The organism is Bradyrhizobium sp. SZCCHNR1015 (assembly GCF_032489875.1).
Taxonomy (GTDB): Bacteria; Pseudomonadota; Alphaproteobacteria; order Rhizobiales; family Xanthobacteraceae; genus Bradyrhizobium.
This window is the reverse complement of sequence record NZ_JAUEYW010000013.1, coordinates 167,945-224,617: the sequence shown is the minus strand read 5'-3', so window position 1 is coordinate 224,617 and position 56,673 is coordinate 167,945. Positions and strand designations below refer to the sequence as shown.

Annotated in this window: 51 protein-coding genes and 2 tRNA genes (2 of these 53 only partly in view); 23 read left to right on the top strand and 30 right to left on the bottom strand. The window is 66.3% G+C overall.

The window, feature by feature from the left end; genetic code table 11:
- From QX128_RS22905 to QX128_RS22880, 6 genes are all read left to right on the top strand, one after another.
- A protein-coding gene (locus tag QX128_RS22905) for an ATP-binding protein (RefSeq protein WP_316238590.1) crosses the window boundary here: on the top strand, positions 1-1,488 show its 3' portion. The gene continues 663 nt to the left of window position 1, outside the view; only the last 1,488 of its 2,151 coding nucleotides appear in the window; its start codon lies beyond the left edge, outside the window; its stop codon occupies positions 1,486-1,488.
- Positions 1,489-1,551: 63 nt separating this feature from the next.
- Positions 1,552-3,507, top strand: coding sequence for an ABC transporter ATP-binding protein/permease (locus QX128_RS22900; protein WP_316238589.1), 1,956 nt, complete (start codon positions 1,552-1,554; stop codon positions 3,505-3,507).
- Between the two features lie 119 nt (positions 3,508-3,626).
- Entirely contained in the window at positions 3,627-4,454 is an 828-nt protein-coding gene (locus tag QX128_RS22895) for an FkbM family methyltransferase (RefSeq protein WP_316215445.1), read from the top strand.
- Between the two features lie 86 nt (positions 4,455-4,540).
- On the top strand, positions 4,541-5,026 hold the full coding sequence (locus QX128_RS22890) for a pyridoxamine 5'-phosphate oxidase family protein (RefSeq protein ID WP_315800847.1): 486 nt from the start codon (positions 4,541-4,543) through the stop codon (positions 5,024-5,026).
- A complete protein-coding gene (locus QX128_RS22885; RefSeq protein ID WP_315800846.1) occupies positions 5,026-5,244 on the top strand; it encodes a hypothetical protein in 219 nt (72 codons plus the stop codon). Before QX128_RS22890 ends, QX128_RS22885 begins: the two co-directional genes overlap by 1 nt.
- A gap of 243 nt (positions 5,245-5,487) precedes the next feature.
- Entirely contained in the window at positions 5,488-7,548 is a 2,061-nt protein-coding gene (locus QX128_RS22880) for an OmpA family protein (protein WP_316215447.1), read from the top strand.
- Between the two features lie 233 nt (positions 7,549-7,781).
- Here the strand turns inward: QX128_RS22880 and argG are convergent, their stop codons facing one another.
- The 5 genes from argG to QX128_RS22855 form a co-directional block, all read right to left on the bottom strand.
- Entirely contained in the window at positions 7,782-9,119 is a 1,338-nt protein-coding gene (gene argG, locus QX128_RS22875; protein WP_316238588.1) for an argininosuccinate synthase, read from the bottom strand.
- Positions 9,120-9,221: 102 nt separating this feature from the next.
- Complete coding sequence (locus tag QX128_RS22870; protein WP_316238587.1) at positions 9,222-10,001, bottom strand: phosphatase PAP2 family protein; 780 nt, start codon at positions 9,999-10,001, stop codon at positions 9,222-9,224.
- A 46-nt stretch (positions 10,002-10,047) separates the two neighbouring features.
- Positions 10,048-10,533 (bottom strand): hypothetical protein, encoded by a 486-nt coding sequence (locus tag QX128_RS22865; protein WP_315800842.1) that lies wholly within the window; start codon positions 10,531-10,533, stop codon positions 10,048-10,050.
- A gap of 168 nt (positions 10,534-10,701) precedes the next feature.
- Positions 10,702-11,913, bottom strand: a complete 1,212-nt coding sequence (rlmN, locus tag QX128_RS22860) for a 23S rRNA (adenine(2503)-C(2))-methyltransferase RlmN (protein WP_316238586.1) — start codon at positions 11,911-11,913, stop codon at positions 10,702-10,704.
- 115 nt (positions 11,914-12,028) lie between these two features.
- Positions 12,029-12,640 (bottom strand): invasion associated locus B family protein, encoded by a 612-nt coding sequence (locus QX128_RS22855; protein WP_316238585.1) that lies wholly within the window; start codon positions 12,638-12,640, stop codon positions 12,029-12,031.
- A gap of 263 nt (positions 12,641-12,903) precedes the next feature.
- On the opposite strand from QX128_RS22855, the gene QX128_RS22850 reads away from it, so the two are divergent.
- The 3 genes from QX128_RS22850 (at position 12,904) to QX128_RS22840 (ending at position 16,741) form a co-directional block, all read left to right on the top strand.
- Complete coding sequence (locus QX128_RS22850) at positions 12,904-13,878, top strand: NADPH:quinone oxidoreductase family protein (RefSeq protein WP_315800839.1); 975 nt, start codon at positions 12,904-12,906, stop codon at positions 13,876-13,878.
- Between the two features lie 528 nt (positions 13,879-14,406).
- The gene (locus QX128_RS22845) at positions 14,407-15,417 is read left to right on the top strand and encodes a hypothetical protein (protein WP_315800838.1); all 1,011 of its coding nucleotides are present in this window, start codon (positions 14,407-14,409) and stop codon (positions 15,415-15,417) included.
- A gap of 148 nt (positions 15,418-15,565) precedes the next feature.
- Positions 15,566-16,741: a TAXI family TRAP transporter solute-binding subunit gene (locus tag QX128_RS22840; protein WP_315800837.1), complete on the top strand. Its 1,176-nt coding sequence runs from the start codon at positions 15,566-15,568 to the stop codon at positions 16,739-16,741.
- A 120-nt stretch (positions 16,742-16,861) separates the two neighbouring features.
- Here the strand turns inward: QX128_RS22840 and QX128_RS22835 are convergent, their stop codons facing one another.
- Entirely contained in the window at positions 16,862-17,275 is a 414-nt protein-coding gene (locus QX128_RS22835) for a YkvA family protein (protein ID WP_315800836.1), read from the bottom strand.
- Between the two features lie 105 nt (positions 17,276-17,380).
- On the bottom strand, positions 17,381-17,683 hold the full coding sequence (locus tag QX128_RS22830; RefSeq protein ID WP_315800835.1) for a 4a-hydroxytetrahydrobiopterin dehydratase: 303 nt from the start codon (positions 17,681-17,683) through the stop codon (positions 17,381-17,383).
- 349 nt (positions 17,684-18,032) lie between these two features.
- Here QX128_RS22830 and QX128_RS22825 point away from each other — a divergent pair, with 349 nt between their 5' ends.
- Both QX128_RS22825 and QX128_RS22820 read left to right on the top strand, forming a co-directional pair.
- Positions 18,033-19,379: a TAXI family TRAP transporter solute-binding subunit gene (locus QX128_RS22825; protein ID WP_316180179.1), complete on the top strand. Its 1,347-nt coding sequence runs from the start codon at positions 18,033-18,035 to the stop codon at positions 19,377-19,379.
- 139 nt (positions 19,380-19,518) lie between these two features.
- Entirely contained in the window at positions 19,519-21,090 is a 1,572-nt protein-coding gene (locus QX128_RS22820) for an alkaline phosphatase D family protein (protein WP_316180181.1), read from the top strand.
- Positions 21,091-21,135: 45 nt separating this feature from the next.
- On the opposite strand, the gene QX128_RS22815 is transcribed toward QX128_RS22820, so the two are convergent.
- Complete coding sequence (locus QX128_RS22815) at positions 21,136-21,510, bottom strand: response regulator (protein ID WP_315800832.1); 375 nt, start codon at positions 21,508-21,510, stop codon at positions 21,136-21,138.
- Positions 21,511-21,678: 168 nt separating this feature from the next.
- On the opposite strand from QX128_RS22815, the gene QX128_RS22810 reads away from it, so the two are divergent.
- From QX128_RS22810 to QX128_RS22800, 3 genes are all read left to right on the top strand, one after another.
- Positions 21,679-22,440, top strand: a complete 762-nt coding sequence (locus QX128_RS22810) for a Crp/Fnr family transcriptional regulator (protein ID WP_316238584.1) — start codon at positions 21,679-21,681, stop codon at positions 22,438-22,440.
- A gap of 360 nt (positions 22,441-22,800) precedes the next feature.
- Entirely contained in the window at positions 22,801-24,627 is a 1,827-nt protein-coding gene (gene typA, locus QX128_RS22805; RefSeq protein ID WP_315800830.1) for a translational GTPase TypA, read from the top strand.
- 166 nt (positions 24,628-24,793) lie between these two features.
- Positions 24,794-26,038, top strand: coding sequence for an NAD(P)/FAD-dependent oxidoreductase (locus tag QX128_RS22800; RefSeq protein WP_316215453.1), 1,245 nt, complete (start codon positions 24,794-24,796; stop codon positions 26,036-26,038).
- A 142-nt stretch (positions 26,039-26,180) separates the two neighbouring features.
- On the opposite strand, the gene QX128_RS22795 is transcribed toward QX128_RS22800, so the two are convergent.
- From QX128_RS22795 to QX128_RS22770, 6 genes are all read right to left on the bottom strand, one after another.
- Positions 26,181-27,083, bottom strand: coding sequence for a LysR family transcriptional regulator (locus QX128_RS22795; protein ID WP_316238583.1), 903 nt, complete (start codon positions 27,081-27,083; stop codon positions 26,181-26,183).
- 7 nt (positions 27,084-27,090) lie between these two features.
- Entirely contained in the window at positions 27,091-28,152 is a 1,062-nt protein-coding gene (locus tag QX128_RS22790) for a YeiH family protein (protein WP_410051952.1), read from the bottom strand.
- 133 nt (positions 28,153-28,285) lie between these two features.
- Positions 28,286-28,696: a thiol-disulfide oxidoreductase DCC family protein gene (locus tag QX128_RS22785; protein WP_316238582.1), complete on the bottom strand. Its 411-nt coding sequence runs from the start codon at positions 28,694-28,696 to the stop codon at positions 28,286-28,288.
- A complete protein-coding gene (locus QX128_RS22780; RefSeq protein ID WP_316238581.1) occupies positions 28,696-30,024 on the bottom strand; it encodes an SDR family oxidoreductase in 1,329 nt (442 codons plus the stop codon). Before QX128_RS22780 ends, QX128_RS22785 begins: the two co-directional genes overlap by 1 nt.
- Positions 30,025-30,034: 10 nt before the next feature.
- Positions 30,035-30,502 (bottom strand): DUF2269 domain-containing protein, encoded by a 468-nt coding sequence (locus QX128_RS22775; RefSeq protein WP_316180188.1) that lies wholly within the window; start codon positions 30,500-30,502, stop codon positions 30,035-30,037.
- Between the two features lie 9 nt (positions 30,503-30,511).
- Positions 30,512-31,417: an alpha/beta hydrolase family protein gene (locus QX128_RS22770; protein ID WP_316238580.1), complete on the bottom strand. Its 906-nt coding sequence runs from the start codon at positions 31,415-31,417 to the stop codon at positions 30,512-30,514.
- 240 nt (positions 31,418-31,657) lie between these two features.
- Here QX128_RS22770 and QX128_RS22765 point away from each other — a divergent pair, with 240 nt between their 5' ends.
- Together QX128_RS22765 and ppa are read left to right on the top strand one after the other, a co-directional pair.
- Positions 31,658-32,167: a GNAT family N-acetyltransferase gene (locus QX128_RS22765; RefSeq protein ID WP_006611902.1), complete on the top strand. Its 510-nt coding sequence runs from the start codon at positions 31,658-31,660 to the stop codon at positions 32,165-32,167.
- Between the two features lie 172 nt (positions 32,168-32,339).
- Positions 32,340-32,876: an inorganic diphosphatase gene (gene ppa / locus QX128_RS22760; protein ID WP_011923519.1), complete on the top strand. Its 537-nt coding sequence runs from the start codon at positions 32,340-32,342 to the stop codon at positions 32,874-32,876.
- Between the two features lie 120 nt (positions 32,877-32,996).
- Here ppa and folD read toward each other — a convergent pair whose 3' ends face one another.
- The 3 genes from folD to QX128_RS22745 are packed head-to-tail and all read right to left on the bottom strand — an operon-like array spanning position 32,997 to position 34,574.
- The gene (folD, locus tag QX128_RS22755; protein ID WP_315800821.1) at positions 32,997-33,881 is read right to left on the bottom strand and encodes a bifunctional methylenetetrahydrofolate dehydrogenase/methenyltetrahydrofolate cyclohydrolase FolD; all 885 of its coding nucleotides are present in this window, start codon (positions 33,879-33,881) and stop codon (positions 32,997-32,999) included.
- 51 nt (positions 33,882-33,932) lie between these two features.
- Positions 33,933-34,265, bottom strand: a complete 333-nt coding sequence (locus tag QX128_RS22750; RefSeq protein WP_316238579.1) for a DUF167 domain-containing protein — start codon at positions 34,263-34,265, stop codon at positions 33,933-33,935.
- 18 nt (positions 34,266-34,283) lie between these two features.
- Positions 34,284-34,574 carry a YggT family protein gene (locus tag QX128_RS22745; protein ID WP_315716734.1) on the bottom strand — a complete coding sequence of 97 codons (291 nt, stop codon included), beginning with the start codon at positions 34,572-34,574 and terminating at the stop codon, positions 34,284-34,286.
- A gap of 198 nt (positions 34,575-34,772) precedes the next feature.
- Between QX128_RS22745 and QX128_RS22740 the strand changes: the two genes are divergently transcribed.
- A tRNA-Ala gene (locus QX128_RS22740) sits at positions 34,773-34,848 on the top strand.
- 134 nt (positions 34,849-34,982) lie between these two features.
- Here the strand turns inward: QX128_RS22740 and QX128_RS22735 are convergent.
- From QX128_RS22735 to QX128_RS22710, 6 genes are all read right to left on the bottom strand, one after another.
- Positions 34,983-35,789 carry a glutamine amidotransferase gene (locus tag QX128_RS22735; RefSeq protein WP_316238618.1) on the bottom strand — a complete coding sequence of 269 codons (807 nt, stop codon included), beginning with the start codon at positions 35,787-35,789 and terminating at the stop codon, positions 34,983-34,985.
- Positions 35,790-35,869: 80 nt separating this feature from the next.
- Positions 35,870-36,649, bottom strand: a complete 780-nt coding sequence (locus QX128_RS22730) for an SDR family oxidoreductase (protein ID WP_315800818.1) — start codon at positions 36,647-36,649, stop codon at positions 35,870-35,872.
- Positions 36,650-36,867: 218 nt separating this feature from the next.
- Positions 36,868-37,335: a TerB family tellurite resistance protein gene (locus QX128_RS22725; RefSeq protein ID WP_315800817.1), complete on the bottom strand. Its 468-nt coding sequence runs from the start codon at positions 37,333-37,335 to the stop codon at positions 36,868-36,870.
- A gap of 126 nt (positions 37,336-37,461) precedes the next feature.
- A complete protein-coding gene (locus QX128_RS22720) occupies positions 37,462-38,871 on the bottom strand; it encodes an adenylate/guanylate cyclase domain-containing protein (protein ID WP_315800816.1) in 1,410 nt (469 codons plus the stop codon).
- A gap of 64 nt (positions 38,872-38,935) precedes the next feature.
- Complete coding sequence (locus tag QX128_RS22715; protein ID WP_316238578.1) at positions 38,936-40,327, bottom strand: cytochrome P450; 1,392 nt, start codon at positions 40,325-40,327, stop codon at positions 38,936-38,938.
- Positions 40,328-40,532: 205 nt separating this feature from the next.
- Positions 40,533-41,900, bottom strand: coding sequence for a hydrolase (locus QX128_RS22710; protein ID WP_316215463.1), 1,368 nt, complete (start codon positions 41,898-41,900; stop codon positions 40,533-40,535).
- Positions 41,901-42,077: 177 nt separating this feature from the next.
- On the opposite strand from QX128_RS22710, the gene QX128_RS22705 reads away from it, so the two are divergent.
- Positions 42,078-43,760, top strand: coding sequence for an MFS transporter (locus QX128_RS22705; RefSeq protein ID WP_316238577.1), 1,683 nt, complete (start codon positions 42,078-42,080; stop codon positions 43,758-43,760).
- Positions 43,761-43,791: 31 nt separating this feature from the next.
- Here the strand turns inward: QX128_RS22705 and QX128_RS22700 are convergent, their stop codons facing one another.
- Complete coding sequence (locus QX128_RS22700) at positions 43,792-44,007, bottom strand: hypothetical protein (RefSeq protein WP_316238576.1); 216 nt, start codon at positions 44,005-44,007, stop codon at positions 43,792-43,794.
- A 115-nt stretch (positions 44,008-44,122) separates the two neighbouring features.
- Positions 44,123-44,407, bottom strand: coding sequence for a hypothetical protein (locus tag QX128_RS22695; RefSeq protein ID WP_316215468.1), 285 nt, complete (start codon positions 44,405-44,407; stop codon positions 44,123-44,125).
- Positions 44,408-44,732: 325 nt separating this feature from the next.
- On the opposite strand from QX128_RS22695, the gene QX128_RS22690 reads away from it, so the two are divergent.
- On the top strand, positions 44,733-45,776 hold the full coding sequence (locus tag QX128_RS22690; RefSeq protein WP_315800810.1) for a polysaccharide deacetylase family protein: 1,044 nt from the start codon (positions 44,733-44,735) through the stop codon (positions 45,774-45,776).
- 75 nt (positions 45,777-45,851) lie between these two features.
- Here QX128_RS22690 and QX128_RS22685 read toward each other — a convergent pair whose 3' ends face one another.
- Positions 45,852-46,265: a hypothetical protein gene (locus QX128_RS22685; protein WP_315800809.1), complete on the bottom strand. Its 414-nt coding sequence runs from the start codon at positions 46,263-46,265 to the stop codon at positions 45,852-45,854.
- Positions 46,266-46,693: 428 nt separating this feature from the next.
- Between QX128_RS22685 and QX128_RS22680 the strand changes: the two genes are divergently transcribed.
- Positions 46,694-47,272 carry a hypothetical protein gene (locus QX128_RS22680; RefSeq protein WP_316180206.1) on the top strand — a complete coding sequence of 193 codons (579 nt, stop codon included), beginning with the start codon at positions 46,694-46,696 and terminating at the stop codon, positions 47,270-47,272.
- Between the two features lie 34 nt (positions 47,273-47,306).
- Here the strand turns inward: QX128_RS22680 and QX128_RS22675 are convergent, their stop codons facing one another.
- A complete protein-coding gene (locus QX128_RS22675) occupies positions 47,307-48,713 on the bottom strand; it encodes a GSCFA domain-containing protein (RefSeq protein ID WP_316238575.1) in 1,407 nt (468 codons plus the stop codon).
- A gap of 1,119 nt (positions 48,714-49,832) precedes the next feature.
- A complete protein-coding gene (locus QX128_RS22670) occupies positions 49,833-50,498 on the bottom strand; it encodes a peroxiredoxin-like family protein (RefSeq protein WP_316238574.1) in 666 nt (221 codons plus the stop codon).
- Between QX128_RS22670 and QX128_RS22665 the strand changes: the two genes are divergently transcribed.
- The 3 genes from QX128_RS22665 (at position 50,487) to QX128_RS22660 (ending at position 54,705) form a co-directional block, all read left to right on the top strand.
- Positions 50,487-51,500 (top strand): LysR family transcriptional regulator, encoded by a 1,014-nt coding sequence (locus QX128_RS22665; RefSeq protein ID WP_316238573.1) that lies wholly within the window; start codon positions 50,487-50,489, stop codon positions 51,498-51,500. The two genes, QX128_RS22670 and QX128_RS22665, sit on opposite strands and share 12 nt — an antisense overlap.
- Complete coding sequence (locus tag QX128_RS33245; RefSeq protein ID WP_410053172.1) at positions 51,485-51,685, top strand: type I restriction enzyme endonuclease domain-containing protein; 201 nt, start codon at positions 51,485-51,487, stop codon at positions 51,683-51,685. The genes QX128_RS22665 and QX128_RS33245 overlap by 16 nt, the downstream gene beginning before the upstream one ends.
- A 539-nt stretch (positions 51,686-52,224) precedes the next feature.
- On the top strand, positions 52,225-54,705 hold the full coding sequence (locus QX128_RS22660; RefSeq protein WP_316238572.1) for a hypothetical protein: 2,481 nt from the start codon (positions 52,225-52,227) through the stop codon (positions 54,703-54,705).
- An 899-nt stretch (positions 54,706-55,604) separates the two neighbouring features.
- On the opposite strand, the gene QX128_RS22655 is transcribed toward QX128_RS22660, so the two are convergent.
- Positions 55,605-55,680: transfer RNA gene (locus QX128_RS22655), tRNA-Thr, on the bottom strand.
- A gap of 151 nt (positions 55,681-55,831) precedes the next feature.
- Positions 55,832-56,673 carry the 3' end of a heme biosynthesis protein HemY gene (locus QX128_RS22650; RefSeq protein WP_316238571.1) on the bottom strand. 1,057 nt of this gene lie beyond the right edge of the window, so 842 of the gene's 1,899 nt are visible here — the last part of the coding sequence; the start codon falls outside the window, past its right edge — the gene reads right to left on this strand; its stop codon occupies positions 55,832-55,834.

Here is a 56,673-nt window from a genome sequence, read left to right as displayed (position 1 = left end):
GGGAGAGGCGCGGCTGCAGGGCCCAGCGACATTCCCGCCGGGGCCGCAGATGCGGAGCAGCTCGTCACCGAGATCTCGCCGGTCGATGGCGTCGAGCGTCTCGTCGGGTATCAGCGGCTCGGCGGCTATCCGGTCTACGTCTCGGCGGGGCTGGCGACGTCGACCATCCGCAACCGCTGGCTCGGCACGATCGGCCGGCACCTCATCTTCGGCATCCCGGCCACCGCGCTGCTCGTCGTCTTCCTGACCCTTGCCCAGCGGCGGACCGAGCGCCTGCATGTCGAGGCCGCCCGCCGCCTCGAGGCCGAGGATGCGCTCAGGCACGGTCAGCGCATGGAGGCGCTGGGACAATTGACCGGCGGCGTCGCGCACGACTTCAACAATCTGCTGACCGTGATCCGGGCCTCGGCCGACCTGTTGCGCCGGCCGGATCTGCCGGATGAGCGGCGGCAGCGCTATATCGACGCGATCTCGGATACGGTGGCACGCGCATCGAAGCTGACGTCGCAGCTCCTCGCCTTCGCCCGGCGCCAGACGCTGAAGCCGGAGGTGTTCGACATCGGCCGCAGCGTCGTCGCCTTGCGCGACATGACCAAGACCCTGGTCGGGTCACGCGTCGAGGTCGTGATCTCCGTTTCCGACGAGCCGTGCTACGTCAATTCCGACGCCGGCCAGTTCGAGACGGCATTGATCAACCTGGCCGTCAATGCCCGCGATGCGATGGCCGGCCAGGGACGTCTCAGCATCACTGTCGCCCCTGCAGCGGCGCTGCCGACGCCGGCGGCCCCGCACGACCGTCCGCCGCTGGGCTATGTCGCCATCACCGTCCAGGACACCGGCGTCGGCATCCCGTCGGAGCATTTCGGACGCATCTTCGAGCCGTTCTTCACAACCAAGACCATCGGCCAGGGCACCGGCCTCGGTCTCTCGCAGGTGTTCGGCTTCGCCAAGCAGTCCGGCGGCGAAATCGGGGTCACGAGCGAGAAGGGTCGCGGCGCGACGTTCACGCTCTATCTGCCGCGCGTCGCTCCAGCTCAGGTGCAGCGCGGCGAGGACGGCGGCCATGGGGAGCCGATCGGCGGTCGAGGCATGTCGGTGCTGGTGGTCGAGGACAACATCGACGTCGGCAGGTCGGCGACCGAAGCGCTGGCCGAGCTCGGCTATCGGACCACGCTGGTTGATAACGCCAGGGACGCGCTGGAGGAGCTGATCGGCGGCACCAGCCGATTCGACGTCGTCTTCACCGATGTCGTGATGCCCGGCATGACCGGGCTGGAGCTAGCCGAGGAAATCAGGCGGCTCGAGCTCAACGTGCCGGTCGTGCTCGCGAGCGGCTACAGCCATGTGCTGGCGCAGCAGGGCACGCATGGCTTCGAGCTATTGCGCAAGCCCTATTCGATCGAGGAATTGTCGCGCGTGCTGCATCAGGTCGTCCCCGTGCCGGTGTACCGCGCTCCGCCCATGGCGCCCAACACGCAGGTGCCCTGAAACCACTGGGCCTGCGCGGGAACCCGGACGGGAACCTTCTACTTGCCTTGCTGTTATCGCGGCATGGGACAGGTTCAGGACATCGCGCGGCCGGCGACACCGGCGCCCGAGAAGGCGCCGATCATCGAGATCGCCGCCGAGAATGGCGCTGAGGTCGAGCCGCCGCCGCCAGAGCTCGTGGAGCCTGATCCGGAGCTGTCGCCCGAAGAGGCCGAGCAATTGCGCAAACGCTATCTGCTGACCCGGTTCTGGATCAGCGCCCGCGGCTATTGGGGCCAGAGCGGCGATCGCCTGGCGTGGGCGTTCACGATCGGGCTGCTGGTCCTGATCGTTGCGACTGTCGGATTCCAGTACGGCATCAACGTCTGGAATCGGTCGATCTTCGATGCGATCGAGAAACGCGATTCGGCGACCGTCTTTCACCTCACCGCGATCTTCTTCCCGCTCGCGATCGGCAGCGTCATCCTCGGCGTCGCCCAGGTCTATGCGAGGATGGCGATCCAGCGGCGTTGGCGGGCGTGGCTGACCAACAGCGTCATCACCCGCTGGTTGACCAGCGGGCGTTACTATCAGCTCAATCTCGTCAGCGGCGACCACAAGAATCCGGAATACCGGATCGCCGAGGACCTGCGCGTCGCAACCGATTCGCCGGTCGACTTCATCGCCGGCGTGACCTCTGCGCTGCTGTCGGCCGCGACGTTCATCGTCGTGCTCTGGACCATCGGCGGCGCGCTGACGTTGCATCTCGGCGCGACCGAGATCACTATTCCGGGCTTTCTGGTCATTGCCGCGATCGTATACGCCGCCATCGCCTCGGGCTCGATCATGACGATCGGCCGCCGCTTCGTGCAGGTGTCCGAGGACAAGAACCAGGCCGAGGCCGATTTCCGCTATACTCTGACCCGCGTCCGCGAAAACGGCGAGAGCATCGCCCTGCTCGGCGGCGAGACCGAAGAGCGCGCCGGCATCGACCGAACGTTCGGCAACGTGCTGCAGCAATGGGCGCGGCTCGCCGGCCAGCACATGCGCACCACGCTGGTGTCGCAGGGCTCGAGCCTCATCGCTCCGGTCGTGCCGCTGCTGTTGTGCGCGCCGAAATTTCTCGACGGTAGCATGACGCTCGGGCAGGTGATGCAGGCCGCGAGCGCGTTCACGATCGTTCAGACTGCGTTCGGCTGGCTGGTCGACAATTATCCGCGTCTCGCGGATTGGAACGCCTGTGCCCGCCGCATCGCCTCGCTGATGATGTCGCTCGACGCGCTGGAGCGTGCAGAGCGGGGCGACGGCATTGGCCGCATCAAGCGCGGCGAGACCGCCGGCGAAGCGATGCTCAGTCTGAATGATCTGCAGGTGACGCTCGACGACGGCACCGCCGTGGTCGGCGAAACCGAGGTCGTCGTCGATCCCGGCGAGCGCCTCCTGGTCGCCGGCGAATCCGGCACCGGCAAGAGCACGCTGGTGCGCGCCATTGCCGGCCTGTGGCCGTGGGGCGGCGGCAGCATCAACTTCCATCCCGACCGGCGGCTGTTCATGCTGCCACAGCGTCCCTACGTGCCCTCGGGCAGCCTGCGCCGGGCCGTCGCCTATCCCGGCGCCGCCGAGGACTGGAGCGTGGCGCAGGTCGGCGAAGCCCTGCACAAGGTCGGGCTCGATCATCTTAAGGACAAAATCGAGGAGGAGGCGCCGTGGGACCAGACGCTCTCGGGCGGCGAGAAGCAGCGCCTCGCCTTCGCGCGCCTGCTGCTGCACAGTCCCGACATCGTCGTGCTCGATGAGGCGACGTCCGCGCTCGACGAGAAGAGCCAGGGCAAGATGATGGAGATGGTGACGAGCGAGCTGCCGAAGGCGACCATCGTGAGCGTGGCGCACCGGGTGGAGCTGGAGGCCTTCCACAGCCGCAAGATCGTGCTCGAGCGGCGCAAGGGGGGCGCCAAGCTCGTCAGCGACATCGACCTCATTCCGCGCAAGGGGAAGCGTCGCCTCATCGGACGTTTCCTGCGCCAGCGCAAGGCAGCCTGAGCGCCTCGCGCCCCTGCCGCAGCGCTGTCCCGGTGACGACACAATGCGGACACGCCGCCTGCATTGGAGATCGCAGCGAAACCGGCTATCACACGTCGCCTTCAGCCCAGGACGCGACCTTGACGCCCGACAACGATCCTTCTCCGCCTCCCTTTGGTGCCTTCGCTCCCAACGCCGCCCAGGCGCTGGTGATCCGGCTGGCGCACGGCTCCGGGCTCAAGCGCGGCGCGTTCCGGCCGATGTTGACGCGCGTCGTCAATGTGCTCGGGGCGGGCCCCGTTGACGTCGGCTATCAGGGCGCCAGTTTCCGCTTCTACCATCAGCTCAGTGCGACCGAGCGCGGGGCGCTGTTCAATCCCGACTACAATCGCGAGGAGCTGGATTTCCTGCGCAGCCACGTTCCGCAGGGCGGCGTGGTGGTGGATATCGGCGCCAATGTCGGAACGTTCGCCTTGCCGCTGGCCCGTCACGTCGGGCCCGACGGCCTCGTGATCGCGGTGGAGCCGCATCCGGTCACGCATGCGCGGCTGAGCTTCAACCGTGCTGCGTCCGCGCTGTCCCAGGTCAGGCTGGTGGCAGCGGCCGCAGGCGACAGCGACGGCGAGGTGATGATCGAGACGGACGGTGACAATCTCGGCGCCAGCCATATCGTGATCGGCGAGGCCGGAGCGGAGGCATTCAAGGTCCCATCGTTGCGGCTGCAGACCATCCTCGAACAGGCCGGAGCGACCAAGGTCGACGCGCTGAAGATCGACGTGGAAGGTTTCGAGGACCGCGTGCTGACCTGCTTCTTCCGTGACGCGCCTGCCGCCTTGTGGCCGCGGGCGGTGGTCATCGAACATCTGTCGCGCGACGAATGGCAGAACGACTGCCTCGCCGACATGCTCGGCCGCGGTTACCGCGAGAGCGGCCGCACCCGCAGCAACACGCTGCTGCTGCGCGGCTGAACCGCGCATCCGTCCGCTTTCCCTGCTACGTCCGGAACGCGGCGCCCCACGCTGCGTTGTCGGCCCTGACATCAAGGGAGCCGGCCATGAGCAATGACGACGCGCGCGATCAGGATCGCGTTTGGGACCTGATGAAGAAGATCGGATTTGCGATGCTGGTCACCCGCGACGGTGACAGGCTGCGAGCACGGCCGATGAGCGCCTATCTCGCGCGCGACGAGAACATGATCTATTTCCTCACCGACGCGCGGCGTCACAAGGACGAGGAGATCGCGCGGTCGCCGCAGATCAATCTGTCGTTTGCGGACGCCGGAGCCCAGAAATACGTCTCGCTGACGGGCACGGCAGCCGTCTCCAACGATCGCGGCAAGATCCGGGAGCTCTTCTCGACGCCGGCCAAGGCCTGGTGGGACAGCGCCGAGGATCCGAACATCCGCCTGTTGAAGATCACGCCTGATGACGCCGAGTTCTGGGATTCGCCCGGCACGGTCGTGAGCTACGTCAAGATGGCGGCGGCCGCGGTGACCGGCACGCGTCCCGACCTCGGCGACAACCGCAAGGTCGCGATGTGATGCCGATCGAACCGCCAGAGATTCCGCCGGCGACGCCGGGCCATCCGGTCGAACCGCCGCAGGAAGACCCGGTCGGCAATCCGCAGCCCGACATTCCGCCGCCGGTGTACGAGCCTGATGCGCCGGCGCCGCCGCGCGAGCTGCCAGGGCCGACGCCGGACGAAATCCCCGGCCGAGGGCCGCTCGGTCCCACCACACCGAATCCGGCCACGGATTGACCGCGATTGGACGGTCATGATGATCGCCTGCCAAGGGCTTGGCCGCGAGCCGGTCCGCATCTCTGCGGTTACGCCAAGCCCTTGAAAATCAAGGCTGAATGAAACCTGAATGGCGGCCCTGCGGTGGTGGCTTCGCGTCGAAATAAATCCGCCTGCGGATTTGAACTGCGCCACAATCCGGCCTAACCCATACTCGTTGATCTCTCCGTGCTTGAAAAAGATCGTTCCGGGAAAACAAGACACATGAGCAAACTTCGCGTCCTGCTGCTGGCGACGACTGCGCTGTCGGCGATGCAACTGATGAGCTCCGGCTCCCACGCGCAGAGCGCGCCGATGATCATGGCGCAAGGTCCAGGCGGCCCCGGCGGCGAGGTCGGCCCGGACGGTCGGCCCAAGCAGCCGCCGCATGGTCAACCGCCAGGCCCGCCTCAGCGGCCGGCTGGCCCGCCGCCGGCCGCTGCACCGCCCCATCAGGCACCGCCTGCGCCGCCGCCCGCGGCGGCTCCGCCGCGTCCTGCTCCCCCACCGCCTCCCCCGGCTGCGGCACCGCGTCCCGCGCCGCCACCTCCCCCGCCGCCACCCCGTGCGGAGCCACCGCGCCCCGCGCCCCCGCCGCCGGCGGCTCCCCCGCGTCCGACACCGCCGCCGCCCCCGGTCGCAGCGCCTCCGGCGCATCCGCCGGCCCCGCCGCCCGTGGTGCGCGAGCCTCCGCGTCCAGCAACTCCGCCCGCTCCGCCGCCGCCCGCGGCGGCACCATCGCGGCCAACGCCGCCTGCGCCGCCCGTGGTAGCTCCGCCCCCGCCGCCGAGTGCTGCGCCGAATCAGCGGCCAGGAACCCCGCCGCCTCCGGCTGGCGCAACACCGCCCCATTCGCCGCCACCCGCCGCGGGCCCGTCGCCGCAACCCTCGGCCGCGCCTACTCCACCGTCCGGTGGACCAGGAGGCCGTCCGGGCGCTGGCGGCCCGCCGCCCGGTTCCCCGCAAGGCGGACCCCCGCCGCGCGGGGCTCCGATCCCGCCCGCCGGCACCGTCGCGCCTGCTCCGGGAACTCCGCCGGCGCCACCCGCGCCTCCGGCCGGCCAGACGCCGTCACAGCAAGGCACGCCGCCCGTCGCCGGCAGCCCGCCCGGCGGACGTCCGGGAACGCCCCCGGGTGCCCCGGGGGCGGCGCCCCCGGCGGCAGGTCCCGGTGCTGCTGGACCCGGACCGGGACCCGCCGGCGCGCCGCAGGCCGGGCCGGGCGCTGTGCCGCCTGCCGGTCCCCCGGCCATGTCCAATCGGCCGCCGCCGCAGGTCGCCGCGCCACTTCCGGCGCCGCCCCCGCCGACGCCCCAGCAGCTCACGCCGATCGCACCGGGCGCTCCGATGCCCGGGCCGCAGCGGCTGGAAGACTTCCGCGGCCAGCGCCGCGAGGTCCAGGAGGGGGGCCGCACGGTGATCTACGAGCCGGGCCGCGTCATCGTCCGCGATCCGAGCGGACAGGCCTTCGTGCGTCACGACGAGCTCGAGCGCTTCCGCTACGGCGCCCGTGACATCCGCGTGCAGCAGGAGCGGGGCGAGACGCGCACCGTGGTGATCCGTCCCGACGGCAGCCAGATCGTCACGATCACGGCGCCCGATGGACGGCTGCTGCGCCGCATCCGTCGCGACGTCGGCGGCCGCGAGATCATCATCATCGACAACACCTTCCGCGATCCTCAGGCGGTCGGCGGCTTCTATGTCGACCTGCCGCCGCCGGAGATCCGCATCCCCTACAACCGCTACATCGTCGACGCCGAGGAGGCGCCGCCGGATGTCATCTACGACACGCTGATGGCCCCGCCTGTCGAGCGCGTGCAGCGCCGTTACTCGCTCGACGAGGTCCGCTACTCGCCGTCGGTGCGCCAGCTGATGCCGTCGATCGATCTCAACACGATCACTTTCGAGACCGGATCGTGGGAGATCGGACCGGAGCAGGCGGCGAAGCTGCAGGTCATCGCCGACGGCCTCAACCAGGCGATCCAGCGCAATCCGCGCGAGGTCTACCTGATCGAGGGCCACACCGACGCGGTCGGCAACGAGACCGACAATCTGTCGCTCTCCGACCGCCGCGCCGAATCGGTCGCCACGCTGCTCACCCAGCAGTTCGGCGTGCCCGCCGAGAACCTGACCTCGCAGGGCTATGGCGAGCAGTACCTGAAGGAGCAGACCCAAGGCCCGAGCCGCATCAACCGCCGCGTCACGGTCCGCCGCATCACGCCGCTGCTGAACGGCGGCCAGGCCGCGCTGCCGCCGCCGCCTCCGGGCGTGGCGCCGCCGAGGTGAGCTGATCCCAACGACGAATGCAAATGGCCGGGAGCAATCCCGGCCATTTTTGTAGGTGGCAATCTCTCGCGTCCCACTCGGTGTGGTTCCCCGCGAACGCGGGGACCACATACTCCCAGGGTGTAGTTTTGCGACGGCTGGAGCGACACCCAGCCCTCACCACGCCAGCCAGTGGGTCCATGCGTTCGCAGGGACGGCACCGGTGATTGTCGCGCGAGCCCAGCAGGCCTCGCTCAGCCCTTGTCGTGACCGAGCTGGAAGATCTCCGCGCCGTCCGAACCCGACAGCAGCCCGGTGTCCGAATAGAGCTTCAGTTTGGAGCGGGTGTCGGTGATGTCGAGATTGCGCATCGTCAGCTGGCCGATGCGGTCGGCCGGCGTGAAGGCGGCGTCCTCGACCTTCTCCATGCTCAGCCGCTCCGGCTGGTAGGTCAGGTTGGGGCTCTCGGTGTTGAGGATCGAGTAGTCGTTGCCGCGGCGCAGCTCCAGCGTCACCTCGCCGGTGACGGCGCGCGCCACCCAGCGCTGCGCCGTCTCGCGCAGCATCAAAGCCTGCGAATCGAACCACCGGCCCTGGTAGAGCAGGCGTCCCAGGCGCATGCCGCTGATGCGGTACTGTTCGATCGTATCCTCGTTGTGGATGCCGGTGACGAGCCGCTCATAGGCGATGTGCAGCAGCGCCATGCCCGGCGCCTCGTAGATGCCGCGGCTCTTGGCCTCGATGATGCGGTTCTCGATCTGGTCGCTCATCCCGAGACCATGGCGACCGCCGATCGCGTTCGCCTCCAGGAACAGCGCCACGGCGTCGCCGAAAGTCTGGCCGTTCAGCGCGACCGGCTGGCCCTCCTCAAAGCGGACGACGACGGTTTCCGGCTTGACCACACAGTCCTCGCGCCAGAACGGCACGCCCATGATCGGGTTGACGATGCGGATGCCGCTGTCGAGGCTCTCGAGATCTTTGGCCTCGTGGGTGGCGCCGAGCAGGTTGCTGTCGGTCGAGTACGCCTTCTCGGCGCTCATCTTGTAATTGAAGCCGTTGGCGGTCAGGAACGCCGACATCTCGGCGCGGCCGCCGAGCTCGTCGATGAACTGCTGGTCGAGCCAGGGCTTGTAGATCTTGAGGTTTGGATTGGTCAGCAGGCCGTAGCGATAGAACCGCTCGATGTCGTTGCCCTTGTAGGTCGACCCGTCGCCCCAGATGTTGACGCCGTCCTCCTTCATCGCGGCGACCAGCATGGTGCCGGTGACGGCGCGGCCGAGCGGGGTGGTGTTGAAATAGGTGATGCCGCCGGTCGAGATGTGGAAGGCGCCGGACTGGATCGCGGCGATGCCCTCATGCACCAGCTGGGTGCGGCAATCGACCAAGCGCGCCTTCTCGGCGCCGAAGCTCAGCGCCTTGCGCGGGATCTCGTCATAGTCGGACTCGTCGGGCTGGCCGAGATTGGCGGTGTAGGCGAAGCAGCGCGCGCCCTTCTGCTTCATCCAGAGCAGCGCGGCGCTGGTGTCGAGGCCGCCGGAAAAGGCGATGCCGACTTTCTCGCCCTTGGGCAGGCTTTTCAGGATCGTGGTCATGGGGAGTCCAACCAGTGTTTAGGGCTATGCCGCTCAGAAATTCGGGCGCGGATAGCAGATTTCGCCCCGCTCGGCACGCGATTAATCGCCTTCACGCCGCGCTCAGGCTGCGGGGCTGGCGTCTGGCTGGCGGCGGCCGAACAGCCGGCGCATCAGCCGGAAGCCCGGCCAGGCGAAGCGGGTCAGGGCGGCGTCGATGCCGGCGTCGGTGAGCCGGGTGGACGGCCAGCGGTAGATGTAGCCGTGCAGCAGCCAGATCACGATGAAGGTGACGAGGCCGGCCGCGGCGATGTCGGTGAAGAAATGTCCGCCGAACGCCATCCGCAGCACCGAGGTGGCGATGCCGAACAGGACGGCGGCGCCGTAGGCGACGGGCCGGATGGCGGGCGGCGTCAGCGCGGCCGGCGCCAGGGTCCAGAACGCGGTCGCGCCCTCGCCGGAGAAGAACGAGCAGTTGCGGCCGCAGCCGCCGCGCGGATCCCACCACGGCACGAACTGCATGTCGCCGCCGAACTCGGTCACGACGACCGGGCGCGGCCGGCCCCAATAGGATTTGAAGGTGAAATTGGTGAGCACGCCGGCCGACAGCGACAAGGTCAGCAGCAGGAACGCCATGGTGCGGCCCTTCACCAGCAGCGGCCGGTCGGGACGGATGAGCTTCACCACCAGCGCAACGATGGACGGCAGCGCGATGCCCCAGGCAACCCACATCGCGGCATCGCGCGCGAAGGCGGCATAGCCGTCGAGCTTCACGGGGAAGCTGCGCGTGTGGGAATCGTAGAACAGCGCGGCGAGCTTGAGGTCGAGCTCGGGATAGACGCCGAACAGCACGCCGATGACGAGCGCGAGCGACAATGCGATGAAGAGTCCAGTGCGGTTCATGGCGCGCGGTTTAGCGAAAGCGGGAGGCGATGGAAAGGCCGCGCGCTCACCGCGGCGACCCCGACGGAAGCGGAGGGGGCGGCGGCAGAGGCGGCGACGGCTCGCGCCAGCGGCCGGCGTTGCGACCGGCGATCAGCCAATAGGCCAGCCCTCCGACGATGCCGGCGCCGGTCAGGATCTCGAGATGGCGGCGCACGATGCCCTCGAACCGGAAGGTCTCGGGATCGAACGGGACCAGGCCAAGATAGCAGGCGGCGCCGACCACGCCGCCGCCGATCGCATAGGCGAGCACGCTGCGGATCGAGAACGCCTCGGTGATCAGCGCGATCAGCAGCGCCGGGATCAGCGCGAACCCCGACACGAAGATGAAGCCGAAGCCGATGATGACCTCGAACGCGCCCTGGTCGATCGGGCCGTTGCCGAGATCGGAGAACTCCGGGAACAGGATCGCGGTCACGACGATCAGCCCGGCCAGAAAGCACGCGGCGAGAAAGGCGAACGCGATCACGACGAGACGGCCGATCAGCGCCATGGCTCTAGACCCGTGTTAGACAAGCAAGGCTCCGCTTTCTTCGCTCGTCATGGTCGGGCTTGACCCGGCCATCCATCACTCGATCAAGATCGCGTCATGCTGGCGGATGGATGCCCGGGTCAAGCCCGGGCATTACGAGTTGCTTGAAGTCGCCGAGGATTAGAAGAATCAATCCGTCATCGCCATCGCGCGCAGCGCCTGACGCTCCCGTGCGGACAGCTTCTCCGTCTCCGACTTCAACTGGCCGCAGGCGGCGAGGATGTCGCGGCCGCGCGGCGTGCGCACCGGTGAGGAGTAGCCGGCGTTGAAGACGTATTCGGAGAACTTCTCGATCTGCTCCCAATCCGAGCATTCATATGCCGAGCCGGGCCAGGGATTGAACGGAATCAGGTTGATCTTGGCCGGGATTCCCTTCAGCAGCTTCACCAGCAGCCGGGCGTCATCGAGCGAATCGTTGACGCCCTTGAGCATCACATATTCGAAGGTGATGCGGCGCGCGTTGGAGGCGCCGGGATAGTCGCGGCAGGCCTGCAGCAGCTCGGCAATCGGATATTTGCGATTGAGCGGCACCAGCTCGTTGCGCAGCTCGTCGCGCACGGCGTGCAGCGAGATCGCCAGCATCACGCCGATCTCCTCGCCGGCGCGCTTGATGTTCGGCACCACGCCCGAGGTGGACAGCGTGATGCGGCGGCGGGAGATGCCGATGCCCTCGTTGTCCGAGACGATCAGCAGCGCGTCGCGCACCGCGTCGAAATTGTACAGCGGCTCGCCCATCCCCATCATGACGATGTTGGTGATGAGCCGGTTGCCGAGCGGGGTCTCGCGGTCGGCCCAGTCGTTCAACCGGTCGCGCGCCACCATGAACTGGCCCACGATCTCGCCCGCGGTGAGGTTGCGCACCAGCCGCTGCGTGCCGGTGTGGCAGAACGAACAGTTCAGCGTGCAGCCGACCTGCGACGAGACGCACAAGGTGCCGCGATCGGTCTCGGGGATGTAGACGCACTCGACCTCGTGGGCCTTCTGCAGATTGTCGCCGCTCGGCAGCCGCAGCAGCCATTTGCGGGTGCCGTCGTTGGAGATCTGCTCGGCCACGACCTCGGGACGGTCGACGGTGAAATGCTCGGCCAGCGCGGTGCGTGTGTCCTTCGACACCGACGTCATCTCGTCGAACGAGCTGGCGCCGCGGAAATAGATCCAGTGCCACAACTGCTGCACCCGCATCTTCTGCTGGCGCTCGGGTACTCCGACCTCGCCCAGTCTCGCGGCCAGCTCCGCGCGCGACAGGCCGATCAGCGAGGGCTTCGCCGGCGGGACGTAGGTTTCGAGCGGAGTCTTTTCGAGGGGCGCAGATGAGTCGCGCAGCCCGGCAGTCGTTGCCATGTCGAGGAGCCCAAAGTGCTGCCCGGCCGCGGCGGCCGAAGGCGTTCAGCGGGTTTATATAACGATCCGGCCGGCAAATGCGACCCGCCTGACGAGCGGTACCGGCGGCCGCCGTCTACCGGCGGCAATCCTGCGCGATGCGGTCGAGCGCCTGGGCGAGCCCCTTCAGCGAGAACACGTCGGTGGTCTCCGTGCCCTTGGCCGAAACGCCCTTGACCACCGCCTCGGGCGCCTTGCGCATGGCCTCGACCATCCGCTCTTCCTCGGCGGCGTTCTTGATCCAGAGCCCGTCACCCTGGGTATACATGGCATAGGAGGCACCGCCGACCTCCACCGCGGCGTCGGATCCGGGCTTCAGCGCATAGCCGATCATGATCGAAACCTCGTTGAAGACCTTCTCGGAGGGCCGGGTCGACACGAAGGCATAGGCGGGATCGCGCGGACGGTTGGGCGGATTGGTCTTGGAGGTTGTCGGCTTGGCCAGCGCGAAGCAGACCTTCTTGCCGCCGGGCATCGCGGTGTAGGCGCCCCAGCCGCCGAACTGTCCGATCAGCGTCGGTTCCGCGCCGCCGATGCTGGGAACGGCCGGCTTCGATTCCGATTTCGGTGCGGCCTTCGGATGCGGAGCTGCGGCCTTTGGCGCGGCGCTCTGTGCCACGACGAGGCTCGGAGCTCCGAACAGCAGCACGCCGCCGACCAGCGTTGTCAACAATCGCCCGAACAACATGATACGTTGAGTTCCCCCGCGACTTCGTTCCACCAATATTGTGACTGGAAAATGGCCCGGAATCGCTGACCGTGGTCGCGATGGATAGCGGCTAAATGCACCGCTTGCAAAGGCCGCAGAGCCGGATTGTCCGGCGCTTCGCGTCCTCGGGCCGGCGCCGCGGCCCATGCCGCGGCCCGATGATGATTGTGGCGCGGCGGCAAATCCGGCATGACGTTCCCAAAGCCGGACCTCGATCCGGCGGCAACGACCAAGGAGCGCCCATGAAAGCCATTCTCTGCTCGCAATTCTGTCAGCCCGACGATCTCGTCCTCACCGAGGTGCCAGATCCGGTGGCCGGTCCCGGCGAGGCCGTGATTGCGATCAAGGCGGCGGCGCTGAACTTCTTCGACATCCTGATGATCCAGGGTAAGTACCAGATCAAGCCGCCGTTCCCGTTCTCGCCGGGCGCAGAGGTCGCAGGTGTCATCGAGAGCGTTGGCGATGGCGTCACCGACCTGAAGGTCGGCGACCGTGTCGTCGCCTCCTGCGGCCACAACGGCGCGCGCGAAAAGATCGCGCTGCCGGCCGCGTCGATCGTCAAGATTCCGGACAATCTCGATTTCGATCGCGCCGCCGGCATCATCATCATCTACGGCACCGCGCTGCATGCGCTGGAGGATCGTGCCAGTCCGAAGCCGGGCGAGACGCTGGCCGTGCTTGGTGCCGCCGGCGGCACCGGCCTTGCCGCTTGCGAGCTGGGCAAGCTGATGGGGCTGAAGGTCATCGCCTGTGCCTCTTCGGACGAGAAGCTCGAATTCGCCAGGCAGCACGGCGCGACGCTGACGTTGAACTACGCCAAGGAGGATCTCAAGGAGGGGCTGCGGCGGCTCACCGACGGCAAGGGCGCCGACATCATCTTCGATCCCGTCGGTGGCACCTACGCCGAGGCCGCGCTGCGCTCGATCGCTTGGGAGGGCCGGTTCCTGGTGATCGGCTTCGCCGCCGGCGACATCCCGAAGATGCCGCTGAACCTCGCGCTGCTGAAGGGCTGTGATATCCGCGGCGTGTTCTGGGGCGCCTGGACCCGACTCAACCCCGCCAAGAACCGCGCGAACCTCGAAAAGCTCGTGCAGTGGACCGCGGAGGGCAAGCTGTCGTCGCATGTCGACCGCACCTTCCCGCTGGCGCAGACCGCCGATGCCTTGAAGGTGCTGGCCGGCCGCCAGGCGATGGGCAAGGTGATCCTGCACCCCTGAGGACGTCGCGCAATGAAGGCCCCCGGGGTTGCTGTATTCCCCCGGGGTAGCCTCGCCCTGATCCGCGCAACCAAACCGGGCAGAGCCCTGTCTGTTCTGCGGGCGCAAGGCTCGAGCCGAGCCGGCCCGAGGTCGCTGTGACATCCGCGCGATGCGCGGCGGTCGCAAATTTGTTCGGCGGGCTGCCGCGCCGGCGTCACGGATTCGCAACCGGAAGCAGAAAATCCGAAAACGAGCGTTTCTTGGTTAACGCAACCGCGCCACATTATGGCATGGTTAATTGTAGGGCTTTGCCGTTGTTATCTCGACGTTTCTGGATTTGGTGCCGTGCGATGTCGCACGTGCGTCGCCACAATCAGATCAAAATATTTCCAGAATCATGCCGGCTCTCGTCCACTTTTAGTCGGATTCAATTAGTCAATTAGTTGTCGGCAGTGGGGTGCCTCTGGCAATCGTGACGTGTCTCGAGCTTCTGACGGGCTTGGGACCAAAAGTATGTTGCGTGAAGTTGAGATGGGGATGAAGGCCATGGCTGAGCGGACGACGCGCGGACGTTTCAACAACAGAACTCCTTCGGAGCCTGACTTCAGGCCTTTCCCCGACGAACTCCCTCAGGAGCGCCCACCGAACTATCGTTTCGGCCGGTCGACCCAGGACAACTATCCAAACGACGAATCGATGCCGATGTTCCTCTCTGAGTATGAGAGCGGCAATCAGATCGACAGCACGCATTTCGAGGACCAGTGGCCGGCGCGGACCCGCCGCGTCTCGATCTCGTCCCGGATCCTTCTCGCCGTGGTGGCTGCGGCCGGCGTCGCGGTGCTCTTCGCGCTTGTCACCTCGGATGCGACGCGCGACCTGATCGCCAGTGCCAAGGCTTCCATCATCGGCGCCACGCCGGATCCGACGGCCCCGCCGCAGGCCACCAACACGCAGCTCACCGCGCGCGACATGCAGCTGAACGAGCCGGCGCGACTGCCGCCCGAGCCGCCGGCTGCCGCTGCGGCGCCGGTGCAGACGGCAGCCGTCGCCCCGACGCGTGACGACATCGCCAACGCCTACCAGACAGCGCTGCAGAATCGCAGCGTGACGCAGCCTGCGCCGGTTGCAGCGCCGCCGAGCTTCGCCACGGCACCGGCCGCGCCGGCCCCGAGCGCGATGGAGCCGTCCTCGATCAATTCGCCTGGCGCGGGATCGGCAATCGTCGCACCCGGCCTCGGCGCCGTGACCGCCGCTCCGCCGCCCGCGCAGGTCCGCCGGCTCGATCCCGACGAACTCGCTGGCATCATGAAACGCGCCAAGAGTCTGCTGGCCGCGGGTGACATCCCGCCGGCGCGACTGCTGCTGGAGCGCGCCGCCGAGGCGCAAGAACCGGCCGCGGCGCTGATGCTGGCGCAGACCTACGATCCCCACGTGCTGGGAACGAAGGACATCCGCAACATCAATGCCGATCCGGCTGCGGCTCGCAACTGGTACCGCCGCGCCGCCCAACTCGGCTCGTCAGAGGCGCAGCGCAGGCTCGATCAGCTGCAGAACTGAACGCTCGTGACGGCAGCGATGCCGCCCCGTTTCATTTTTTTGTTTCACGCATGATTTTCGGGTCCGTTCAGGGGCGACGCCAGCCGAGACTTGGCGCTGCCCGCGTCCGGCTCGCAACCATGTGCCAGCCTTACATCAAGGGGGACAGATGCGACGTCTTGTTGGAGCGGCCCTAGCCGCAATGATGATAGCGTGCGGTTTTGCTGCCCACGCCGAGGAAGGCGAGTTCGACCCGGCCAAGGTGAGCGACAGCCTCAAGGCGATCTTCCAGTTCGGCTCGGTGCAGACCAAGCAGGCGCTGAACGCCAACACGGTGACGCTCATCACCGGCACGATCGGCGGCACCTATGTGCAGTTCGGCGCCGACCTGGCCTCGCTGCTCGACGACGGCAACAATCTGCGCGTCCTGCCGATCGTCGGCCGCGGCTCGGTGCAGAGCGTGGCCGACATTCTGTTCCTGCAGGGCGTCGATCTCGGCATCGTCCGCGCCGATACGCTCGACTATCTCGAGCGCAAGGGTTTCGCCAAGGACATCAAGCGGCAGTTCACCTACGTCACCAAGCTCTACAATGAAGAGATGCAGGTGATCGCGCCGCGCGCGGTGCGCAACCTGCGTGACCTCGAGGGCCGCCGCGTCAGCGTCGACCTGCCGAATGGCGGCACCTTCGTCACGGCGCTGACGGTGTTCGAGCGGCTTGGCCTGCGCGCCAACTTCGCCTACATCGAGCAGCGCATCGCGATGGAGAAGCTGAAGCGCGGCGAGCTCGATGCCGTCATCGTGGTCGGCGGCAAGCCCTACAAGTCGGTCTCGACCTTCGTGAACGACGGCCGCTTCCATCTCGTCAACGTCGATTACGATCGACCGCTGCAGACCGACTATCTGCCCGCGACCCTGACGGCGAAGGACTACCCGAACCTGATCGCCGAGGGCGAGAAGGTCGACACGATCGCGGTGCCGGCCGTGCTCGCCGCCTACAATTGGGCGCCGAACACCGACCGCTATCGCAAGCTCGCAACCTTCGTCGACGCCTTCTTCACCAAATTCCCGGCATTCCAGAATCCGCCGTTCCATCCGAAGTGGAAGGAGGTTTCGCTGTCGGCCCCGCTCGCCGGCTGGCAGCGGCTGCCGTCCGCCAGCAAATGGCTGGAGAGCCATGCCATGGAAGGCGCGCAACGCGACCGCTTCGACGACTTCCTGAAGCAGAGCAGCGCCGGCAGGGCGATGCCCAGCCAGGCCGACCGCGAGGCGCTGTTCAAGCAGTACCAGGCCTGGGAGGCCGAGAAGACCGGCAGCGCCCGCGCCCAGGCGCGCGGCCAGCGCTGAGCTCGGAGCGTTCGACGACGTCCCATCAAGAGAAAAGCCCCGCGGATGCGGGGCTTTTTGCTTTTGCGCCCTTCCGAGGCGCTGACTGCGGGCGCCCGGCTTGCCCGGCCGGAGCCGTCGTCAGCCGATCGTCTCGCCGTCCTTCGCGACGTCAGCGTTCTTGTCTGCCGCCAGCCGCGCGAGTACGGCGCGGGCGGCGGCATGATGGTCGGGCGTGATGTTCGAGGCGACCATGCGGATGGCGGTGGCGAGCACCGCCGCGTCGTCGGTGAAGCCGAGGATGGGCAGCACGTCAGGCATGAAGTCGAACGGCACGACGAAGTAGGCGATGGCGCCGAGCAGGGCGACCTGTACGTGCCGGGGTGTCTCCTTGTCGAAGGCGCAGTAATACGCCGCAAGCAGCTCCTCGGCGAATGGCAACCGCGCGACAACCTTCTTGAACTTGATCCAGAAACGACGGCGAAGGGTCTCGCGATCCCGGGCCAGCCGCTCCGCGGGCTCGAAGCCAACGCTGTAGTCGGTCGCATCCGACATGATGTCCGATCTCCGGTTCCAGACGGCGCCGGGGGCGCGGTCCTCGCCCTCGGATGTGGTGATGGCGACGCCGGCCGCAAGGCGCGTGCCGTCGTCGCCAAGGCCTCAGCCGCGCATCGTCGCGGCGATCGCGTTCATCGCCTTGGCGAGCTCGATGTCGCGCAGGGTCACGCCGCCGGCGTCATGGGTCGTGAGGACCACCTCGACGGTGCGGTAGACGTTGCGCCACTCGGGATGATGGTCAGCCTTTTCGGCGACCAGGGCGACGCGGGTCATGAAGCCGAAGGCTTCGTTGAAGTCTGTGAATGTGAACGTGCGGGCGATGGCCTCACGGCCCACCGCCTCGGACCAGCCGGGAAGCTCCCGCAAGGCAGTGGCGCGTGCCTCCGCCGACAATCGTTGCGGCATCTCGATCTCCTCTCGTGGTGCAATCGACCGGACACGTGGCAACATCCGGGCGATTGCGGGGTCTACCTCCAGCCGGATCGCGCCGGGGTCCGCCCGATCAGAGCCTTGTCACAGGCCGTTGCCGGAGGGGCTCGGACCTGTCCCGATCCCCCGGTGGCTGGTGCGATGGTAACCATGACGCAGATGTCACCCCGGGCGGACAAGAAATTTGCTACAGTTCAGCTCTATCGAGGGACGACGTGGCCAGACGAAGCCGCCTGTGGCATCGCCCGGGCCCAGGACCACCGGAGGACAGAATCTGGTAGATGCTCAGACCACGCCAGCGCAGCGCTCACGGATGCGCCCTGCCGTGTTCATCGTCATCGCCGGGATCCTTGCGGTCGTCGGCGCTTTGACGGGTGCCTACTATTTTGCGATGCGTCCCGTGGTGCTCAAGATCGCGGTCGGTCCGCCCAACAGCGACGACCTGAAGGTCGTCCAGGCCCTGACCCAGGCCTTTTCCCAGTCGCACGCCTCCGTCAGGCTGCGGCCGGTTCCGACCGAGGGCGCCGCCGAGAGCGCGCAGGCGCTGGCCGCCGCCAAGGTGGATCTTGCGATCGTGCGGGGTGACCTCGAGGTCCCAAAGAACGCACAGGCGGTGGCGACGCTGCGCAAGAACGTCGTCATCCTCTGGGTGCCCTCGTCCGGCAAGGGCAAGAGCCGCAAAGGTGGCGCCAAGATCACGAAGATCTCGCAGCTCGCGGGCCACAAAGTCGGCATCATCGGCCGGACGCCGGCGAACGCGAACCTGCTGAAGGTCATCCTGCGCCAATATGGCGTCGACCCCAGCAAGGTCGAGATCGTCCAATTCCCGATCACCGAGGCCGCCGAAGCGGTCCGAAGCCAGAGGGCCGATGTCTATCTGGCGGCCGGTCCCATCAACAGCAAGATCACGGCGGATGCGATCGCCGCCGCCACAAAGGAAAGCGGGCCTCCGACGTTCCTGGCCATCGATTCCGCCGCAGCCATCGCACAGAACCATCCCGAATACGAGGCCACCGAGATTCCGGCCGGCGCGTTCGGCGGGGCGCCCGATCGCCCCGAAGATGAAGTGAAGACGATCAGCTTCAATCACCACATCGTGGCACGCAAGGGCCTCACCGACTCGACGGTCTCGACGTTCACGCATCAGCTGTTCTCGGTGCGCCAGCAATTGCTGTCGGAATTTCCGCTTGCCGCCAAGATCGAGACGCCGGACACCGACAAGGACGCGGCGATCCCCGCTCATCCCGGCGCGGCGGCGTTCGTCGACGGCGAGGAGAAGACCTTCCTCGACCGCTACAGCGACTACATCTGGTGGAGCCTGATGGCGCTTTCGGCGATGGGTTCGGCCGGTGCGTGGTTCGCCGGCTATCTCAAGCGCGACGAACGCACCATCAACACCTCGCTGCGCGATCGTCTGCTGGAGATGATCACCATCGCGCGCAGGAGCGATTCGACCGAGGAGCTCGACCAATTGCAGAGCGAGGCCGACGAGATCCTGCGCAACACGCTGACCTTCTTCGAGGACGGTGCGATCGAGCACGCTGCGTTGACCGCGTTCAACATCGCGCTCGAGCAGTTCCACAACGCGGTGGCCGATCGCAAGCTCATCCTGATGAGCATGCCCGCCAATCTGCAGCGAACCGGCGCGCAGTTGCGTGCCGCCGGCACCTGAGGTCGGACCACGCTTGCGCTGCGGCCGTGTCACGCGGCGGCCGGGGCGCGATTGTAATTCCAGCGTCATCAATCTTTCCTAGGTCTGCCGGGCCGTGACTCGCGCCTGCTCCCGCGCGCGATCCGACCAGGAGATCCGCATGACGCTTCGCATTCCTCGACCGCACACAGCCCTGTCCCGCCGCCGCTTCCTGTCGACGGCCGCCGCAGCCGGCGTCACGACGCTGGCGATGCCCTATCTGAGCCGCGCCGCCGACCGGCCGCAGATCACGCATGGCGTGCAGTCCGGCGACGTCGGCATGGATGGCGGCGTGGTCTGGGCGCGTGCCGATCGGCCGTCGCAGATGCTGGTCGAGGTGGCGACCACCGAATCGTTCAAGGACGCGCGGGCGCTGCCACCGATCGCCGCGCTTCCGGAGAGCGACTTCACGGCCAAGATGCTGATCGAAGGCCTGCCGAGCGGCCAGGACATCTTCTACCGCGTCAAGTTCCGCGACCTGTCGCATACCGCGGTCGAAAGCGAGGCCGTGGCCGGCCGCTTCCGCACCGCGCCCGGCAACAAGCGCGACGTCTCGTTCGTCTGGGGCGGGGATGTGGCGGGGCAGGGCTGGGGCATCAATCCCGATGATGGCGGCATGTTCACCTTTGCGACGATGAAGAAGCACCGCCCGGATTTCTTCCTGCATTCCGGCGACACCATCTATGCCGACGGCCCGATCAAGTCCGAGGTAAAGCTGCCGGACAACAAGGTGTGGAAGAACCTCACCGTGGAAGAGAAGGCCAAGGTCGCCGAGACGCTCGACGAATTCCGAGCCGCCCACAAATACAATTTCCTCGACGAGAACGTTCGCGCCTTCAATGCCGAGGTGCCGATCTTCGTGCAGTGGGACGATCATGAGGTCACCAACAACTGGTCGGCTTCCAAGGAGCTGCCGGCGAGCTACAAGGAGCGCAACATCCAGCTGCTCGCGGCCCGCGCGGCGCGCGCCTTCCACGAGATGTATCCGATGCGCGAGAGCATCATCGAGCCGGGCCGCGTCTATCGCACCATCAACTACGGTCCGCATCTCGACGTGTTCGTGCTCGACGAGCGCAGCTACCGCGGCGCCAACGGTCCCAATCTCGAGGACAAATATGGCCCGGCGTCCTACTTCATCGGGCCGGAGCAGATGCGCTGGCTGAAGCAGGCGCTGCTCAATTCGCGCGCGACCTGGAAGGTGATCGCCTCCGACATGCCGCTCAGCATCATCGTCTATGACGACGCGGCCAACAAGAAGGGCTCGGAAGCCATCGCCCAGGGTGACGGCCCGGCGCGCGGCCGCGAGCTCGAGATTGCCGAGATCCTGCGCTTCATCAAGACGGCGCCGATCCAGAACACGGTGTGGCTGACGGCGGACGTGCACTACGCGGCCGCGCATTATTACGATCCGAACAAGGCGCAGTTCCAGGACTTCGAGCCGTTCTGGGAGTTCGTCTCCGGTCCGTTGCATGCCGGCACGTTCGGTCCGAACGAGCTCGACAACACCTTCGGCCCCGAGGTGCGCTTCATCAAGGCGCCCGGCCTCGACAAGCAGAACCTGCCGCCATCGGCCGGGATGCAGTTCTTCGGCCACGTCAAGATCGAAGGCGCAACGGGCCAGATGACCGTGACCCTGCGGGATCGCGCCGACGTCGCGCTGTGGTCGACCACGCTCGATCCGAAGCTCGGCTGAGGTCTTGTTGCTCGGCGGCAACACGATCGCGTGCTGCGACGGCAACTAATCGCGTCGCCGCAGCACGGCCTCCAGCGCCTCGGTCGGGCACGGCTTCGGCAGCCGCGGCCGGTCGGCGAATGCGGCCGGCACGCGGTCGGCGCCATAACCGGTCGAGAATGCGAAGGGAATGCCGAGCGCCGCCAGCCGCTCGGCAATCGCAAAGCTCTTCTCGCGGACCAGGCCGACATCGAGGAGTGCGAATTGCGGGACACGCTCGGCGATCATGGCGAGCGCGGTGGCGACGTCGGCTGCGATCCTGATGTCGGGAACGCCGAGGTCGGTGATCGTGTCTTCCAATCCGAGCGCAATGATGGGGTCGTCTTCGACGACCAGCACATGCTGATAGAACTCGGGCACGCCTGATTGCGAGCTGGTCATGGGATCTGCGGGTTCCAGGAGGAGGGACGGACCCCGCGGCCGGCGCCTCCTCTCGAGCGCGCTGGCGGGTTCCTGGAACCAAGGCAGCATATCAGAGTTCCTCTGTCGGTGCACTTGTGAACACAAGGAGCACGGATCACGCACATGCGTTGCGCACGGGGGATGACGATGCTGAGCCAGGGTGTGACCACGCTGAGCCGGGAACGGCCCTACAACAACCTGCTGCGGCGGCTCAGTCCGGCTGACTACGCGCTGATCTCGCCGAATCTGGTCGAGGACACGGCAACGCCGAACGAGCTGCTCTACAGTCCGGGCGACGACGTGCAGATCGTGCATTTTCCCTGCGGGCCGGCGCTGACGTCCTATCTCGTTCCCAATGAGGACGGTCGCGACGTCGAGACCATCCTGGTCGGCCGCGAGGGCGCCGTCGGCGGGATCGTCAGCGAGGGCTTCCTGCCCGCCTATACGCGGATCGTCGTCAAGTTCGGCGGCCCGTTCGCCCGGCTGCCGTTGTCCCGCCTGGCGGCCGCCAAGCTGCAATCCAAGACGCTGCGCCACGTGTTCGCGCGCTACGCCGATTGCATGCTGGCGCAGATGTTCCAGTCGACCGCCTGCAACGCGATCCATTCGATCGAGCAGCGCACGGCGAAGTGGATCGTGGCCGCGATGGACCGCACCGATGGCGAGCCGATCGTGCCGCTGACGCATGAGCAACTGGCCACCCTGCTGGGCGTCGGCCGCAGCTACGTCAGCCGGGTTGTCCAGACCTTCAGGGCCGAGGGCATTCTCGAAACCCGCCGCGGCGCCTTCATGGTGCGGGACTTCGACGCGCTGAAGCGCCGTTCCTGCCTGTGCAACGAGGCCGTGAAGACCCATTTCGAGGAGGTCCTGCGCGGTGTCTATCCGACCGAGCAGGCCGAGGCGGGCTGAGCCCGCAGGCGCCATTGACTTTCCGCGCATGGGCGCAGCGGCCGCGTCGGCCGTCAGCGTTTTCTCCCGCGCGGCCGGAGGCGCGTGGCGGCGGAGGCATTAGCCAGCCGCCCGGAAACTGCTCCTCGCTCCTGAAAGCAGTCATTGTTTTTTGGCATTTTCTGCCTATATTGCGCCGCAACGCGCGAGGTCTGCCCGGTCGATTGGCCGGGCTTCCTATTTGGGGCTGCCGGCCCCTGCCGCCGAACGAGTTTCGCGAGCGCGCGTCGCAAAGCTAACAGCTTGATTCGACTATCATAAAGCGCGCGCCCCGCCGGGGACAGAGCACGGGCTCTTGAGAAAGCTTAGAAGACACCGACCATGAACCTCCGTAACATCGCTATCATCGCCCACGTTGACCACGGCAAGACGACCCTGGTCGACAAGCTGCTGCAGCAATCCGGTACCTATCGCGAAAACCAGCGTCAGGTTGAGCGCGCGATGGATTCGAACGATCTGGAGCGCGAGCGCGGCATCACCATTCTGGCCAAGTGCACCTCGGTGCAGTGGAAGGATACCCAGATCAACATCGTCGACACCCCCGGCCACGCCGATTTCGGCGGCGAGGTCGAGCGCATCCTGTCGATGGTCGACGGCGTGATCGTGCTGGTCGATGCCGCCGAAGGCCCGATGCCGCAGACCAAGTTCGTGGTCGGCAAGGCGCTCAAGCTCGGCCTGAAGCCGATCGTCGCCATCAACAAGGTCGACCGGCCCGACGCGCGCATCACCGAAGTCGTCAACGAAGTGTTCGACCTGTTCGCCGCCCTCGACGCCACCGACGAGCAGCTCGATTTTCCGATCCTCTACGGGTCGGGCAAGAACGGCTGGATGGGCACCTCGCCCGATGCCTCGCACGAGGACGGCATGCAGCCGCTGTTCGATCTCGTCATCAAGCATGTGGCGCCGCCGGTGGTCGAAGAGGGCCCGTTCCGGCTGCTCGGCACCATTCTCGAGGCCAACCCCTATCTCGGCCGCATCATCACCGGCCGCATCGCCTCCGGAACCGTGAAGCCGAACCAGGCGGTCAAGGTGCTGTCGCGTGAAGGCAAGCTGATCGAGACCGGCCGCATCACCAAGATCCTGGCGTTCAGGGGTCTCGAGCGCCAGCCGGTGGACTTCGCCGAAGCCGGCGACATCGTCGCCATCGCGGGCCTCACCAAGGGCACCGTGGCCGATACGTTCTGCGATCCGGTCGTCGAGAGCCCGCTGCAGGCGCAGCCGATCGATCCGCCGACCGTGTCGATGTCGTTCATCGTCAACAATTCGCCGCTCGCCGGCACCGAAGGCGACAAGGTCACCAGCCGCCTGATCCGCGACCGCCTGCTGCGCGAGGCCGAGGGCAATGTCGCGCTGCGTGTGGTGGAATCGCAGGACAAGGACGCGATGGAAGTGTCCGGCCGCGGCGAATTGCAACTCGCGATCCTGATCGAGACCATGCGCCGCGAAGGCTTCGAGCTCTCCGTGTCCCGTCCGCGCGTCGTGTTCGAGAAGGACCCGGCCACCGGCCAGACCCTGGAGCCCATCGAGGAAGTCGTGATCGACGTCGACGAGGAGCATTCCGGCGTCGTCGTGCAGAAGATGAGCGAGCGCAAGGCCGAGCTGATCGAGATGCGGCCGTCCGGCGGCAACCGTCTGCGGCTGGTGTTCTACGCGCCGACCCGCGGCCTGATCGGCTATCAGGGTGAGCTGATGACCGACACCAAGGGCACGGCGATCATGAACCGCCTGTTCCACAACTACCTGCCCTACAAGGGTGCGATCCAGGGTCGCCGCAACGGCGTCCTGATCTCGAACGACCAGGGCGAGGCCGTGGCCTACGCGATGTTCAAGCTGGAGGACCGCGGCCCGATGATGATCGAGCCGGGCTGGAAGGTCTACAAGGGCATGATCGTCGGCGAGCACACCCGTGACAACGATCTCGAGATCAACGTCCTCAAGGGCAAGCAGCTCACCAACATCCGCACCACCTCGAAGGATGAGGCCGTCCGTCTGACTCCGCCGATCCGGATGACGCTGGAAAAGGCGCTGGCCTATATCGAGGACGACGAGTTGGTGGAGATCACGCCGAAGTCGATCCGCCTGCGCAAGAAGCACCTCGACCCGAACGAGCGCAAGCGCGCGGAGAAGCAGAAGGAAGCGGTGGCGTAAGGCCAGCCTTTGCTCTTTCCTTCGTCATGGCCGGGCTTGACCCGGCCATCCACGGTCTGGCGCCGTGGAAGCGACGGCGTGGATGCCCGGGCCTTCGCCGCGCCGAAGCGGCTTCGGCCGCGCGGGCGGGTCAAGCCCGGGCATGACGACGGAGTTGGATGAGCCAATGTCCTTTCCACTCTCCACCGACATCGCCATCATCGGGGCCGGCGCGGCCGGCCTCGGCGCCGCGCACGCACTGAAGAACGCGGGCGTCTCCTTCATCGTGCTGGAGGCGCGCGACCGCATCGGCGGGCGAGCCCACACCATCATGGCCTCGCCCGAGGTGACCTTCGATCTCGGCTGCGGCTGGCTGCATTCGGCCGATCGCAATTCGTTCGTCGCCATCGCCGAGAAGCTCGCTTTCGCCATCGACAAGTCACGTCCGCCGTGGCGCGACCAGGCCTATGACGCGGCATTCCCGCAGCCTGAGCGCGAGGATTTCCTTGGCGCGCTGGAGTCGTTCTTCACCCGCACGGCAGATGCCGCCAAGAGCGGCCGCGATGCGCCTGCGAGCATCTGCCTCGAGCCCGGCAATCGCTGGAACGGCATGATCGATGCGATCTGCACCTATCTCAACGGCTGCGAGCTCGAGCAGATGTCGCTGCTCGACTTCGAGGCCTATGAGGACACCGAGCTGAACTGGCGGATCCGCCGCGGCTATGGCGCGCTGGTTGCCGCCTACGGTGCCGGCCTGCCAATCGCGCTGAACTGCGACGTCACGCGGATCGATCACAGCGACAAGCCTATCCGTCTGACGACATCACAGGGCACGCTGACCGCCGACAAGGTGATCGTCACCGTGCCGACCAATCTCATCGCGGACGAGGCGATCCGCTTTACGCCCGGATTGCCGGCCAAGGTCGAAGCCGCCGCCGGTCTGCCGCTCGGCCTCGACAACAAGGTGACGCTGGCGCTCGACGGCTGGGAGCACCTGCCAAAAGATTCCGGGATGCGCGGCCGCAGCAGCACCGCGCGGGTCGGCAGCTTCCAGCTGCGCCCGTTCGGCCAGCCTTGCATCGAAGGCTTCTACGGCGGCAGCTTCGCCCGCGACATCGAAGCGGCCGGCGAGGGCGCGCTCGCGGCCCAGGCGATCGATGACGTCGTCGCGCTGCTCGGCGGCGACATCCGCAAAAGTCTCAAGCCGCTCGCCGAGTCGCGCTGGGGTGCCGATCCGTTCGCGCGCGGCGCCTATTCGCATGCGCTGCCGGGCCATGCCGACAAGCGCGCGGTGCTCGCCGCGCCGGTCGATGACCGCCTGTTCTTCGCTGGGGAAGCGACGCCATCGGACTTCTTCTCCACCGCCCATGGCGCGCGAGACTCGGGCGAGCGGGCGGCGCGGGAAGCGTTGGCATCGTTACGTAAGCCCTAGTCCTTCCTTCGTCATTGCGAGCGCAGCGAAGCAATCCAGGGTCACGCAGGTGGTCGCAGTTCTGGATCGCTTCGCTGCGCTCGCGATGACGGAATTCGTTGATCCAGATTCGATTCTCTCTGTGATTTTCGCGGTTCAGCCGTCACCGATGAGTGTCGACAGCCGCGGTCTCCCCTGCGATTCGCAGGAACTCCCGCGCAGCCTGGGTCTGATGGTGCTCCTTGTGGCGCAGGCTGTAGAAGCGGCGCTTGGGCAGTTCGATATTGGCGACAGCAAGCAGGCCCGCCTTGACCGCGCGCATCACGACGAGGCGCGACAGCACCGTGACGCCGGCGCCGGCTTCGACGGCGCCGCGCACGGCTTCGTTGGACGGCAGATCGAACGCCACGTCGAGCTCGGCTGGCGCGATCCCGAACCCGCCGAGCGCTGATTCGAGCACGGCGCGCGTGCCGGAGCCCTGCTCGCGCAGCACCCAGCGTGCCGTCTTCAGGTCTCTGGTTGTGACAGACGCGCCGCGGCACAGGGGATGATCGATCGGCCCGACCAGCACCATTTCGTCCTCGGCGACCGGCTGGGCCGCGAGCGCGGGATCGTCGACGTCGCCCTCGACGAAGCCGAGATCGGCGGAGCCTTCGCGCACCCGGTCCGCCACCTGCTCCGTATTGCCGATCGACAGTTGCAGCTTGATGGCGGGATGCGCCGTCTTGAAACGGTGAATGAAGGCCGGCAGCCAATAGCCGGCGATGGTCTGGCTCGCGGCCAGCGCCAGCTGCCCCCGCTTCAGGCCGGCGAGATCGTTCAGCACGGTCTCGGCTGCGGCCGCGCGCGCCAGCACCGCCTTTGCTTCGACGAGAAACGCCTTCCCGGTCGCCGTGAGCACGATGCGGCGTCCGACACGATCGAACAGCTTGGTCTCGTAGCGGGCTTCGAGCGCGGCCACGGCCGCCGATGTCGCCGACTGGGTCAGATTGAGGTCGCGGGCCGCCTGGGTGACGTGCTCGCGGGTCGCGACCGCAACGAAAATCCTGAGCTGTTCGAGCGTCACATGCGTCCTATGTGGTCAGCTTCACCAGAGCCAGGCTGAAGCCTGCAATGAACAGGAAGGCGAGCAGGCCCAGCGCCAGCGGCCGCAGGCCCTTTGCCTTGAGCTTGGCGAAATCGGTTTCCAGTCCCATCGCGGCCAGCGCCATCGACAGCAGGAATGTGGTCGCCGTCACGATCACCGTCTTCATCTCGGCGGGAATGCTGATCACGCTGTTGAGGCCGACCAGCGCGATGAAGCCGAACACGAACCAGGGCAGTGGCGGCTGCGCATTGCCCCGGGTCTCGCCGCCATGGCGCACACGCCGCGTTGCCAGCAGGCCGAGCGTGAGCACGACCGGCGCCAGCAGCATCACGCGGGCCAGCTTGGCGATGGTGCCGAACTCGCCGGCCTGCTGGCCCTGCTGAAACGCGGCCGCGACCACCTGGGCGATCTCGTGAATGGAGGCGCCACTCCACAGGCCGAAGGCGTGCGCGTCGAGATGCAGCAGCGCCGGAAGCAGCGGATAGATGAACATCGCGATCGAGCCGAACACCGTGACGCAGGCCACCGCATAGGCGACGTCCTCGTCATGGGCGCGCGTGACCGTGTTGGTCGCGATCACGGCGGACGCGCCGCAGATCGAGGTCCCCGCGGCGATCAGCTCCGCCAGCTTGCGGTTGACGCCGAGCAGCCGTCCCATCCACACCGTGAACAGGAAGGTGCCGGTGAGGCTCAGGGCGATCACGGCGAGACCCCGCGCGCCGACCTCGACGATCTGGGCCGCCGTCAGCTGCAGGCCGAGCAGGATGATCGCCAGCCGCAGGACGCGGCGCATCGAGAAGGCGACGCCGGGCTTTGCCCGCGCCGGGGTGCCGACCACGTTGTGCAGCGCCATCCCTGCCACGATCGCCAGGATCATCGGGCTGAACAGGCCGAGGCCCGGCAGCAGCCGCAGCCCGAAGGCGCCGGCCGCGAGCGCGGCTGACAGCGCGAGCCCGGGCAGCAGCGCCGATGCCGCCGGCGCGTGCGCAGGTCGATGATGAACGGCAATGGGCGCATCGGCGATCAGATCATGCGAAGGGGCAGTCATGGAAATCTCTCCCAAACCAAGTCTGGGGAGAAGAATTTCATGCTGTTATCAATCGATCCAACAGATTATATTGTATGTATCATTCGTTTCAATCGATTAATTGGCTCGCTGCCGCATCTCTCCGCCGACCCGATCACGACTCCAGCACCCGATTGCGCAGCTCGGCATCTGGCACGAAGCAGGATTCGTATTTACCGAAGATGTGGTAGCGGTTGCGCGCGACCACGCTGTAGACCGCATCGCGCAGCGGCTTCGGAATGGCGAGCAGCGCGCGCGTCCAGCTCCAGCCCGGCAGGTTCGACAAGACGGTCAGCGCAGCATCGGATTTCAAATGCGCCGTGCCGCCATGCACGACGGCGTTGGTGTCGGGATCCCGGGGATCGATGCCGAAGGCCTGCGCCAGCCGGGTGCCGTATGGCGACTGGATCGGCGTGAACCGGAAGCGCTTGGCGGCGTCGCGCGCGATCACGAACTGCACCCAGCGGGAGCAGAACACACAGACGCCGTCGTAGAGAATCACGTCGTCGTCGGGCCAGTTGGTCATCAGCGATTGTCCATCATGAGCAGCGCGACCAGCATCAGCACGATCGCCGGTCCCGTCTTCACCAATGCGCCGAGCGGTTCGAGCCAGAGATCAGGCGTCAGCACCGCGCAGCCCGCCATGTAGCCGAGCGAGACGAAGATGCCGGTAGCGAGGCCGAAAGTCGCCGTTTTGCGGAACGCGATCAACACGCCGACCGAGATGTCCATCATGCTGGTGATCGCCGCGAACGGAACGGCGAACCAGTCGGGCCAGCCGCGCGTGGTTAGGATCGCCGTGGTCGCGGGAAACGAGATGAACAGCGCAATCGACCCCGATGCGACCCAGAACAGCACGAGGCTCGCGATGATCAGCGCCTTGATCAGGAACAGCCGCGCGAACCATTTGTCCTGAATGGTGGCGCCATGCGCGCCGACGGCGCGGTCCAGCGTCGCGGGTGTGATGCCGGTTGCCGCGATCCACGGTGCGGGACCGCCTTGCACCCCGCGGCGAAGCTCGGCGATCGCGGTGGTGCGCATCGGCGGCATCCAGCCGAGCCGGCTGCAGAGGTCACCGGCGAAAGCGCCGAGATTGATCAGGGTCGCAGGCACGGCAACGCGTGGCCAATCCATCGTGCCGAAACTGCGACGAAACGCGCCGATGACGTCGCCGAGCGTCACCGCCTCCGGCTGCATCAGGTCCCAGCTCACCGCGCGCGTCGCCTCGTCATCGGTCGGCTGCATCGCGAGCCAGGCGATGGTCGTGGCGATGTCCGCCACCGCCACCGGCTGGAACGGCGTCGCCGCATCCTTCGCCGGCAGGTCGACCGGCAGCGCTGCCAGCGCGCGGACCATCGCGCTGCCGCCATAGGCCGGCGGTGCGATCACGAAGCCCGGGCGCAGGATGGCGTGGGCAATGCCTGAGGATGCAATCAGCCGCTCCGCCTCGCGCTTGGTGGTGGCGAAGGCGGTGTGATCCTCGTCGGCCATGCCGGGGATCGAGATGTGGATGAAGCGCACGCGACGGCCGCAGGCCGTGATCGCCGCGAGCAGGCGCGCGACGAAGTCGCGATGCACGGCAGCGGTATCGCTCCCCGGACCATCCTGCAGCACGCCGAGGCAATTGACGACGACGTCGATCTCGTGAGCGCGGATCAGGCTCGCCAAGGCCGGCGCATCGAGCGCCATGATCGGCAGCTCGATGTCGAACGGCGACGCGCGTTGCGAGGGCGAGAACGCGCGCGCGACACCGACCGTCGTACAGCCACGCTGGCGCAGATCGTCGGTGATGAAGCGTCCGATCAGGCCGGAGGCGCCGAGCACGAGGATGCGGGAGTTGACCGAACGGATCATGCGCCTGTCCTCAGAACGGCTTTGCGATCATCAGCCACAGGATGGCCATGACCGCGCCGAAACCGGGGATGCCACACAGGAACCAGCGGCGGAAGACGATGAAATAGCGCGGCGGCAGCTTCTCGGCGCCGATGTCCGCGAGGCGCGCCAGGTCGCGCAGCTCGATCTGCATGAAGATCACCGGCACCCAGAACAGGCCGGCAACGGCGTAGAGCGCGAGCGAGGTGAGCAGCCAGCCGTCGGTGACGGCCGTCGACGACAGCCACATCAGCGTGCCGCCGGTGATCGGCTGCAGCAGCACGGCCGACAGCGTGAACAGCATGTCGGCGATCACCACGACGCCGGCGGTGCGCGCGATGAACGCGGCCTCGCCGCTGAGATGCGCCATCAGCATGAAGAATGCGATCCCCGTGCCGGTGCCGAGAATGACGATGGCGCCGAGCACGTGGAGATATTTGACCAGGAAATACAGCGTCATCGTGTCCTGCTAGTTCGGCGGCATCGGATGCGTCGACCGACGAGTCGTTGTCAGCGCCTTCAACAAAAAATTCGCCGCCAGTGCCACGCCGTCGTCGTGCTCGATCATCCAATGCCCCTCCGCGCCGGAAGCTGGCAACAGCTTGAAGCCCGCCCGGCCTCCGGCCGAATTGAAGGCCTCCGCGAGCCGACGCGAAAGCGCTGGTGGAAAGTAGCTGTCATTGGTCGCAACCAGCCACGTGACCGGAGCACGCGCGCCGAGTCCGAACACGCGGGCCGTATCGAGCAGGCGCGCCTCTGCACAGACGCGCCCTGGCACGTCGTCGGCATGGCCGCCACGGCCGGGTGCGAACACGATGATTGCCGAGACGATCTGCGGCGGCTGATCGGCGAGTGCCAGTGCGCCCCAGCCGCCGGCCGAATGGCCGATGACGACGGCGCCGCCCTTCGCCGCGAACGGCTGCTCGCGCATGTAGGCGAGCGCGCGCGAAATCTGCGCCGCCGTCGCGCGTCCTGCCTTCTCGTAGTCCGCGTCGGCGCAGCCGCCCTGGTCTTCGACATAGGGACCGCCGGTGCGGCCGTGCCCGAGCCGCTCCGGGACCAGCACGGCATAGCCCCGGCCGACCAGGAGACGCGCCAGCGCCGTGTAGGTGGGCTGCGGCAGCTGTGCCCGCCACAGCGGATTCTGCGTCGAGGCATGCGCGATCACCGCCAGCGGAAACGGTCCATCGCCAGCAGGCCGATAGAGGATCGCATGCGCGGGAATTTCTGGCTCGATCGACGGAATCAGCCATTGCTGCCGGCGCGCCGGCTCGGTTTCGGGCGACGCGGGACCGAACGGCTGTGCCGTTGCGCCGGCTGCTACTGACAGGACGACCAGCGCGAGCAACCATGAGACGCAGCGAAGCAGCACCATTCAGCCGAACGGGAAGATGTTGAGCCCGCGCCACACTAGCCGAGGCCGCGGCCCGTCGGATGCGATTTCTCGTTCGACGTATGAACGCGCGGTGACAGGGCACCGCCGACCCTCAACAATGTTGCGAAATTGTCCCTTTTCGGCACAGCTTTCCGCCACGGTGATGCCGAAAGTCCACAGGTTAACCGATCTTTAACGTGGCACCTTGAAGGCGGACCGCCGACTTGCTTTGATCCACTCATGAGCACAACCCTGATCGAAGTCCGTCCGGCCAAGGCTGCAGATGCGGCTGCGGTGGCGTCAGCCCATGATGAAGCCTGGCGTTCCGCCTACCAGGGGATCATCCCTGGCGCAGAGCTGGAGAAGCTGATCAACCGGCGCGGCCCCCAATGGTGGGACAGCGCGATCCGCAAAGGCAGCCGCGTCAGCGTGCTGGTGTTCAACGACAAGGTCGCAGGCTACGCGAATTACGGCCGCAATCGCGCCCGCAGCCTGCATTTTGACGGCGAAGTCTACGAGCTTTATCTGCGACCGGAATTTCAGGGGCTGGGGTTCGGTCGCCGGCTCTTTCAGTCCGCCAAGCGCGACCTCGCGCAGAGCGGCCTGAAGAGCATGGTGGTGTGGGCGTTGTCCGACAACGATCCCGCCACCGAGTTCTACCGCGCCTTGGGCGGCCGGATGGTCGCGCGGTCGTCGGAGCGCTTCGGGCCGAAGTCGCTCGACAAGGTTGCCTTTGCCTGGACCAACTGAGCCTGGACCGGCTGTGCTCTGGGCGCGTTAAGCGTTAACGCGCCGGTGAATTGAACTGAAAGTGTTGGCTTGAGGTAGCTGTTGCGCAGCCGCGTTTTTTTTGCGACTGCGAATGCCAGCGCTCATTCCTCGGGCGTCCGACCCTGAAACGTTCAAGTTCTACGGAGCATCCATGCGCATCGACGCCATCCCGATCGGGAAAGATCCGCCGCGCGAGGTCAACGTCGTCATCGAAGTGCCGGTCGGCGGCGAGCCGATCAAGTACGAGCTCGACAAGGAAGCCGGCACGCTGTTCGTCGACCGCTTCCTCTATACGGCGATGCGCTATCCCGGCAATTACGGCTTTATCCCGCACACGCTGTCCAATGACGGCGATCCCTGCGACGTGCTGGTCGCCAACACCCGCGCGATCGTGCCGGGCGCGGTGATGAGCGTGCGTCCGGTCGGCGTGCTGCTGATGGAGGACGAGGCCGGCGGCGACGAGAAGATCATCGCGGTGCCGTCCTCGAAGCTGACCCAGCGTTACGACAAGGTCCGCACCTACAGCGACCTGCCGGACATCACGCTGCAGCAGATCCAGCACTTCTACGAGCACTACAAGGATCTCGAGCCCGGCAAATGGGTGAAGGTGCTGCGCTGGGGCAATGCCGACGACGCCCACCAGCTGATCGCCGAGGGCATCGCGCGCGCCAAGGCGGCGAAGAAGTAAAACGATTGACGTCATCCCGGGGCAGCCGCGCAGCGGCTGAACCCGGAATCTCGAGATTCTCAGGTGCGCAACTGCGCACCTCAGCTCGATGCTGCGCATCGCCCCGGAATGACGGTGAGCTCAGACCGCCGGCTTCGGCAGCCCGGCAATGGCGCAGGCGGCGCGCAGCGTGTTCACCAGCAGGCAGGCCACGGTCATCTGGCCGACGCCGCCCGGCACCGGCGTGATCGCGCCGGCGACCTCCGACACCTCTGCATAGGCGACATCGCCGACCAGCCGCGTCTTGCCCTCGGCCGTCGGGATGCGGTTGATGCCGACGTCGATCACGGTCGCGCCCGGCTTGATCCAGTCGCGCTTCACCATCTCCGGGCGGCCGACGGCGGCGTAGACCAGATCGGCGCGCGCGGTCAGCGCCGGCAGGTCGCGCGAACGGGAATGCGCGATGGTCACCGTGGCGTTCTCGTTGAGCAGCAACTGCACCAGCGGACGGCCGACCAGGTTGGAGCGGCCGATCACGATCGCGTTCAGGCCCTCCAGCGAGGCGTGAATGGTCTTGCTGAGGATGATGCAGCCGAGCGGCGTGCATGGCGCCAGCGCCGGCTGCCCGCCGGCGAGGCGGCCGGCATTGTGCGGATGCAGCCCGTCGACGTCCTTCGCCGGATCGATCGCATTGATCACGACCTCGGTCTCCAGCCCCTTCGGCAGCGGCAGCTGCACCAGGATGCCGTGCACGGCGGGATCGCGGTTGAGCTTGCCGATCAAGGCCAGCAGCGCGTCCTGCGACACGTCGGCCGGCAGTCTGTGCTCGAACGAGGCCATGCCGGCCGCCTGGGTCTGGGTGTGCTTGCTGCGGACATAGACCTCGGACGCCGGGTCGTTGCCGACCAGCACCACGGCCAGCCCTGGCGTCAGGCCATGTTCGCGCTTGACCCGCTCGACCTCACGGGCGACTTGCGCGCGCAGATCCGCCGCAATCACTTTTCCATCGATGATGCGCGCCGTCATGTCTGCTCTCTGCCTCGTCGTTCGCCGCTGGTCGCACGAGCGCGGCCCGCTCTAGGATTTCCCGGTCGGCTTATGGGCTGCAATGAGGTCGCGCAAGGCCTGATCGAGCTTGGCGGGATCGCCATCGATGGCAACCTGCTTCAGCCGCGAGGTGGTGCCCGAGGTGATTCGCACCGAGGCCTTGGTGACGCCGATCGCCTTGGCGAGCAGCTCGGTCACCGCGCGATTCGCCTCGCCGCCATCGGCGATGGCCCGGACGCGGACCTTGAGCACGCTGCGGCCGTCGGACAGCGTTTCGACGCCGTCAATCGCGTCCCGGCCGCCGCGCGGCGTGACGCGCAGCGCGACGGTGAGACCGTCACCGGCGGCGCGCCAGGGCTCCATGGCGGGCGGCCAGGCCGATCAGAACACGAAGGGATAGATGTAGTAGGTGATCACGCGCTGGATCAGCATGATGATGAGGATCAGGATGATCGGCGAGATGTCGAGGCCGCCGAGATTGGGCAGCATGCGGCGGATCGGCGCCAGCACCGGCTCGGTGATTCGGTACAGGAACTCGGCCACGGCGGAGACGAACTGATTGCGCGTGTTGACGACGTTGAACGCGATCAGCCACGACAGGATCGCCGAGGCGATCAGCAGCCAGACATAGAGGTCGAGAACGATCAGAACGATGTCGAGAACGGCACGCATGCGGGTCCACTCGGGGGCGAGGTCGCGAATTCGACCTGTGACGTCCGCTAGATATCGGTTCCCCCCGGCGCAAACAAGGGAAGGTGCCCGTCAAGGCTAACGGGCGATGTGACCGTTCTTGACTTGACCTCGGCACCCACTGTAAATGGCGCCCGATCTGCCGGCCGCCTTTTCCCAACATCGAAGCGGTCGTGTTACGGGGCCATAGCTCAGCTGGGAGAGCGCGTCGTTCGCAATGACGAGGTCGGCGGTTCGATCCCGCCTGGCTCCACCACGCTTCGCCCTTCGGGCTACGCGTGGCGCAGCCACGCAAGAGCCCGAAGGGCGAAGCGTGGTGCCCCGGCGAAGCCACTTGGCGAAGCCGGGCTGACACCAGTCACCAGAACTGACTCACCCGAACCGTCGCCACTACTCCGCCGCCTCCGCCATCGCCGCGACCGGCTCGCGTGTCAGCCAGCCGTCCAGAAAATGCGCCAGCCACGCCCGCTCGGCGGCATCGTGGACGGCGCGGCCTTCGAAATGATGGTGGCGCAGGCGGGCGCCGGGCGTGTCCAGCCGGGCATGGCCGCGGGTCGTCCAGCGGCACATCATCGCGTAGGTCACGTCGGGGTGGAACTGCAGCCCGGTGGCGTTCTGGTACTGATAGGCTTGCACCGGAAAATCGCCGCCCTCGGCGAGCAGCTCGGCGCCATCGGGCAGGTCGAAGCCCTCGCGGTGCCAGTGATAGACATGGTCGGGCCAATGCGGGCACAGCTTGCGCCCGGCCCGGGTCGGGCGGATCGGATAATAGCCGATCTCGGCGCGCCCCTGCGGATGCGGCGCCACCTCGGCGCCGAGCTGGATCGCCAGCATCTGCGCGCCCAGGCAGATGCCCAGAAACGGACGCTGCTCCCGCAGCGGCACTTCGATCCAGTCGATCTCGCGGCGGACGAAATCGTCCGGGTCGTTCGCGCTCATCGGACCGCCGAAAATAACGGCACCCGCGTGCCCATCGAGCGTCTCCGGCAGCGGGTCGCCGAACCGCGGCCGGCGGATGTCGAGCGGATAGCCGCGGGCGCGCAGCGCATTGCCGACCCGGCCGGGGCTCGAGGTTTCCTGGTGCAGGATGATGAGGACCGGCCGATGCGGCGTAGCCGCCATGGCCGGCTTCGGATGGAGCTGCCGAACGTCCGCCTGGGGCCCGTTCGGATGGAACGAAGGGTCTTGCCTGAGCATCACCTGGCGATCATAGCTAAGCAAAGGTTAACGGCGCGTGAGCGAGCGCACATTGCAAAGCAAGGGCCGGGCCAGCGCGATCAGCTCCGCTTCAATTGCAGCCGCCCGACCGCATCGAGGATGAAGCCCCGCGGGAACCAGCGCAGCAGGAACGGTACGATCTTGATGCCGAGCCCGGGCAGCACCACGCGCTTGTCGGCCATCAGGCCGCGGTAGCCGGCCTCTGCCACCGCCTTGGGCGAGACGTTGAGGATCACCGAATCCACGCCCGGTTTGAACCCGGCGCGATCCTGGAATTCAGACGGCACCGGACCGGGGCACAGCACGGTGACCCGGACGCCATGCGGCGCCATCTCCTTGCGCAGCGCCTCGGTGAACGAGATCACATAGGCCTTGGAGGCGTAATAGACCGCCATGCCGGGCCCCGGCAGGAACCCGGCCACCGAGCCCAGATTGAGAATGCCGCCCTTGTTGCGGATCAACTGCTCGGAAAAGCGCAGCGACAGCTCGGTCAGGGCGCGGACATTCACCGAGATCATGTCCAGCTGCTCGGCGCGGTCGAGCTGCACCGCCTTGCCGAACAGGCCGAAGCCGGCATTGTTGACCAGATATTCCAGCTCCACGCCGGCGGCGGCCAGCGCGGCCTCGATGGTCGCCCCGGCGTCGGCGGAGGTGAGATCACAGGGGATCACCAGCGGCGCCGGGCCGCCTTTGGCCGCGATCTCCTGCGCCAGCGCGGCGAGCCGGTCTTCGCGCCGGGCCGTCAATGCGAGCCGGTGACCATTCGCCGCAAACACGCGCGCCAATTCGCTGCCGATCCCGGCCGACGCACCCGTTACCAGCGTGACACGTTCACCCACAATCCTGCTCTTCGATCACAATCCACACATCATCCAATAGCGGCGGACGAGAGCATAGGCGGACGGGAACATGCAAGACGCCGCGATCGGCAGTCCTGCACCAGATTGCAGTAATAGTTTCGGATTCACATAGGTTTACATGCAGGGGGCGAGGTCCGGAACAAAATTAAAGTTTGTTCATCTCCGGATCACGCCGGTTCCGGCCGAGACAGAGCGGTTCACGCGGGAGCGCCGGACTTGCGCGCCGCGACCCGGTGCTTGATGTCGATGCGGTCATGCGTGGAGATGCCGAGCAGCTCCGAGGCGCGCCAGACCACATTGTCCTCGAACTCGGTCACCTTGCCGTCGGCGAACACCAGCTCCCACATCATCTCGACGATGCGCAGGCGGCCGGCTTCATCGACCTCGCGCATGATCACGCTGGTGAAGCGATAGAGATCGACCGCTTCGCCCTCGGCCAGCATGGCCTGGGCGATCAGCCGGTCGGCGGAGCCGTGGTCGAGCCCGAAGCGCAGCTCGATCAGGCCGTGCAGCTTGCGCCGCTCGATCTCGCTCGGCTCGCCGTCCAGCGAGATCACGTGGATCAGCAGCGCGGTTGCCGCCAGCTGATAGCCGTTGTCGTCGAAGGCCGGGGTTTCGTGCGGCGAAACCACGTCGGCGATGAATTGGCGCAGTCCTTCGAGCATGGCGTCCTTCGCTGTTGGATCCCTTGGCGGCCGCAAGCCGGTCGGCAACTGCTCATTATATGCAAATGCCACGCGCCGCCGGCAATCCGCCGCGGCCTGCGCAGCGCATGACATTTCGGTAAGGCCTCAGGGGATTTCGTACACCATCATCCGGTCGGCGATGCCGCGCAGCGCCGCGTGCTTCTGGATCGGCGCGATCTTTGCGCTGCGCAGGATGTCGGCGACGCCCGGGCTCTCGATCACCGGCGCGGTGAGGTGGATCTCCTGCGCGGTCGACAGGCTCTGCACGCGGGCGGCGATGTTGACGGTCTGGCCGAAATAGTCCTGGCGGTCGTTCAGCATCACCGCGAGGCATGGCCCCTCATGGATGCCGATCTTGACCACGAGATCCTCAGTGCCCCGCTCGGCGTTCAGCCGCTGCATCGCCGCGCGCATGCGCAGGCCCGCGGCGAGCGCATGCTCGGGCTTGATGAAGGTCGCCATCACGGCGTCGCCGATCGTCTTCACCACCGCGCCCTTCTCGGCGTTGATGATCTCCAGCAGCGCGCGGAAATGGGCGCGCACCAGGTCGAACGCCGCGAGGTCGCCGACGCGTTCGTACAGCGCGGTCGAGCTCTTGAGGTCGGTGAACAGGAATGTCAGTGAGGTGATCTTCAGCCGCTGGTCGATGTTGAGATTGTCGGCCTTGAACACGTCGCGGAAGGTCTGGTTGGACAGGATGCGCTTGGCGGTCAGGAACGGCCGGCGCTTGCCGAGGAGATGGTGGAGCGCATCGCCGGCGATGAACACCGTCGGCAGCGTCCGTACGCCGGCCTGATTGTCGAGCGCCAGCCGCAGCGGGCCTGGACGCAAGGTGACCGAACCGGTCGGAGGATGCGTCTTGTTGAACAGCAGCCCGAGTTGCTGGCGCTCCCTGGTCGGCTCGCCCTGAACGTCGATGAAATGCGCAGAATGCGTCACCGGCTCGAAGATGATGATGAAATCCGACGGGAGCTGCAGCGATAGCACCGCCTTCTCGCCGGCCGGCAGCTCGAGGGCATCGAGGGTCACTTGCTCGCTCAGCGAAGCAAAGGACTCCCGGTCGAGGTCGATGCCGGAGCTCCAGAAGATCTGCTTGTAATACTCCCAGAGCGTCAGCGTGTTGGGATCGTGGGCTGCGATGCGCCTGACCTTGGAGGTCACGGTGAAGGCAACCTCGACCTGCTCGTCGACGGAGGGCTCGTAGCCGCACGCGCATAATCCGCAATGGTAATCGTCATGGCGGAGGGATTTCAGCGTGGCGTGCGCATCGAGCACGCCGCTGCAGCCGGGACACAGGACGTTCCAGGTGAGATCGAACAAGCCGATCCGTGCCGCATGGAGGAAGCCGGAGATGACCTGCTCCTCGTCGAGACCTGCGCGCGCGGAGAACTCGAGGGCGTTGATACGGTTGAGCTCGTGATCTTCGCCCGACTCGATCAGCCGTATGATCGCGTCGGCGACGGCCGGATGGGCGGTCTGCTTCAGAACCGAAAGCTGGGCCTGGATGTCGCTCATGCCCGGCTAAGATGGGACTTGGCAAACCCGCAAGCAAGTGCCGGGCGTGGCTGCCGCGTGGCGGTCAGACCTCCATCCTGGACGTGATCTTGAACAGCGGCGACCGGTCCGGCTGCGTCGTCACCACGCCCACCGGCAGCACCGGCGCGCGGTCGACGAGCTCGATCCTGAAGGCGCCGACCAGCCGCGCCAGCGCCAGCACGGCTTCGACGAGCGCGAAATGCGCCCCGATGCAGACCCGCGCGCCGGCCCCGAACGGCAGATAGGCGAAGCGCTCCGGCGGCGGCGCGCCCGGCACGAATCGCTCGGGCTTGAAGGCGTTGGGGGCATCCCACAGCTTCTCGTGCCGGTGCAGCAGCCACGGCGAGATCAGCACGACGTCGCCGCGCTTCACGGGGAACGCGGCGATCCGGTCCGGGCCGCCGGCGGCGCGCGCGATCAGGAACGCGGGCGGATAGAGCCGCAATGTCTCGTCCAGCACGGCGCGCGTGAACGGCAGTTGATCGGGGTCGCTGAGATCGGTCGCGGCGCGCGCCTCCTGCGCCAGCCTGTCCTGATTGGCTGGATCGAGCGCGATCAGATACAGCGCCCAGAACAGTGCCGTTGCCGTGGTTTCATGGCCGGCGAGGATCATGGTCGCGACCTCGTCGGCGAGTTGTGCGTCGGTGAACGCCGCGCCGGTCTCGGGATCGCGTGCCGCGCCCATCAGGTCGAACAGGTCGCGCGGCGGCGCGTCCTCCAGCTTGCCGGCGGCGCGGCGCTCCGCCATCAGCATGGCGACGAAGGCGGTCCAGCGCTTGCGGAACCGCCGGCGCGCGACATCGCGCGGTGTCGGCCAGGACAGCGGCAGCACGATGTCGAGCAGATGCGGGCTGGCCAGCCGCGCGCCATATTCGTAGACGAAATCGCGCAGGGTGGCGCCGTGGCGGCCCATCTCGAACGAGAACATCGTGCGGCCGGCGATGTCGAGCGTCATGCGCTGCATGATCTCGCGCAGGTCGAGCGGCTGCCCGCATTGCGGCCTCAGCCTGGCGACGGTCTCGTCGCTCACCGCGACCATGTGCGGGACGAGGCCGGAAACGGCGCGTGGCGTGAAAGCCGGCGCGAGCGTCCGGCGCTGGTGCTTCCATGCCTTGCCTTCGGCGATCAGCAGCCCCTCGCCGAGCACCGGACGCAGCACGCGGATGGCGCCGACGGTGCGGCCGTAGTTCTCCCAATTGTCGACCAGCACATGCTTGATCGTATCGGGCGTATTGAGAATGTAGCTGGAGCTGCCGAAGAAGCGGCCGCGAATGATGTCGTCCTCATAGGCGCGCTGGCTCCAGGTCGCGATCGCGTTGTCGCCCATCATCAGCACGCGGCGCAGCGCGCCCATGCTGTCCGGCGCCCGCGGCGGTGTTGGCGGTATCAGCGGCAATCGTGCCTGCGGCAGATAATGGACGTCGGCGGTACTCATTCACGGCCTCTTGACGCTGTCACGAGCCTGGAACCATCGATCGGCTGCATTGCGACCAACCGAGCCCCCGGCTGCAGGCCGCGCCGGGCCGCCGCGCAGGGACGGTCTTCTGCCAGAGGTAACGCTGTCATCTCGCTCGCAACGCGAGAGGGAGAGAGCGATTCCGCGCTCTTCGAGGCTGTGATGTACCATCATACTCCGGCAACTAATTAGTCAGCTCGATCATTGCAATCCTGCTCTCCGATGCTGGCCAAAGACGGGCGGCGATGCGTTCCTCGTTGAACAGTCCGGTGACGCTGCGTCCGACGTCGCCCGCCGGCAGCCGCAATGTCGTTGCGGCATCGGTCGGTATTCCCTTCTGTATGTCGGCAGGTTCCTTGCCGTCGAGCAGCACGATGTCACGGGGCAGGCCGAAATAGCCGCGCGGCCTGATCATGATGAGGATCGCTCCAGCGCCGGCATCGGCCTTGCCGAGCGGCCGCGCCGCGCGCAGATGCACGACGTCGGACGAACGCGGGAATGGCGAGCGGTAGAAATGCGTGATCGGCGCGCCCGGCGAAGTCAGCACGATCTCGAGATAGGACGTCGGGTCGACCTCCGCGGGACCCCAGCGTCCGTCGGCGCCGGTCTGGCCGCGATACACCGGCTCGCCATTGCGTGCGCCGGTCTCGCTCGAGACGCGATAGACCTCCACGCTTGCGCCCGCCACCGGGCGATTGGTCGGCGCGCCGCCCGGCGTTGCCGTCACGAGGCCGCTGATCCGCACCTGCGGCTCCGGCTGGATCGCGATCTGCGTCGGCTCTCGGCCGGCGATGAACTTATAGATCTCCCGGAACGCGCGCGGATGGAACGCCACCTCGCGATGGTCGAGCGCGCCGATCACCAGATTGGTCGCGCCTTTCAGCGCTGGCCCCTCGGCCGTGATGCCGGTGGGGACACCGGGCTTGCCGACCAGGCGGCCGTCAGCCTGGGCATATTTGTCGAGGCCATCGCTGCGCAGCGTCAGGAAGGCGGTGCCCTCGGTCACCTCGCTGTCGCCGGCATTCAGTCCGCGCAGGAATGGGCCGCGGCCGTTGAACTCGCTGCCGGGACTGTCCTCCCAATCGAACACGCCATGATTGGGCGTGCCGCACAGCACGGCATGACTGACATCGGCGCCGCCGCCGTTCTTCACCACGTTGCGGATCGCGTTGCCGCCGCGCGAGCTGCCGACCAATGCGATGCGCGCCGCGCCCGTGCGCTCCTTGAGGGCCTTGATCGCTTCGGTCAGCTCGCGGCGCTGATCCTCGGTCGACGAGCGGCTCGGCTGCGCCACGGAATCGTCGTTGCGCGCCAGCGGGTCGGTGAAGTCCAGCGCAGCGAGGCGCGTGCGCGGCACGCCGTCGGATTCCATCCGCCACAGCGTGGTCATCCATAGCGCCGCGTGATCGCCATTGCCGTGGACGAACAGCACAGGCGGCATCTCGCCGGCCGCGGCTGCCGCCGTTTGCGCGCGCGCTGGTAAGGTCAGGCCGCTCGTGAGCAGGGGCAAGGTTCCCATGCTCTTCAAAATGGTGCGGCGCGTCAGATTCATCGGCGGTCTCCCTTTGGTCTTGTTCATGTCGTGTTCGTTGGCCGCGGTCCCTGATGCGAGCGCTCTGGGCACTGGACAGCGGCAGACATTCGCAGGCATCACATAGGTCCGGCCGGAATCAAGCGATAGTTCGATGCGATCTTATCGGAGGCGACCTGGCGACGTGGACGGACCCGCATGAATGCGCCGCAGAAACGTGAGCTGTTCGCGGCCGAGAGCATCGCCGCGCCGCTCCGGCACGCGGTGTTCCGCCGCATCTGGCTGGCGAGCCTGCTGTCGAACCTGGGCCTGCTGATCCAGGCGGTCGGCGCCGCCTGGGCGATGACGCAGATGACGTCGTCGGCCGACAAGGTGGCGCTGGTGCAGACCGCCTTGATGCTGCCGGTGATGTTCATCTCGATGCCCGCCGGCGCGATCGCCGACATGTACGACCGGCGCATCGTCGCGCTGGTCGCGCTCGCGGTGGCGCTCGGCGGCGCCGCCACCCTGACGGTGCTGGCATGGTACGGGCTGGTGACGCCCGAGCGCCTGCTGGCGCTGTGCTTCGTCATCGGCAGCGGCATGGCGCTGATGGGGCCGGCCTGGCAATCCTCGGTCAGCGAACAGGTGCCGCCGGAGACGCTGCCGGCCGCGGTCGCGCTGAACGGCATCAGCTACAACATCGCGCGCAGCTTCGGACCTGCGATCGGCGGCGTCGTGGTCGCGGCCGCCGGCGCGGTCGCGGCGTTCGCGGCCAATGCGCTGCTGTATCTGCCGCTGCTCGCGGCGCTGTTCCTGTGGCGGCGCGTGGTCGAGCCGAGCCGGCTGCCGCGCGAGCCGCTCAACCGCGCCATTGTCTCCGGCGTCCGCTACATCGTCCATTCGCCGTCGATCCGGATCGTGCTGATCCGCACGCTGGTCACCGGCATCATCGGCGGCTCGATCTCGGCGCTGATGCCGCTGGTCGCGCGCGACCTGCTGCATGGCGGCGCGCAGACCTACGGCATCATGCTCGGCGCCTTCGGCATGGGCGCGGTGGTCGGCGCGCTCAACATCGGCGAGATCAGGAAGCGGCTGTCGGGCGAGGCCGCGATCCGCACCTGCGCGCTCACCTTGGGCGCGGCCACCGCGGCCGTCGCGCTCAGCACCGCGCCGGTGCTGACGGCGGCGGCGCTCGTCATCGCCGGCGCGGTGTGGATGCTCGCGGTGGCGCTGTTCAACATCGGCGTGCAGTTGTCGGCGCCACGCTGGGTCGCGGGCCGCGCGCTCGCGGCATTCCAGGCGGCGATCTCCGGCGGCATCGCGATCGGCAGTTGGGGCTGGGGACGTCTCACCGACGCCGCCGGCGTCGAGGTCGCGCTGCTCGCGTCGGGAGCGCTGATGATGGTGTCGCCGCTGCTCGGCCTGTGGCTGCGGATGCCGCCGATCGGCGCCCGCAACGAGGACGGTGAGACCCTGGCCGATCCCGAGGTGCAGCTCGAGCTGACGCCGCGCTCCGGTCCGCTGGTGGTCGAGATCGAGTACCGCGTTGCCGAGGACAATGCCCGCGCCTTCCACGACCTGATGCAGGACGTGCAGCTCAGCCGCCAGCGCAACGGCGCCTATGGCTGGTCGATCGCGCGCGACATCGCCGATCCCGAATTGTGGACCGAGCGCTATCACTGTCCGACCTGGATCGACTATCTGCGCCAGCGCAACCGCTCGACGCGCGCCGAGCGCGAGCTGCACAAGCGCGCGATCGATTTCCACATCGGCACCGACCCGGTGCGCATCCGCCGCATGCTGGAGCGCCCGTTCGGTTCGGTCCGAGCCAGGGACGACATCGACCGCACCGCCGAGCAGGCGCCGGCTGTCGCCTCGGCGGCTCGCAGCGGGCCGTAGCTCCTCCGGAGCATCTGCATTGAGCAGGCGCTTACTGCCCGTGCTCGGTCAGCACCTTCTCGCAGGCCTTGGACAGCTTGGCGCGATGCTCCTTCAGGCAGGCCAGCACCGCCTGGTCGCCGTTGTTCATCACGGCGCGGCAATGCCGTGACACGTCGCGCGCGCACGCGTCCTGACCGGGCTGCTGCTGGGCCGAGGCGGTCGACGCGATCAGCACCAGGGGGATGATCAGTGTGAGTTTGTTCATGACTGGCGCCTCGCTCCCGGCATTGAAGGTTTGGCGGCGCTTTTAGTGCTCACAACCGGGCCTCGCAAGCGCCCCGGTCGCAGCCGGGGCGCGCAGGCGGGAGCCGGAAGCGTTCTCAATTGGCGTCGCCCGCCTCGGCGACCTTGCCGTTGCGCCTGGATAGCTCGCGGTCGAGCACGACGCGGCAGCCGGAGCTCAGCGACGAGCGGTTCTTGATCATGCAGGCGGTGATCGCCGGGATGTTAGGGATCTCGCTGCTGCACAGCCGGAAGGCGTCGCCGGTGCACATCTGCTGCGCCTCGGCGCTGAAGGCGAAGCTCGCGGTCGATGACAAGGTCGAGACGGCGGCAAGGCCGACGACCGTCAGAGCGGCCTTCATCAGATTGGTCGAATTCGTCATGGCTGGCTCCCATTGGCGCCGCATGTCGCGGGCCGCGTTTCAATGCGCCCATCATGGTCCGATCCCGCTCTAGCAACCGTGATGCCGGTCACGCCAGATCCGGCGGCTCAACCCTGCCCGGCAGGTTCGGCAGGCCGATGGCCGCGGCGACATGTCGCTCCGGTCAACTGCCGATCTCGCGCCGGCATCATCCTGGAAATCTTGGCTGATCCTGCCCGTGTTGGCACCGCGTTAAGGATTCGTTGGCACTAATGGAAGCTAATCGAAGCAGGCGGACAGCGTTGCGTCCGCCATCGAGTGTCTCGCGTTTTCGGGAAGAGTAACCATGCGTCATGCGTTAGGCTTGCTGCTGGCCACCGTCGTCGCGGCGTTGGCGATCACCGGTGTCTGGTACTACGTATCGAAGCCCAGCGCCGCCAAGGCCGCCGCGCAGAGCGCAGCGGCGAAGCCGTCCGAGCCGGCGCCGCCTCCGGCGCGCGTTGCCGCCAAGGCCAGCGCGAAGGATGATGTCGAGACCACCGGCACCATTCCCACGCGCACGGCCGCGAGCGTGCCGGCGCCGGTGCAGCCCAGATCGACCTGCGCCAATCCGGACGCGCTCGGCATCTCCCGCACCGTCATGGTCGACACGTCAGGTGGCCCCGGCTTCGGCCTCGACCACTTCAAGCAGTTCGACTTCCTCGCCGACCGCGAGGTGGTGCTGACCTTCGATGACGGCCCGTGGCCGGTCAACACGCCGGCGGTGCTGAAGGCGCTGGCCGACGAATGCACCACCGGCATCTTCTTCTCGATCGGCAAGCATGCGACCTATCATCCGGAGATCCTGCGCCAGGTGCTGGCCGCCGGTCACGTGGTCGGCGTGCACACCTGGTCGCACGCCAACCTGAACGGCAAGAAGATGACCGACGAGATGGCGAAGGAGGAGCTGGAGAAGGGCTTCAGCGCGGTGAAATTTGCGCTCGGCACCAACCCGGCGCCGTTCTTCCGCTTCCCGCAGTTGCAGCACCGGCCGTCGGCGGTGGCCTATCTCGGCAGCCGCAACATCGCGATGTTCTCCTGCGACGTCGACAGCTTCGACTTCCGCTCCAAGGACGCCGACCAGGTCGTCAACACCGTGATGGCCGGGCTCGACAAGAAGGGCAAGGGCATCATCCTGATGCACGACTTCCAGAAGAACACGGCGCTGGCGCTGCCGACCCTGCTGCGGCGGCTCAAGGCCGGCGGCTACAAGGTGGTCGCGATGAAGCCGAAGGGCACGCTCGACACGTTGCCGGAATATGACGCGATGATCGGCCAGGATCCGAAGCTGCCGACCACGATGACCAATGCGCGGCCGATCTCGAGCGTGATCCAGACCATCTCGCAGTGATCGCTGCATGACCTCTGCGCGCGAAAGGCCGGGCGTTCGCCCGGCCTTTTTCGTTTGTCCTCTGTTGCCGGCCGCTCACCAATAGATGCCGTGGCGATGCAGCTCGCGGACGATGCGGGCTTCGGTCCAGCCCTTGCGGCGCGTCCGGTCGGAGCGCGCCGATTTCGACCGCCGCGATGATCGCTGCACCGAGCCCGGCTGCGGTGCCGGCGCCGCAGTGGCGGCGGGCTGCAGCGGCGACGGTGCGGCGGCCGGAGCCGCTGGCGCGACCGGTGGCGCAGCGGGCGGGTCGATGGGCTGGGTCTGGGCCGCGACGGCCGGAACGGGCGCCGGGGTGACGGTGACCTCGCCGGCCTGCTGGACGTAGGTCGGCCGCGGCGCCCGCGCGGCGGCGTCGTTCGACGACAGCGACAGGCTGCGTGTCCCCTCGGCCCGCGCGACCGTGGCGGAGGCGAGCACCATGGCTCCGATCAGGATCATCTTGCGCATCGAGTAAGCTCCCCTTTGTTGGCTGCGGGAAGTTTAGCCGCCAGCGCGGCGGCTCGATGTGACCGCCGTCACACTCGGCATTGCGCGCGCGAATGGAGCCGTATGCCGGCACACGGCAGTGCGGATCGGCGCACCATCTTTCTCGAAACCTTTTCCAGCGCCGCGGCGATGTCCGTTCAGGACAAGGGAGCTCGGGACGAGCCCCTCCGGAAATCCACCGGCTGCAGCGCTTGGGCGGTGAGCACCGCGGCGGTCGGGCAGATTCGGCTTCTGCTACCAAATTACCGTCACGAGGAGGTGGTCCATGGTGCCGGCGAGATCTCCGTCTTGAGGTATGATCGTATGCATGTGTACTGTTCGTTGGTGCTGTTCAGAAGATTCGCCGAATCCGATAGGGAGAGTGATCGATTCGCGGGAAGGATGCGCGCATGCGCCGGGTGATCGTTGCAGTGTTCTTGGCGGCCGTGACCCTGCTGGCCGCCAGCGGGCAGGGCCGGGCGCAGTCCGGCGACGACAACGTCGAGGAGATCTACATCGCGCGGAGCGTGCGCCAGGGCCGTGTCGTGCCGTCGGATTTCTGCGCGCCGACCAAGACCGGCTTCGCGCCGGCGCTGGAGGATCAGCTATCGATCCGCTCCGTCGGGGTCCGGCCGGCTGACGGCCGCATGACCGAGACCGGCGACAAGAGCATTGGCGAGATGCGGGTCTGTATCGGTCAGGCGATGGATCCGACCCTGCTCGGCACCTACACCGAAGGCCAGCTCAACGGCATCGCATTCACCGGCATCGGCGACTGCCGGCTGGTGCGCGGCAATCTGCCGGAGGACGGCCTGCTCACCCACCGCTGCTTCCTGGCGCTGTCGGGCTTGCCGGAGCCGTATGTCGGCGGCTTCCTGGTCTCCAGCTCGCTGTATTCGAAGACGCCGTTCGGCACGGAAAGCTCGCCCCCGGGCTACGCCCAGGCCGGCATCCTGATCATCCGCCTGTGGAAGAAGCGGCTGCCCTGAGGCAGCCGCCTTCGATCGCCGTCCCGACCGGCGCTCAGGCCGGCGAGAAGGTCTGCACGAAGGCGCGGACGGTCGCGGACACCTTGTCCTCCGAGACGTGCCAGGCGGCGCCGTCGTCGGCGGCGAAGAAGCTCGACGCGTTCGAGCCGGCCCAGCGGAATACCTCGAACGACGGCCAGTACCAGATGTCCGCGAGGTTCGAATTGTTGACGACCTCGTGCGCGACCAGCCGCATCGTGCTCTTCGACAGGCAGTCGGCCTGCACCACCGATTCATATTCGAACGAGGTCAACAGCGGCACCGGCGACACGGTGACGATCACCTTGATGTCCGGCCGGATGCTGCGGATGAACTCGATCAGGTAGAGGACGTTGTCGACGTTCTCCTGCACGCTGGCGGTGCGGAACTTGTACTTCTCCGCCAGCGCCCGCGAGTTCAGCGCGGTCGGCCGCGGCAGCACGAAGGCGCCGGTCTCGCGGTCGAAGAAGGCCGCGGCGACGCCAAGCGTCAGGATGAAGACGTCGGCCTGCTTGATGACCGCCAGCGTATTCTCCGGGCTCGATCCCGGCGGCAGCAGCTCGACGATGCGCTCGCGGATCTCCGGATCGATGTTGGCGCCGCGCAGCCAGTCGACGAACACGCGGTTGGCGAAGGTCGTGTTGATGTACTCCGAGATCTCCATGTGGTGGCTGTTGTAGCCGCTGTCATTGAGGCTCTTGGAGAGGTTGCGCGCGAAGCACGAGCCCATGGTGAAGAAGCGCGTGCTCTTGTCGAGAAACTTTGGCGCGGCGGCGAGGTTCACGGCGATGTGGCTGGTGATCAGCGTCTGCAGGTCGCCGAGGAAGTCCTTGGTCTCCGGATAGCGGCCGACCTTGGCGCGGCCTGCCTTGGCGTCCTTGACCTTGCCCTTCTTGGCGTTGGTGCGCGAAAGCTCCAGCGTCTCGCGGTTGAGCGGGTTGTCGTAGGCCGGGTTCAGCTTGATCGCCTTTTCGAGCGCGGCGACAGCCTCCTCGAACTCGTTGTTCTGGGTCAGGATCTCGCTGAGCGAGAAATAGTCGGCGGCCTCGTTGGAGGCTGCCGCGAGCTTGCGGAACAGCTCCATCGAGCGCGTGAACGGGCCGACATGGCTGCAGCGCACGGCGGCGCTGCGGATCAGGTGCAGATTGCCTTCGGTGGCCTGCTCGAAGATCTCGGGGTTCTCGTCGAGGATCGCCAGCATCATGTCGCGCGCCTCGGCGCGCTTCTTGTGCGAGCCGTCGTCGATCAGCTGCGCATAGATGAAGCGCGCGTTGATGTCCTTCGGGTCGAGCTCGAGCAGCTTCTGGAACGCGAGCTGCGCGCTGACGAAATCCTTGTCCTCGATATATTTGTAGGCGAGCGTCCGGATCTGGCCGAGGATCGACTGGAACTGGGTGTTGTTGTCGAGGGCAGTGGTGCTCATGTCGCGGGGTCGCCTTTGTCTCGCGTTGCGTCTTCGGCCGTTGGTCCGGTGCCGCTGCCGGCAGCCGGTGCATCGCCAGTGCCGGTCGAGTCGTCGCGCGCACAGGCGCCGTGCCCTCGCGAGAGACGTCCCACCATGACCTCTGGATACTGATCGCCACCGGCCCTGCCGCTGGCGTACGCCCGAGCGCAACCGGCACCTGCGGGATTCGAACGCGACGGACGCGCTCGTCCGGATCACCGCCAGCCGCCAGTGCGGGCATTCATCCCGCCGCTCGCGCCGGACGATGGCGCGATTTGGGTTAAGCAATTGTTAACCGGCGAGGGGCGCGCGGCGGGGGGAGACAATACGATTAGAGAGGGACCGATGCCGCGAGCCAACATCACACCGCAGATCGCGAGGACGCTGCCGACCAAAGTTTGCGCATGTCGGGCGACCGAGGCACCACGAAAGGCACCGTTTCATACCCGTGCGCCGCATGTCCGTTTCGCCCTCAAGTGCGGCGTGCGAATGGGGCACGCCTATATCGAAGAGATGGGCCAAAATCTGTCTGCCGGAGCACTCGCCTGACAACAAGCAATGGTTGAGTTAAATCAATAATACTCTGGGACGAGTATGCATAGTGAGGAGAACAACAGGAGGAAAAGCCATGCATACCTCAATATCGCTCATGCTCGCATCAGCCCTGTGCATCTGTGCAACCGGTCAAACAGCTCTTGCACAAAACCCATTTGGTCACCCGCCCGTACGAATTGCACCACCTTCTAGTCCGACCGTGGGCCCAATCCATCCCAGAGAGAATTGGAAGACCGATTTAGGAAAAGCGTGGTTCAAGATAGCGCCGCACGCGGACGACAGGGAATGGAAGCGAGAGCAGAAGGCGCCAAGCGTCGTTGGTGCGCCACGCGGCTAGTGGTTTCGCTTATGCCAAGGCGAACGACCCGGCTGCGACGGCTTGGCGTGGAGCCGACAATCAAAGCAGTTCTGGATATGAATGGATCCTCTTGATGCCTCAGGCGCCGGCTGCTTCGCGTGAAAGGATCGGTCGTGTTCGCCATGCTATCTGCGACAAAGCCGGAGATCCAATTCGTTCCCCGACTCCGGCTCGAGAATGCCGCGTTAGACCGCGCTCGAACGCTTCAGCTGATCGAGGACGGGCAACACGTCCGTAGGCTCCGGCCTGCGCGTATAGTCCGGATTGATTTCCGCGTAGGCAATGACGCCGTCCTGCCGGATCACGTATCGCGCCGGCATCGGCAGCGTCCAGCTGTCCTCACCATTGAAGGCGACGAGGTCGGCGCCGAGCTGCTTGTGGACCGCCTGCAGGTCTTCGGGAAGGTGCCAGCGGATCCCGAATTTCGAGGCCAGTTCGCCGCCCTTGTCGCCGACAATGGGGAAGCCGAGCTTATTGTTGCGCTGGGCTTTGCGACTGTTGGCGGCTGTCTGCTGTGAGACGGCAACAAGAGATGCGCCCCGCGCTTCGATTTGAGACCGAGCCTCCTCAAGCGCCTGAAGGTCGAGATTGCAGTAGGGGCACCAGGCGCCGCGATAGAATGTCAGGACCAGCGGACCTCTGGCCAGCAGGTCCTGCGACGACACCAGCTTGCCGTCCGGATCGGGCAGCGCAAACACCGGAGCGCGGTCGCCCGCATGCAGAGCACGGCCCGCCTGACCCGAAGCGATCAGCTCGTCGGTGACGCGGTGCATGACCGCCACGACCTCAGGCGGCGCCATTTCGGTTTCGAATTTCGTCTTGAGGGCATTCAGTTTGGCTTGAAGGGACATCGCTTTTTCCTCGGTTGGGACGCATCCGCGTCCTGCGATCGGGAAAGTGCTCCATCCAAATCCAAGCCAGTAGACGGGGATTATGGCTTTCAGTTATCCATCTTTGCCATGAATGATCACCTCTCGTCGTTACGCCTGTTCGTTCGCGTTGCCAGGCGGGGGTCCTTCTCGGCCGGCGGCCGCGAGCTCAATATTCCTCAGCCGACGGTGTCTCGCACGATTGCAGCCCTCGAGCGCAAGATGGGCGCAGCTCTGTTCACACGCACGACGCGCGCCGTCACCCTGACCGAGGCCGGCGCCGACTTTCTGGCGCGGGTCGAACCGATCCTCAGCGCGCTCGACGAAGCCGAATACGCGGTGCGCGGGACCGGCGAACTACGCGGGGTTTTGCGCGTCGGCCTTTCATCCACCTTCGCGATCCGGGAGATCGCGCCGCGCCTTCCAGTTTTCATGGACCAGCATCCGGCGCTGCGGGTCGAGCTCGTGGCCGACGACATGCGGCAGAACTTCGTGAGTGAGAGCATCGATATCGGGCTGAGATTCGGGGCGCTTCCGGATTCGTCGGCAGTGGCGCGTCGTATTGCGGCATGGCCACGCGTGATCGTCGCTTCGCCGGCCTATCTCGAACGGTTCGGCGTTCCCCAGACGCCCGCCGACCTCGCAGCACATTCCGTCATCGTGGGACCGTCGCGCCTCGGCCCCGCCTGGACGTTCCGCAAGAACGGCAAGGCGACGTCGGTGCGCGTGGGCGGCCGGCTGACGGCGACCGTCAATGAAGTCGCGACAGCAGCAGCAGTTGCCGGCCTCGGACTAACCTCGATGGCGAGCGTCGGTTGCCGAGGCGAGATCAAGAACGGCTCCCTCGTTCGGGTGTTGGCTGACTGGGATATGGGGTCGGTCGAACTGCATGCCGTGTTTCCGGACGGCAGAGGCTCCAAACCCTCCGCAAGGACCTTCGCCGATTTCCTTGTCGCTGAATCCGCCAAATGGTCGGCTGCCTAGCCCTCGTCGCGGCCATTCGGAAGTCGGGCTCGATCGACTGGACTCGCAAGGAGAGCGTTCGGGCCAGAATGAGGATCGAGGTTCGCAAGCTTGTTGGTGCGATATGGATATCCACCCGATCTCTAGAAAGCTGCGGTCGATCTGGTCGTCCGATAGCGGAGGCGTTCGCGAACGTTTGGAATTGATCGTCGTTGCAATGTGGCCGGGGCGCCGCGCCTGTCGGTAATCAAAGTGCGGGTTCCTTTGCGCGGCATGCATTAAGGCGGCCTTGCCGGAAAGGCTATGCGGTAGCCCATGTCCCTGTCCCACCAAGTTGGGTGTGGGGATAGCGGGACAGCTCGTTCGAGGGCTGCGCTCCCGACCGCTCGCTGGATGCGCCCTGGTCTTTGGCGTCCCGGCTTCACACGAAGGCAGGGGCCAGGTAGCCTACGGCCCTTCGACCTGCCTTCTGCATCCGGCGCAAATCACGAGATCGATGGTGCAGCGAGCAGTAGGGGTGGTTCTATCGTTCTCAAGTGCAAAACTACTAGCGTCGGCGTCGCCAAAATCGACGTGACGCTCTTCCATTTTAAGGTCATGGATTTCTACCAGCGGGCTGTTGTTGCCGCATCGCGACTTCTTGAACTTTACGAACGGCGCCGGCCTGGCGTTCTTGAGAGCCGTGCCGCTACTTTAATTTGCCGCTCAAGAAAAGTGGCCTAATAAGTAAGAAAGGGGGAAGCCAATGCGAGAATTGACGCGCACACAGGCGACGAACGAAATCCAAGTTCTCGAAGAAGTTAGCGAGGGCCTTCGCGACGCCCTGCGCCAAAACTATGACGATCTCCGCGCAAATAATCCCGCCGTTACTCGCAGCGGGGGAGACATCGAGATCGCCGCCAAACTGCACAACATCAAACTGAGTCTCAATGAGGCTCTGGAAGAGGTTGGCCGGCGCGGTTATGGTCGCGTCATTTTTGTTCGACAAGAGGACGACGCCGGCAACGTTCTGAAAAACGGCGTCTATCGAGTCTCGCAAGCGAACGCGAGCCTTCCTGAAGCATCGATTATCGCACGAAACAGTCCGCTGGGCAGTCAGATTGCGTCATGCCGTGTGGGTGAAGAACTCGAAATTAGGCTACCCGGGGGAGAGCGCTATTTCATTGTGACGTCGCTGGTCGACATTGAGGGCGCGGTTCAGCTGCTACGACCCAATCCGGACATCAAGCTTGCGCGATTTCAAGTTGCCGGCGATCCCGTCGTGGACGTCGTTAGGGGCGTGCGCGCCTTCCTCGAACCTCCAACGGCGCCAGCTGCTCGTGTAGCTGACGAGCAACCGGTCAAGGAGGCCCGCGGCGCGGCGCCCCCCAAACCCGAAATAGAGTCTACGCGGGCAGCATCTGATTTATTCTGGCCGTCCGATTGGTCCAGGGTCGTCTTCGCCGACGAACCAGACGCAGCGCTCGGTTCTCAGTTCTTCACCCGGACAACACGCGAGCAGGAGGATGCCATACGTACAGTTCGCGGCGTGACGGCGGTTCACGGAATCGCCGGCACCGGCAAGACATCGGTTGCCCTTGGACGCCTAAAGTTCTTCGCAAATTTCCGATCAGGCGAGCATATGCGCGACTATGGACTCAATCCGAACGATTGGGCGGACTTCGATTCGTCCGACATGCTCGGCTTCGTGCTCAGCCCTAGCCTTGTTCAGTACCTCAAGCAGACGGCCGAAGAACTTGAGATGCGCATGAAAATTATGGACTTCGAGGAATATCGAAATCAGGAAAGACATTCGCGTCGCCTTTTCGGCCGCCCGTACAAGCGCTCTCCCGATACGAATGACGTAATCCAACAAACGGTGCTCTGGCTTAGGGTTCTCGCAGACGCTGTCTGCCTGCACTTGGCCGAGACGATGGAAGCCACGCTGCGAGATCCCCTTGCTAAACCTGAAACGCCCGACGGCTTGAGGACATCCGATGCTCGCTCGCAGAATATGGAGGGTGGGTTCTGGCGCAGCGGTCCTCTGAGAGCGCGGATTCTGGGACTTGCTCGTGGGCTAAAGGTGGGGAGCAATGGGCTCCAGGGGCTGGCTGCATCGTTGGACCGTGATGTGCGCCTTAGCGATCACGAGACAGCGTCACTCAACGACTTCGAACGTCGTGCGTTGCGCGACGCTGTCCTTAACATATCCCTTCGTTTTTTCCGGTTGCTAAACCCGACCGAACTTTATGTCGAAGTGCACAAGCGCCCTGACTTGTCATCGCTACTAGCGAAGAACTTTCCAAATGAAGTGTCGGTGGTGGCTGAAGTTGTAAATCAAACAGCGCGCCGCCTTGAGGAGCGGCTCGTGACGGACGGTGACGTGGTTACGGCGCTGTGCCTCAACGCGCTCGCCTGTGATGGGTTCGAACGCGATATCAAAGATATTCCCTACGTCCGGACATTTTCAGATCGCATAGGCGTGTTCATTGATGAGTACCAGGATTTCAGCGAACAGCAGGTCTTCCTGATGGGGTATCGTGCCAAACGGAAATACCGCCAGATTACAGTCGCGGGCGACCTCGGCCAGCAGTTGCATGTCGGCGGAATCCAACAAATATCGCACGCCTTGCCATATGTAGGGGAGCCAATTCGACAAATAATGCTCGACACAAACTTCAGGCAATCACGGCCGCTCGCGCGGCTCTCCGACTGCTTTCGTGCATGCACGACTGGCGAAGCTGAACGGTTGGGAGAACCACCTATCGGCGCACCGATGCATACTTTTCAAGATCGAGCCGAATTGGCCGACTTTGTAGCGGCAAGAATCAACTCATTGCCAGCGACCGCTAGCGTTGTAGTAATCAGCCCGAATGCGGAAACCACGCAAACTTGGTTCGAGCTGATGGCGCCAAGCCTGGAAAGCTCCTTCCGTAACCCGATTGTTTCAGATCGTAGTCGGCTAACAGAACGATTGAAAACGCATTTCACGACGCCGCTGCAGGCAAAGGGACTTGAGTTTGACGTCGCTGTCGTGCCGGACATTTCTGAGTTTAGTGACGAGGACCTACTACAGTTGAATGGGCTCTACGTCGCGGTCAGTCGTCCCCGCCACGCCGTCGCGCTTGGCTGCTGCGACACGAACCTCGCGCACAAGCTTGTGAAGCGGCTTTGCCAGCGTGGCGATCTCGTCCCGGTGTCGCTTAGCGACGTTGAGGCGGGCGCCGACAGGGGCGGGAGCAAGTAGAAGCTCCCGGACAAGAGGGGCGCGCTATGGAACGGCAGCTGACGGACGACGAGCGTGCCAGACCTTTCCCGGGTATCCGCACGTCCCGGGTATCCGCACGCTCTCACTGCCTCAATGTCACTTCGCGGCGGAATGTAGCCCCTGGAATTGGCCTTTGGCTCGATAGTGGAATGAACGCTGACGCGGCACCTTTCTCATCGTCCTGCTCGGGAGCCAGGGCCGCAGCAACGGAGCAGCGCGGGGCGCGATTCCGAATACCAGAAATTTTGTTGACAGCCTCCCCAAATCAGTGGTTTGATCCGTGAATCCCGCCCGCACTGAGAGGGGCGCATCGCGATCGTCACGGGACGTTGCGGCGGGGAGCGGTGGCCGCGGGGCGACGCAGCATCCTTGAGGGTGCGGACGAACGTCGTTGCGCGGACGGTCAAGCCGTGTGGTCCCGACACCCCGACGCTGGTGTCTTGGTCGGCGACATCCCGATGACGGGGGCAAGCAAGCCCGGTCCCCTGGGAGAGCACGGAGCAGCCGTTCAAACCATTGCGCAGGGAAGGCCGGGTTGTTTCCGGCTGAGCCTGTGGTTCCTGCCCCGTGCATTTCTTTCGCACGGGGGCCGCGGGTGCCAGTCGGCACTCGGCCTTCCCTGCGCCCTCTCGATCGACGAGGACGCCGACTGCAGCAGAACTTGGGGCTATTTAGCCCGCGAGATCGCGGCGGCATGGCTATGAGCAAGGCTGCGACGAGCGGCAGGCTGTTTGACAGGGTGGAATGGGATCAAAAGAGCTTGGCTCAAGCGACAATTGGGGGGCTCAAACGCCCGGCTTCGCCAACGGGCTACGCCGGGCACGCTTCGCCCTACGGGCTACGGCGGCTGCGCCACGCGTAGCCCGAAGGGCGAAGCGTGGTGCCGCAAGAGGGACTCGAACCCCCGACCCCGTCATTACGAATGACGTGCTCTACCAGCTGAGCTATTGCGGCGAACCATAGCGGCGAGCGCCCGGCACGAGGCCTGACGACGCGAACGCGCTCCTGATATCGGGCGGACGGCCCGTTGGCAAGGACAACGCGTGCCGCGGCGGCCCGGAATCGAACCGGTGTGGCCGGGAACAGCGGGACGGCCTGACGGCCCTCAGCCGCCGAACCGTGACCAGAACCCACGCCAGCCGCCGGCCTGTGCCTTGGGGGCAATCTGCTCGGCGAACTCGTCGCGGGGCTGATCGTCGTCGTCGACGCCCGGATCGTCCGGCGGCCGCATGATCGGGACGATCGCCTGGATCGGCGTCTCCGCCGGCCTGGCGAGATCGTTGCGGGTGCGGAACAGCGGCGTCGGTGCGGCCGCCGCGGTCTCGGCCGGCTTGGCGGCCACCGCGTCCGGCTCGGCCTCCGTTTCCGGCTCGGCTTCGGTCTCGGCGGGTCCCGCGGCCTGCAACGGCGGCGCCGGCTCGGCCGCGACCGCGGTGGCTTCGATCAGCTTACCGTCCTCAGCCGTGTCCCCAGGGATATCCACCGGCTTGTCGACAGGCTTGTCCACCGCCTCCTCGACCGGCTGTTCGGCTTGCTCGGGCTCGGCGGCCGCCGCCGGCCGAGGCGGCTCGTTGTCCTGCACGGCCGGCATGATGACCACAGGCTCGCTCGCGGGTTCGCTTGGCGGCGCGATCACGGCTTCGGCGGCGGCCGGACGGGCCGGCGGGGCCAGCACGGCCTCGGCGAAGGCCGAGCTTTCGATCACGCTGCTGCGCTCCGAGGGCAGGCTCGCCACCGGCGTCTGCCACTGGAAGGCGTCGAGCCGACCGGTGACCGGCGAGATCGGCTGCCAGCGGTCGCTGACATAGCCGTCCGCGGTCCAGGCCGGGTCGTGGCGGGCGCGCACCGCGCGCAGCGCCCATTCGCGCGCCTTGCCGGCATCGCCATGCTCGGTGCGCTCCAGCTCCGCCATCAGCATCGCCACGCGTTGGGTCGGATCCTCCGTGA

What these genes read in the sequence shown, in the direction of transcription:
- QX128_RS22835 (WP_315800836.1), bottom strand. Translation starts at nt 17,275, where the DNA reads ATGTCGGATGCGACCGACTACAGCGTTGGCTTCGAGCCCGCGGAGCGG.
- QX128_RS22790 (WP_410051952.1), bottom strand. Translation starts at nt 28,152, where the DNA reads ATGACTGCCCCTTCGCATGATCTGATCGCCGATGCGCCCATTGCCGTT.
- QX128_RS22810 (WP_316238584.1), top strand. Translation starts at nt 21,679, where the DNA reads ATGCTGAGCCAGGGTGTGACCACGCTGAGCCGGGAACGGCCCTACAAC.
- ppa (WP_011923519.1), top strand. Translation starts at nt 32,340, where the DNA reads ATGCGCATCGACGCCATCCCGATCGGGAAAGATCCGCCGCGCGAGGTC.
- QX128_RS33245 (WP_410053172.1), top strand. Translation starts at nt 51,485, where the DNA reads ATGGTCGGCTGCCTAGCCCTCGTCGCGGCCATTCGGAAGTCGGGCTCG.
- QX128_RS22685 (WP_315800809.1), bottom strand. Translation starts at nt 46,265, where the DNA reads ATGCGCAAGATGATCCTGATCGGAGCCATGGTGCTCGCCTCCGCCACG.
- QX128_RS22695 (WP_316215468.1), bottom strand. Translation starts at nt 44,407, where the DNA reads ATGACGAATTCGACCAATCTGATGAAGGCCGCTCTGACGGTCGTCGGC.
- QX128_RS22720 (WP_315800816.1), bottom strand. Translation starts at nt 38,871, where the DNA reads ATGAGCGACATCCAGGCCCAGCTTTCGGTTCTGAAGCAGACCGCCCAT.
- QX128_RS22775 (WP_316180188.1), bottom strand. Translation starts at nt 30,502, where the DNA reads ATGACGCTGTATTTCCTGGTCAAATATCTCCACGTGCTCGGCGCCATC.
- QX128_RS22785 (WP_316238582.1), bottom strand. Translation starts at nt 28,696, where the DNA reads ATGACCAACTGGCCCGACGACGACGTGATTCTCTACGACGGCGTCTGT.
- QX128_RS22830 (WP_315800835.1), bottom strand. Translation starts at nt 17,683, where the DNA reads ATGCCGCAACGATTGTCGGCGGAGGCACGCGCCACTGCCTTGCGGGAG.
- QX128_RS22700 (WP_316238576.1), bottom strand. Translation starts at nt 44,007, where the DNA reads ATGAACAAACTCACACTGATCATCCCCCTGGTGCTGATCGCGTCGACC.
- QX128_RS22745 (WP_315716734.1), bottom strand. Translation starts at nt 34,574, where the DNA reads ATGCGTGCCGTTCTCGACATCGTTCTGATCGTTCTCGACCTCTATGTC.
- QX128_RS22840 (WP_315800837.1), top strand. Translation starts at nt 15,566, where the DNA reads ATGCGACGTCTTGTTGGAGCGGCCCTAGCCGCAATGATGATAGCGTGC.
- QX128_RS22800 (WP_316215453.1), top strand. Translation starts at nt 24,794, where the DNA reads ATGTCCTTTCCACTCTCCACCGACATCGCCATCATCGGGGCCGGCGCG.
- QX128_RS22815 (WP_315800832.1), bottom strand. Translation starts at nt 21,510, where the DNA reads ATGACCAGCTCGCAATCAGGCGTGCCCGAGTTCTATCAGCATGTGCTG.
- QX128_RS22885 (WP_315800846.1), top strand. Translation starts at nt 5,026, where the DNA reads ATGCCGATCGAACCGCCAGAGATTCCGCCGGCGACGCCGGGCCATCCG.
- QX128_RS22670 (WP_316238574.1), bottom strand. Translation starts at nt 50,498, where the DNA reads ATGTCCCTTCAAGCCAAACTGAATGCCCTCAAGACGAAATTCGAAACC.
- typA (WP_315800830.1), top strand. Translation starts at nt 22,801, where the DNA reads ATGAACCTCCGTAACATCGCTATCATCGCCCACGTTGACCACGGCAAG.
- QX128_RS22710 (WP_316215463.1), bottom strand. Translation starts at nt 41,900, where the DNA reads ATGAATCTGACGCGCCGCACCATTTTGAAGAGCATGGGAACCTTGCCC.
- QX128_RS22705 (WP_316238577.1), top strand. Translation starts at nt 42,078, where the DNA reads ATGAATGCGCCGCAGAAACGTGAGCTGTTCGCGGCCGAGAGCATCGCC.
- QX128_RS22715 (WP_316238578.1), bottom strand. Translation starts at nt 40,327, where the DNA reads ATGAGTACCGCCGACGTCCATTATCTGCCGCAGGCACGATTGCCGCTG.
- QX128_RS22880 (WP_316215447.1), top strand. Translation starts at nt 5,488, where the DNA reads ATGAGCAAACTTCGCGTCCTGCTGCTGGCGACGACTGCGCTGTCGGCG.
- QX128_RS22820 (WP_316180181.1), top strand. Translation starts at nt 19,519, where the DNA reads ATGACGCTTCGCATTCCTCGACCGCACACAGCCCTGTCCCGCCGCCGC.
- QX128_RS22850 (WP_315800839.1), top strand. Translation starts at nt 12,904, where the DNA reads ATGAAAGCCATTCTCTGCTCGCAATTCTGTCAGCCCGACGATCTCGTC.
- QX128_RS22865 (WP_315800842.1), bottom strand. Translation starts at nt 10,533, where the DNA reads ATGGCGCTGATCGGCCGTCTCGTCGTGATCGCGTTCGCCTTTCTCGCC.
- QX128_RS22780 (WP_316238581.1), bottom strand. Translation starts at nt 30,024, where the DNA reads ATGATCCGTTCGGTCAACTCCCGCATCCTCGTGCTCGGCGCCTCCGGC.
- folD (WP_315800821.1), bottom strand. Translation starts at nt 33,881, where the DNA reads ATGACGGCGCGCATCATCGATGGAAAAGTGATTGCGGCGGATCTGCGC.
- rlmN (WP_316238586.1), bottom strand. Translation starts at nt 11,913, where the DNA reads ATGGCAACGACTGCCGGGCTGCGCGACTCATCTGCGCCCCTCGAAAAG.
- QX128_RS22735 (WP_316238618.1), bottom strand. Translation starts at nt 35,789, where the DNA reads ATGCTCAGGCAAGACCCTTCGTTCCATCCGAACGGGCCCCAGGCGGAC.
- QX128_RS22660 (WP_316238572.1), top strand. Translation starts at nt 52,225, where the DNA reads ATGCGAGAATTGACGCGCACACAGGCGACGAACGAAATCCAAGTTCTC.
- QX128_RS22845 (WP_315800838.1), top strand. Translation starts at nt 14,407, where the DNA reads ATGGCTGAGCGGACGACGCGCGGACGTTTCAACAACAGAACTCCTTCG.
- QX128_RS22675 (WP_316238575.1), bottom strand. Translation starts at nt 48,713, where the DNA reads ATGAGCACCACTGCCCTCGACAACAACACCCAGTTCCAGTCGATCCTC.
- QX128_RS22900 (WP_316238589.1), top strand. Translation starts at nt 1,552, where the DNA reads ATGGGACAGGTTCAGGACATCGCGCGGCCGGCGACACCGGCGCCCGAG.
- QX128_RS22725 (WP_315800817.1), bottom strand. Translation starts at nt 37,335, where the DNA reads ATGCTCGAAGGACTGCGCCAATTCATCGCCGACGTGGTTTCGCCGCAC.
- QX128_RS22870 (WP_316238587.1), bottom strand. Translation starts at nt 10,001, where the DNA reads ATGAACCGCACTGGACTCTTCATCGCATTGTCGCTCGCGCTCGTCATC.
- QX128_RS22855 (WP_316238585.1), bottom strand. Translation starts at nt 12,640, where the DNA reads ATGTTGTTCGGGCGATTGTTGACAACGCTGGTCGGCGGCGTGCTGCTG.
- argG (WP_316238588.1), bottom strand. Translation starts at nt 9,119, where the DNA reads ATGACCACGATCCTGAAAAGCCTGCCCAAGGGCGAGAAAGTCGGCATC.
- QX128_RS22680 (WP_316180206.1), top strand. Translation starts at nt 46,694, where the DNA reads ATGCGCCGGGTGATCGTTGCAGTGTTCTTGGCGGCCGTGACCCTGCTG.
- QX128_RS22750 (WP_316238579.1), bottom strand. Translation starts at nt 34,265, where the DNA reads ATGGAGCCCTGGCGCGCCGCCGGTGACGGTCTCACCGTCGCGCTGCGC.
- QX128_RS22765 (WP_006611902.1), top strand. Translation starts at nt 31,658, where the DNA reads ATGAGCACAACCCTGATCGAAGTCCGTCCGGCCAAGGCTGCAGATGCG.
- QX128_RS22690 (WP_315800810.1), top strand. Translation starts at nt 44,733, where the DNA reads ATGCGTCATGCGTTAGGCTTGCTGCTGGCCACCGTCGTCGCGGCGTTG.
- QX128_RS22890 (WP_315800847.1), top strand. Translation starts at nt 4,541, where the DNA reads ATGAGCAATGACGACGCGCGCGATCAGGATCGCGTTTGGGACCTGATG.
- QX128_RS22770 (WP_316238580.1), bottom strand. Translation starts at nt 31,417, where the DNA reads ATGGTGCTGCTTCGCTGCGTCTCATGGTTGCTCGCGCTGGTCGTCCTG.